We start from the raw sequence: 56,388 nt of genomic DNA on the forward strand, positions 1-56,388 counted from the left end.
TGGCGACCCGGCCGTACGCCTGCGCGAAGCCGAGCGCCGCCGACGGATCGCCCTTCTCCGTCGGTACGACGACGACATAGCTCGTCGCCGTGTACGTGGGGGTCTTCACCACGCCGTACGCGCCGCCGAGCACGCCGCCGAGCACGGCTCCGGCGGCGAGCAGCGACCACGGCGGCATGGTCCTCGCCCGGGAGAGGGCCGATCCCGAGGGCCGGTGGCCCCTGGTGAGGTTTTCGGACATGAGGAACTCACTCCAGTCAGGTGCGCGAGACAGCGGCCGCGTACACGTCCATGAGCTGTGCGGCGCTGCGGGTGATGCAGTAGTGGTGGGCAGCCTCCGCGGCCGAGCGGGGGGCGGGCCCCTCCGCCCGGACGGCCGCGAGGGCGCGAGCGAAGGAGTCCGGGCCGCCCCGGACCCGGACGGCACCGCGGGCCGTCTCGGGCGGCAGGTCCTCGACGGCCGGGCAGGAGGCGTACAGCACCGGCAGTCCGGCCGCCAGCGCCTCCACGACCGCCAGCCCGAACGCCTCCTCGGGGCTCGGCGAGGCGAGGACGTCCATGGCGCCTATCAGTGACGGCAGATCGGCGCCGGGAAGGCCGCCGGTGGGACGCTCGCCGGTGAACAGCACCCGGTCCGCGACCCCGGCTTCGCGTGCCGCGCCCCGCAGCACGTTCTCCTCCGTACCGCCGCCCACCAGCAACAGCCGGAAGTCGTCCGGCAGTTCGGCCATCGCTCGGATCAGGACGTCGAACCGCTTGCCCGCCGCGAGCCGGCCGACGCCGCCGACGACGTACGCGCCCTCCGGCAGCCCGAGCCGGCGGCGGGTGCGTTCGCGCAGCACCGGGTCGAAGCGGAAGCGGGCGATGTCGACACCGTTCGGCACGATCTCGATGCGGGGGCCCGGCACACCCCAGCGGCGCAGCCGTTCGGCGACGGTGGGCGAGACGGCGACGGTGGAGCGTCCGAGCCGCTCGCTGGCCAGATACAGGGCGCGCACGCCCGGACCGAGCCGGCGGCCCTCCATCTGGGAGTCGCCGAGCGAGTGCTCGGTGGCCACGACGGCCCGCACCCCGGCCAGCCGGGCGGCGAGCCTTCCGTACACGCAGGCCCGGTAGAGGTGGGTGTGCACGAGGTCGTAGCGGCCCGTGCGGATCACCTTCACCAGACGGGGGAGCGCGGCGAGGTCGCGGTTGCCGGTCATGCCGAGATGGGTGACGCGCACACCGTCGTCGGTGAGCCCGTCGGCGACCGCGCCCGGGTTGGTGAGCGTCACGACATCGCAGGCGACGGGCAGATGCCGCAGCAGCAGCCGCAGTTGCTGCTCGGCGCCGCCGACGCCGAGACCGGTGATGATGTGCAGCGCCCTCATCGGGCCGCCTCGACCGGGCGCCGGCGCAGGCGGTGCAGCCTGTGCTTCAGGAACAGGCGTACGGGGGTGTCGTTCTCGCCGATGTGCACCCGGGGGAGGGCGTACCGGCCGGTCAGCGGGCCGGGGTCGATCGCGCAGCCGTAGCTGTATCCGGCCGCGCGGACGGCGGCGACGACCCGGCGGTCGATGGTCCCGTACGGGTAGCAGAAGCCGTCGACGGGAGCACCGATCAACTCCGAGAGCACCGCTCTGCTTTCCGTGACCTCGGCGTGCAGCACGGCGTCGTCGGCCTTGGTCAGATCGACGTGGGTGAGTCCGTGCGAGCCGACCTCCATGCCCTCGGAGGCGGCGGTCAGCCGGATGCCCTGCTTGCCCAGCAGCGGCTTGCGGGGGCCCAGCGGATCCCAGGCGTTGTCGCCGCCGATCCGGCCCGGCAGCACGAACAGGGTGGCGCCGAAGCCGTGGCGCTGGAGGAGGGGGAGGGCGGTCCCGACGAAGTCGGCGTACCCGTCGTCGAAGGTGAGACCCACCAGGTCCTGCCCCCGGCCGCGCGCGCGGGCCGCCAGCAGGTCCGTCATGCGCACCCCGCGCAGACCGCGCCGGCGCAGCCAGCCCAGTTGGAGGTCGAGGCGTTCCGGCGAGACCGTGATGCGGTACGGGTCCTCGGAACAGTCCCCGACGGAGTGGTACATCGCCACCCAGGGCGGGGCTTCGAGGGAGCTCGTGCCGGTACGTCTGCTGCTGTCAGCGGAAACGGGCATGCGGAACCCTTCGTTTGACGGAACGGAGTGCGGGAGCGAACCCCTGGACTCGGAGAATCCAGGCCAGCAGGGCGAAGACGACGGTCACGACCGTGCCGCCGACGACGAGTCCGAGCAGCGGGGAGTCCACGCGGCTCGCGCACAGGTCACCGGCGACCGCGGCGGCCAGCGCGGCCCGCAGCGGTTTGCCGATCTCGGCCACCACCGCGCGGGTGCGGATCGGCACACTGCGCGGCCCCATGCCGTACAGCAGGAGTACGGCGCTGAGGGTGATGCCGGCCGCGTTGGCGGCGGCGATCCCGCACACCCCCCAGGGGCCGACCGCCAGCACGCCGATCCAGCAGGTGGCCACGATCCCGGCGGTCATCGCGAACAGCGGGTACCAGGTGGGCCGCCCCGAGGAGAAGTACGAGCGCACGAGCGCGCCGACCAGGGTGTGGCCCAGCAGCCCGAGGGCGTACACGCGCATGACCGCTGCCGTGGCCGCCGTGTCCTGGGCGGTGAACGCGCCCCGCTGGAACAGCAGTTGGATGATCTGCGGGGCACACGCGACGACCGCCGCCGTGCCGAGGAGCACGGTGCAGGAGACGAGCGCCAGATCGCGCTCCACCCGGTCGCGGGCCCGCTCGGTGTCCCCCTCGGCGATGGCCTGCGCGACCACCGGGAACGTCACCGTGCACAGCATCAGCGACAGCACCATCGGCATCTGCGCCACCTTCTGGGCGTAGTTCAGATGCGAGATGGCCCCGGCGGGCAGTGAGGAGGCCAGGAAGCGTTCGACGAGGACCTGGGACTGCCGGCACAGCGCGAAGAGCAGGACCGTGCCGATGAGGGTCAGGTCCATCGGGCGGGCCGGTTCACCGGCGAGGGCCTCGGCCGTCGACTCCCCGCGCCGCAGTTGCCGCCACAGCGAGGGCACCTGCGTCACCACCATGAGCGCGCCGCCGACCGCGACCCCGAGAGCCGCCGAGCGCACCCCCCAGCGGCTGCCGAGGACGAACATCGCCGCGATGATCCCGGCGTTGTACCCCACGTAGATCGCCGCGGGCGCCACGAACCGCCGGTGCGCGCGCAGGGCCGCGCTGCAGTAGCCGGCGAGTCCGAAGGTGAACACACAGGTCGCGGTCAGCCGGGTGCAGTCCACCGCGAGCCGGGGGTCGGGCAGGCCGGGCGCGAGCGCCCCGACCAGGTACGGCGCCCCCGCGATCAACAGCGCCCCGACGGCCGCGAAGGCGAGCGTCAGCCGGGGCAGGGTGGCGGCGACCAGCGCGCGTACCGGATCGCCGGCGGCCCCTCGCGCCCGCCGCGCCACCGCCATGCTGAACGCCGGGATCAGCACGAAGGCCAGCCCGTCCTCGATCAGCAGTGTCGCCGCGAACTCCGGAACCGTCCACGCGACCAGGAACGCGTCCGTGTCGGACCCGGCCCCGAACAGATGCGCGAGTGCCTGATCCCGGCCGAGCCCCAGCAGGGCCCCGGCGATCGAGAGCACCACGGTGACGAGAGCGGCCTTGGCCAGGAACCGGCTGGAGGCCGGTCCGGCCTGGTCCTGACGCTCCCCGGCGCCGGTGGGCCGTACGGAGACCGGGGCCGCCGGGCCGGCGGGATTCCCGCGGAGGGTCCCACCGGGAGCTCCGGTGGCGGAGCCGGGCGCCGATCCGGTGGGTGAACCGGTGGGTGAACCGATGGGCGATCCGGTGGGTGAATGCGAGGTACGGGCAGAGGGCAAGGGGACGGTGAACTCCGCACCGGCCCTTGTCTCCGCGCCGGTCCCTGCTCCCGTGTCCGCCCCTGTGCCGATGTTCATCGCCGCGCCCCCTGTCCCCGTCCCCGTCCCCGTCCCCGTGGCGGTATCGGCCCGGGTCCCCGTGTCCGCCTGTGCGCCCGTGCGGGCCCCGGGGCCCGCTTCCGATCCGGAGTCCGCGTCCGGGCCTTCCCCCGCCCTGGGCGGCGTCACCGTCATCGCGCCGCGGCCTCTTCCGGTACGGACAGGACCGGAGCGGGCGCGTCGACGGCGGTCCGGGCCGACGGATCCATCAGCGCCCACCAGCCGATGAGGCCGAACACGACGGCCGTCAGGACCGTGGAGGGGCCGCCGATGTCCGCGTACACGAAGTCGATCAGCTGCCAGACGATCAGCCCGCACGCGACGAGCCCGCAGTCCGTGCCGGGCGGGGTCCGGCCCGAGGTGAGGCGGGCCCCCGCCGGGTCCGGCGGGGCGCGGCGCACGCGGACGAGCCCGCGCAGCGCGCACACCAGGAGCGCGAGCCAGCTCCCCGCGAGGGCGACCAGCCCGATCAGGCCCTGCTCACTGAGGACGAGGAGGTACATGTTGTGGGGCGAGAGCAGCGGCTGCTTGCGGTACGCGGCACCCGCGCCCGAGATGTCGCTGCCCGAGGAGAGGGCGAGCGCGGCATGACCGTCCCGGTTGTCCGGGAAGCCCTTCAGCCCGACTCCGGTCAGCGGGTGCTCGCGCCACATGTCCGCGGCCGCCGCCCACATCGTGTACCGGTCGGTCACCGACTGGTCCGGCGCGTCGGTGACCTGCGAGATGCTGGCGATGCGTTCCTGGAGCATCGCGGTGCCGGCACCCAGCCCGCCCACGAGGATCATCCCGGCCGCGGCCACCCCCGCGCCCATCTTCAGCGCGCGCCGCAGCCCCGCCAGTACGAGCTGCGCGCCGCAGGCCACGGCCGTGGCGATCCAGGCGCCCCTGCTGAACGACATCGCGAGCGGCGGAAGGAGGGCCAGCGCGCACAGCACGGCGACGGCGCGCTGCCGCGCCGCGTCCGTACCCAGCGCCAGCGCCACCGAGCACACCAGACCGAACGCGACCACCGTCGCCATGCCCATCACGTCGGCCGGCCCGAAGGTGCCGACCGCCCGGACGTACTCGCCCTGGTACGAGGCGCCGGTCCCGGTCACGTACTGTTCGACCCCGACCGCCCCCTGCCACAGCGCCAGAGCGACGAACGACCAGGCCAGCAGCCGGAAGTCGCGCCGGTCGCGGACGAGCAGCAGGACCGCGGCCGGCACCAGCACGAAGATCTGCAGATAGCGGGTGAGCCCGGCGATCCCGGCCCCCGGATCCGCGGCTCCGGCCGCCGAGACCGCGATGCCGACCACCGGGAGTCCGAGGACCACGGCGGCGGTCACGGACAGCGGGCGCCGACGGGCCCGTACGAGACGGATCGCGCAACAGAGCACCACGAGACCGGACATGGCGTCCGCGATGTTCGCTCCGCCATCGTCGCTGGGCGTGATCGGCAGCCCGAGCAGCGTGATCACCGCGACGACGGGCAGCACCGGCAGCGCGCGCCGGAGGGCGGCGGTCACGGCGTCCAGTGGGGTGACGGGCAGGGCGTGGCTCATCGGCTCAGCTCCCCGTGGGGCGCACGAGCGCGGCGGCGGTGCGCAGCAGGATGCAGATGTCCTGCCACAGCGACCAGTTGTCGATGTAGGCGTTGTCGAACCGGCAGCGGTCCTCGATCGAGGTGTCGCCGCGCAGCCCGTGCACCTGGGCGAGTCCGGTGATGCCGGTCTGCATCCGGTGCCGGGCCGCGTAGCCCGGATAGGTCTGACTGAACTTGGCCACGAAATAAGGCCGTTCGGGGCGCGGTCCGACCATGCTCATGTCCCCCCACAGGACGTTCAGCAGTTGGAGCAGCTCATCGAGCGAGGTACGTCGCAGGAAATGACAGAAACGGCTCATCTCCTGCTCGTTGGCCACGCTCCAGCGGGTCGCCGCCTCGTGCGCGTCGACCGGGCGATGGGTGCGGAACTTCAGCAGCGTGAACGGCCGCCCGTCCTTGCCGATGCGCTCCTGCCGGAACACCACACCGGGCCCGTCGATCAGCCGCAGAACGGCCGCGCACACCAGCAGCAGCGGACTGACCAGCAGCAACAGCGCTCCGGAGACTGCGACATCGAGGAACCTCTTGCCGATACGGGCGTGTCGCCGGCCGAGCGGCAGGCGACGGCAGGCGAAGCCGGCCAGCGTGTACCTGCCCTCCCGGTCGTACGACGGGGAGTCGGCGTCGACCTCCCACAGTTCGCAGCCCGCGAGGGCCAACGCCCGCAGCATCGGCCCGCGTCCGCTCGGCGGCTCCACCACGAGCACGACCCGCACACTGTTCTGGATGAGCGCCCGCTGCACTTCCTCGCCGGTGGTGAGGACCGGCAGTCCCTCGACACCGGACGGCCGGCCGGACACGACACCCACCGGCCGCACCCCGCAGTTCGGGTGGCGCAGGAAGGCCGCCGCCACCCGCTGGGCCGTTCCCGCGGGACCGATCACCAGGGCGGCGCCGGGCCGCTGCGCGAGGGCCCGGCGACGCCGCCAGTACACCGTGCCGCGGCCCGCGCAGCCGAGCGCCGACTGCACGGCGCAGCCGAGCGCCAGCGACCGCGCCGACAGCGCGCCCTGCGGCGCGAACGCGGCGAGCACGGCGGCCAGCGCGCACCAGGTGACCGCGATCCGCGCGCAGACGGCGGGCAGTTCGTCGAGCAGGGTGGGCTGGGGCGCGGGCCGGTACAGCGCCGCCCGCGCGTTCAGGACGACCACGCCGAGCAGCAGCGCGACGACGAGCAGCGGGTGCCGCTGGATCTCCGTGAGCGTCCGGCCGGCCGCCAGCGCCGCGACGGCGTCCACGGCGGCCAGCGGCAGCCAAGGGGCACGCCGGGCGGCGGTCCGCTGCCCGGACGGGAACCTGAAACCGCCGTCGGTCTCGCGCGAGGGGATGACCGAGACGGGTGAGGATCCGTACTCCCGGGGCTGTCCGCCGGGGGAGGGAACGGTGCTTTCCGCAGTCACGAGTGGATGGACTCCCTGCACTCGGTGTGGTCCGCGCACATGACGTTCCCGGCGTGCCGCGCCCCTCGGCCGGCCAGCAGTTCGCGGTACACCCCCGCGACCGCGTCGGCCGTGAGGCGCACGTCGTGCGTGGTCAGTACGTGGCGGCGCCCCTGGTGGCCGAGCGATTCGCGCAGCAGCGGATCGGACAGCAGCGCGCCGATCGTCTCCGCCAGCGGTTCCGGCTCCGCCGAGGGCACCAGACAACGGGCGTCGTGCCCCGGCGGCAGACTCTCGCGGGCGCCGTCCACGTCCGTCACCACGACCGGACGACCGCAGGCCATGGCCTCCAGCGGAGCCAGCGCCATGCCCTCCCAACGGGACGGCAGCACCACCAGATCGGCGGCCTGGTACCAGGGCACGGCATCGGCGGTGGCCTCGGCGAACAGCACGTCACGCGGGGCCCCGGCGCGCAGCCGCGCGGCGTCCGGACCGTCCCCGACGAGCACGAGCCGGGCCGTGGGCACCCGCCGCAGCACCGAGGGCCATGCCTCCAGCAGGACGTCCTGCCCCTTTTGCCGGCACAGCCGTCCCACGCACACCACCAGCGGAGCCGCCGGATCGACCCCGGCGAGCAGGGGGATCCCGGCTCGTACGGTGTCCACGGACGCGGGGTGGAAGCGCTCCGGGTCGACGCCGTTGGGGATCACCCGCCAGGGGGCGCGCACTCCGGCGCGTACGCCGGTCGTACGTTCGGCCTCGCTCACGCACACGATCCGGGAGGCCCAGCGGGCCCCCCACCTCTCCCAGCGCAGCGCTAGCGCGGCGGCGGCACCGTCGACGGCCTCGAACGACCAGGCGTGCGGCTGGAACACCGTCGGTACCCGGCCGCGCAGCGCGAGCCGGGCCGCCAGCCCCGCCTTGGCGCTGTGCGCGTGCACCACGTCGGGCCGCACCCGCGCCAGCACCCGGCCGAGCCGCCGGACCTCCTGAGCGAGCTGTGGCCCCGGCGCACGCGTCGCGTGCCAGGGCCGTACGTCCGCGCCCAGCGCCCGCACCTCGCGGGCGAGACCGCTGCCGTCCGGGCAGGCGAGCGTCACATGTGTCCCGGCGGCGAGCTGTGCCCTGACGAGGTCGGTGACCACCCGGGCGACACCACCGTCGATCGGCTGCGTGACATGAAGGACCCGCGGCGGAGGGTCTGTTGGCAGATGCATGCGCGGTTCCTCGCTCACGGGCGGCGCGCCGGGGCGCGCGTCACTGCTTCGCGTCGACGGCGGCGAACAGTGCTCCGACCCAGGCCGCGTCCCGCTGCGAAACGATCCGGAAGGCCAACTGGTCACCCCCGTGACGGATCCCCTTGCCGAGTTCGAGGACGTCCGAGTCGTGACCGAGCGTGTTCGCGTACGCGGGCACCCGCTTCGTCGCACGGGGTCCGGGCTCGGCGATGGTCCAATTCAGCGCGTCGCGGCGGGGGTTGGCGGCGTCACCGAGCGGCGTCGGCGCGCCACGGTCCGTCGAGACGGACGGCGGGTCTCCCTCGTGCCCGCCGTCGCCGTCGTACGCGACCGGGCCCACCCCGCCCCGTACGTTCTCCGGGAGATCCAGCCGGCCCGGCGGGACGACGCGCTCCTCACGGTTCGCCGCCTGCGCGACGGGCGTCCTTACGGTGGGCGCCTCCGCGGACGCGGGGCCACCGGGCGCCCAGGAGGTGGCGAGGGCCGGGCAGCCCACGATCGCACGGCGCAGCAGCAGGCCCGGGGAAATACGCATGACCGGCGGTGCCCTTTCGGGGAAAAGGTTCTGGACCAGCGGACGGACGGAAAATCTGAGGATCAGATGAATGTGCGCCGGCTCCCCGTCCGCTTCCGACGCCGGTCGACGCCTGCTTCCAGGCGCCTTTGGAGGTGCCCGACTCTAGCCGGTGTCCGTATTTATCCGTGAAAGAAGGCATGTGTGTCGGATTGGTCAAGCCGAACCGAACGCGAGATCACCCCTTTGGAGGCACAACCCGCGTGTGTGCCGCGCGTTGAATCCAGAGCCGGGCATCCCGCCCGGATGTTGTGTCGATTTACAAGGAGCACTTCTCCATGTCGCGTATCGCGAAGGGCCTGGCCCTGACCTCCGTTGCCGCTGCCGCTGTGGCCGGCACCGCCGGTATCGCCGCCGCCGACAGCGGCGCGCACGGCGCGGCCGCCCACTCCCCGGGCGTCCTGTCGGGCAACGTCCTGCAGGTTCCCGTTCACGTGCCGGTCAACGTCTGCGGCAACACCATCAACGTGATTGGTCTGCTGAACCCCGCGTTCGGCAACACCTGCCTCAACGGCTGACGTCAGCGCGACCCTTCTGGCCGGCCGTCCTCCCGAGAGGGAGGGCGGCCCGGTCCGCGTTCTCCCGTACGGGGAAGGGGCGGCGCCGGGAGAAGGCCGGGGTTCTGTACGAGGATGAGACGTCCCGTTCGTTCGGGTCGGGTGCAGGAATTTTCTGCACGCGGGGTTTCCGTCGCGTTATGGGCTCGTTAGGCAGCCTGAAGAGGAATTCCCCCCGGTGACGCGAGTCGCCGAAGAAAGGAACACGATGAAGTCCCTCAAGGCCGCCGCTGTCGTCGCCGGGTCCCTGGTCGTCGCCGGTGCCGCCGCGCCCGCGTTCGCCGCCGGAGCCTCCGGCCTCACGCCCTCCAGCCTCAACGGCGCCCTGGAGACCGTCACCAGCCAGCGTTCGGTCACCGTGCAGGACGTCCTGCCCGTGCAGCACCAGTCGGACGCGCTCGACACCGAGAACAAGAACTCCGTGCTCAACGGCGTGAACGGCGCGACGAAGACGCTCAACAGGACCGGCCGTCCCGCGCAGCTTCTCGGCGGACTTCCCGTTCAGGATTAGTCGTATCCCTTGCGTGAGTGTCATTTCCGCAATGCTTGCGGGTATTTCCCTAGGCTCTGCAGAAAATCTCCCAGGAAAGGGCTGACAATGAACAATGCCAAGAAGGCCGCGCTGATTATCGCCACCGCCGGAATGGCCGCGGGCGCCGCCGCGGGTGCCGCTGTCGCGGACTCCGGTGCCGAAGGTGCCGCGGTCGGTTCCCCGGGCGTTCTGTCGGGCAACGTCATCCAGGTTCCCGTGCACGTTCCGGTCAATGTCTGCGGCAACACGGTCGACGTGGTCGGTCTACTGAACCCGGCGTTCGGCAACGTCTGCGCCAACCACTGACGTCGTACGGACGTCGCGGCGAAAGGGCCGATTCGCGGCTGGGGATTCGGCCCTTCGCGCTGTTCGAGGCGCATCCCTCGTTCGTGTGGTCACCCACCACGTCATCGCCCGGTCGGGTGAAATCGGGTCAGAACCCGAACGGACGCATCGATAAGGTTCCGCGGTGACCTCAACCTCAAGCGAAATGCGCCCTCTTCGGGTCGCCGATCTCGGCACGCTCGCCGTCATGGCTTTCAGCGGTGAAGCCCCCGACGGCGACATGCCCTATCTCCTCGCCTACTCCCTGGGCGACGGCGAAGGCGGCCCCGAAGGATCCGCGGCCGCCATCCGGCAGCTCCTGATCGACAACGGACTGCCCGTGGGCGACACGCTCATCGACGGTTCCCGGCAGCCGGGCCTGCCGCTCACCCTGCTCGTCGAGGCCGGTCAGGCCGTCGTCAGCATGCCGCACCTCAACGCCCAGTGCATCGCGCCACCGGAGTGGCTCGCCGCCGCGGCGGAACGCGGATACGCCTACTTCCTGTTCGCCACCCGCGCCTGGCCCGTGGCCGAGCCCGGCAAGCCCGTCGCCCCCGAGGACCTCACGGCCTTCGCGGGCGACGAGGACACCCTGCTCAGCGCGGCGCACGTACTGCTGCCCGCGCGCAGCCTCCGCGGCTGATGACGGCCGCCGCGGGACGGGGGGCGGGCGGTGGCGGTGCGCCCGTGCGCGCCACCGGCAGCGGCCGTGCCTTCGCCCTGCTGCTGGTGATCACGGGGGCGGCCGGTCTGCTCGCCGCCTGGGTCATCACGATCGACAAGTTCAAGCTGCTGGAGAACCCGAACTTCGTCCCGGGGTGCAGCCTCAACCCGGTGGTCTCCTGCGGCAACATCATGAAGAGCGAACAGGCCTCGGCCTTCGGTTTCCCCAACCCGATGCTCGGCCTGGTGGCGTACAGCGTGGTGATCTGTGTCGGCGTGAGTCTGCTGACCGGTGCCGGATTCCCGCGCTGGTACTGGCTGACGTTCAACGCGGGCACGCTCTTCGGCGTCGGATTCTGCACCTGGCTCCAGTTCCAGTCGTTCTACCGGATCAATTCGCTGTGCCTGTGGTGCTGTCTGGCATGGGTCGCCACGATCATCATGTTCTGGTACGTCACATCCTTCAACGTACGGAACGATTTTCTGCCTGCCCCGGAATGGCTGAAGGGATTCCTCGCGGAATTCACCTGGGTGCTCCCGGTGCTGCACATCGGCGTCATCGGAATGCTGATCCTCACCCGCTGGTGGGATTTCTGGACGAGTTGATTCTCCCTATCGGACGACTAATGAGTCGGTCGGGGGAATCATCAGCTGATGACGTTCCCGGAATCGTTACGGGGTACGGACGCTGAGCCCCCGAATCCTGAAAGGGACCGTACCTGAGATGAAGCCGACCACACGAGGAACGCTCGCCGCCGTCCTGGCCGGTGTGGCGGCGGCGGTGGGTGCCGCCGCCGCGGCCCCCGCCGTCGCGGCCGACACGGTCCCCGTCCCCGTGCCGCTGAACGGTGTCGAGCAGTCCCTCGGCCTGGAGGCGCCCACGGTCGCGGGTGAACTGCCGTTGCTCCTGCCGGGCGGGCTGGAGGGACCCCGGTACGTCGAGGGCCGGATGATCCCCGACCGGGCCGTGCCGCAAGTGCCGCTCAGCGGCGGGCTGCCCGGGGCGGACGTCCGTACGCCCCTTCCGCGCGTCCTCGGCGCCGGGTTCGACCACCTCGGTCTCTCCGCAGCGGCGGCCGACCTGCGGACACTGACGCCCGGACTGTCCGTGGACAGCCTGATCGGCGCGCCCGACCCCGACCGCCTCGGACTTCCCGGCCTGAATTGGCCCCAGGCCGCCGTGCTCGCGCCGCTGTTGAGGACCGCGCCGGGGGCCGACCTGGAGATGGGCTCGGGGTCCTAGAACCCGTCCGGGGGAGCGGCCCGGGAGTACGGCTCGGGAGTACGGCCCGGGAGTACGGCCCGGGAGTACGGCTCGGGAGTACGGACCGGGCACGCCGACCGAACCATCGGGGGCCGCCGTCGTTGAACCGTGCTGAAGCCGACCGGAGCAGCCTGAACTCGTCGAGGAGAGAAGCATGTTCGTCAGCTGGATGCCGAGCAGAAGGCCGAGGCGTGAGCCGGACCGGGTGCCGGCCGGCCGGGCGCGCGGCCGAGGAGCGCAGCGGGTGGTGGGTGGAATCGCGCTGACCCGGCGTGGTGCGATGCGGGGGCTGTTCGTGTCGGCCGTCGGCGTCGCGCTGGCCCCCGTCGTCGCGGCCTCGCGGCCGCCGCGCCGGTTCCACCCCGGGAGCCTCTCCTTCGACGAGGTCTACCGCGGCCGGCACATCCTCGGCACGAAGGGCGGTTCGGACGGCCGGGCCGCGTACGCCGGCGGCGACTGGCAGGTCACGGTGGACGGCCGGCCGCTGCATCTGATGCGCCGCGCGGACGGCAGCTATCTCAGCATGGTGGACCACTACGAGTCCTATCCGACACCGCTGGCGGCGGTCCGCGCGGCCGTCGACGAACTGGGCCCCGCCGAGAACCTCAGGGCCATGGAGGGCATGGAGGGCATGGACGGCATGGCGGGCGGCGCTCGGAGGACCGGCAGGGGCAAGAACGGTGCGGAGGGGAACGGCCACCACCATGGTGTACACGCGTAAGAACGTCAGCACCCTCACGAGCACGGAGCGGCGCCGCTTCGTCGGCGCGATGCTTGAGGTCAAACGGCGCGGGGAGTACGACGAGTTCGTCCGGAGGCACATCGACTACTACGTCTCCGACGGCGACGGCGGACTGCGCGCGGCCCACATGGCGCCCTCGTTCCTGCCCTGGCACCGGTGCTTCCTGCTGGACCTGGAGCAGGTGCTGCAACGCGTGGACTCCGGGGTCAGCATGCCGTACTGGGACTGGACGCGAGACCGTACGGCGACCTCGGTGCCGTGGACCAAGGACCTGCTCGGCGGCAACGGGCGCCGATCGGACAAGCAGGTCATGACCGGGCCCTTCGCCTACGCGCAGGGCAAGTGGACGATCAAGGAGGGGGTGACCGACGGCGCTTTCCTCATGCGCCAGTTCGGCCGCCCGAGCAAGCCGATCCAACTGCCCACACCGGCCGCGCTGAACTCCGCCCTGGCCGACCCCGTCTACGACACCGCGCCCTTCGACTCGACGTCCACCCGCGGTTTCCGGAACCGGCTGGAGGGTTGGGGAAACGGACCGGGCAACGCCACGTGGGGCAACCACAACCGGGTCCACCGCTGGGTCGGAGGCCACATGCTGGGCGGTGCCTCCGTCAACGACCCCGTCTTCTGGCTGCACCACGCCTTCGTCGACCTCCAGTGGTCCCGCTGGCAGAAGCGGCACCGCGGAGCGCGCTATCTGCCCGAGCGGCCCCCGGGCGCGCACGACTCCCAGTACCGCCGCATCGTCGCCCGGCACGAGAAGATGCCCCCGTGGGGCGTGACGCCGGAAGCGATGGAGGACCACAGCCACATCTACCGGTACGCGTAGCGGGCGTCCGCCGGGACGGACGAGGGGAATCCCCGCGGAACGCGCACCGGCCACGACGAAGCCCCCGGCAGTGACTTCCCGCCGGGGGCCTTTCGCGTGCTCGGCTCAGTTGCCGTAGCCGCTGTGCTTGTTCTTGCTCTTGTTCTTGTGCTTGTCCTTGTGGTGGTCCTTGTGGTGACCATCGCCGTTCACGCAGGTGTTGCCGAAGGCCGGGTTCAGCAGACCGACGATGTCGATCGTGTTGCCGCACACATTGACCGGAACGTGCACGGGAACCTGGATGACGTTGCCCGAAAGGACACCGGGGGAGCCGACGGCCCCGCCCTGGGCGCCGGCGTCAGCCATGGCCAGACCGGCCCCGCTGAGCGCCACGGCACCCGTGCCGACGACGACGGCGGCGGCCTTCGCGATGCGAGACATCACGTTCTCCTTTGACTCGATGAGCGCGGTGGCACGACGCGACCGCACTCCCCCTTCAACGCGTCCGTCCACACCTGGTCACGGGCGTTCGACAGGGATCGTGCTTCGAACAGGGGCTTGAGGGACGGTTGTTCACCCGGCCTGGCCGCACACCCTCTCGACGGGACCGCGGGCAGGCGGGCCGGGCGAGCCCGGTCAGCCGAGCCGGCGCAGCGGCGCGCCCGCCAGGAACGCCCGGATGTCCTCGACCGCCGCGCCGTAGTACGTCTCGTAGTTGGAACGCGACACATAGCCGAGGTGCGGGGTGGTCAGAAGCCGGGGGGCCGAGCGCATCGGGTGGCCGGCGGGCAGCGGCTCGACGTCGAACACGTCGAGACCCGCTCCGGCGATCCGCCCCGCGTGCAGCGCGGCCAGCAGCGCGTCCTGGTCGACGATCGCCGAGCGCGAGGTGTTGACGAGGAAGGCGGTCGGCTTCAGCAGGGCCAGCTCGGCGGGCCCGACCAGGCCCCGGGTGCGGTCGCCGAGCGCGAGGTGGACCGAGACGAAGTCGCTTCCGGCCAGCAACTCCTCCTTGGAGGAGGCCAGTTCGACCCCGACCTCGGCGGCGCGCTCCGCGGTCAGGTTCTGGCTCCAGGCGCCGACCCGCATCCCGAAGGCGAGGCCCACCTGCGCCACCCGGCCACCGATCTTGCCCAGCCCGAGCAGACCGAGCCGGCGGCCGTGCAGATCGGCGCCGACGGTGCTCTGCCAGGGGCCGCCCGCCCGCACCGCGTTGTGCTCCGTGACGATCCCCTTCGCGAGCCCGAGGAGCAGCGCCCAGGTCAGCTCGACCGGGGGTGTCGAGGAACTCGGGGTGCCGCACACGGTCACCCCGTGCGCCTCGGCGGCCGCGTAGTCGATCACCGTGTTGCGCATGCCGGAAGCGATCAGCAGCTTCAGTTCGGGCAGCCGGGCCAGCAGGGACGCCGGGAAGGGAACGCGTTCGCGCAACGTGACGACGATGTCGAACTCCGCCAGCGCGGCGGCCAGCGCGTCCTCGTCGGCGAAGTGCCGGCCAAAGCTCGTGACGTCCACGGCGTCCGCGACCGGCGACCAGTCGGCGATCTCGGTCGCGACGTTCTGATAGTCGTCCAGCACGGCACAGCGAAGTCGCATGTCGGGTCCCTCCCAGGCTCGGTCGGACCCTATCGGAGCGGTCGCCGGAGAGCAGGGCACCCTGTGACGGACGGCTCCCCGAGGGGAAGCCACAGCGGTCACTCGCTCCCCATGACAGTATCTGGGCTCCATGAGTGCGTCCCTGGCGGTACGGAGTCTGCGCGCGGCGGTGTTCGCCGTGCTGTGCGTGCTGCTGGCCGCCGGCGGGCACGTTCTCGCCACCGGGCAGGCGCCGTCACGCTGGGCGGACGCCGCGGGACTCGTCGCCGTCTTCACCGTCGGCTGTCCGCTGGGCGGCCGCGAGCGCTCCCTGTTCGGGATAGGCGGCGCCATGCTGGTCGCGCAGGCCGGACTCCACCTCGGCTTCGAGGCCGCCCGGCCGCGCATGGCGATGAACATGCACGGGGCGTACATGGCGTCGCCCACGCACGCCCTCACCCCGCACGCCACGGCCGCGCACGTCGCCGCCGCACTGCTGACGACCTGGTGGCTGCGACGCGGCGAGGCCGCCCTGTGGTCCCTGCTGCGCCGGGCCGCGACGTTCGTGCCGGGGCTCGCCGCGTGGTGGAGCGTACGGACGGGACCGGCGTCCGTCCGTCCGCGGGGCAATGCCGCGGGCCCGGCGCCGACCGCCCCGTGGACACTCCGTCAGGCACTCCTGCGTCACGCCGTCTCACGTCGGGGACCGCCGCCAGGGCTCGCGTACACGCCCTGACCACGTTCCCTTCAGTACGGAGTTCCCCAGATGTCCCCGATGAGCACCACCCTGCGCCGTACCGGCACGGTCGCCGCCCTCGCCACCGCGGGTGTCCTGACCGCCGCGGGCGCCGCCTTCGCCCATGTGACGGTCCACCCCGAGAGCTACGCCAAGGGAGCCACGGACGGTCTCCTGAGCTTCCGGGTCCCCAACGAGGAGGACACCGCCAGCACCACCAAGGTGCAGGTCTTCCTTCCCACCGATCACCCCCTTCTGGGTGTCCTGGTCACCCCGCAGGCCGGCTGGGCCGCGAAGGTGACGACCATCAAGCTGAAGAAGCCCATCAAGACGGACGACGGCACGATCACCGACGCCGTCTCCGAGATCACCTGGACCGGGGGCAGGATCCGGCACGGCGAGTTCCAGGACTTCGCCGTGGCTTTCGGCCAACTGCCGGACGATACCGACCAGTTGAGCTTCAAGACGCTCCAGACGTACTCGGACGGCAATGTGGTCCGCTGGATCGAGGAGCCTCAGAAGGGCGGGGAGGAGCCGGAGAGCCCCGCTCCGACGCTGAAGCTCACCGCCAACGGCGCGGGTGACGAGACCTCTTCGGCCGGTGCGGGTGAGTCCGGATCCGACTCGTCCTCGTCCTCTTCGTCCTCGTCGTCCGCTCCGGCTTCCTCGTCCTCGGGGACCGAGCAGGCGTCCGCGAGCGACAAGAGCAGTGACTCCACCGCGCGCGGCCTGGGAACAGCAGGCCTGATCGTCGGCGTCCTCGGCCTGGGCGCGGCCGGATTCGCCGTCGTCCGCGGCCGGAGCACCCGCTCCTAGCCGCCGTTGCCGCCCCGTCGGCGTCAACTCCCGTCGGCGGGGCGGAAGTTCCCCAAGGCCCCACCCCGGCACCCCGCGCAGCCGCCCACGCACGACGCCCCAACACCCCAGCCGGACCCACTTGCGGCTCAGTAGCTGAGCAGCTCGGCAGCTCACTGTCAGGAGCCACGGTCTGAGCGGCCGGACAGTGGCCGGTTGGTCCGCCGGTCCCGGTCGGCCGGTTGGTCGGTTGGCGCGGTGGCCCGGTTGGCCGGGCTCAGTCGCGTCGGTGGCCGGGGCCGTCCCGTCGGCCGCTCAACTCTGCGGCGGCGTCTGCTTCCTGCCGACGAGGACCACCACGGCCCCGCCGATCACGACCAGGGCGATGGCCGCTCCCGCGATCAACGGAGTCGTGCCGGAGCCGCCGGTCTCGGCGAGGTCGGTGCCCCCGCTGGAGCCGCCCACCGAGGCCGGGCTCGGCTCGCTGAGCGTCTGGGCCGACAGGTCGCCGGCACCGCCCTGGGTCTTGCAGTCCAGCACCCCCTTGAACCGCTTTTCGCCGCCGGTCGGGGCGGCGATCGTGAAGTCGTACGCCTGGTCCTCCTGGAGCGGGACGGCGATCGTCTGGGACGCGCCCGCCGCGATGGTGTGCTCGATCCCCATCAGGTCGAACGTGAACGCCTCGTCGCCCGTGTTGGCCGCCGTGATGTCCACACCGCCCTTGGCGCAGTTCTTCTGGGCGGACAGGGCGGGTATCGCGCCCTTCGCAGCCCAGTTCGCTGTCACGGTGGCCGACACGGTCGACTCGCTGGAGCCCGCGAGTATCTGCGTCTGGCTGCGGGTCTCCGAGGTGAAGGCGCGGCCGACCGGCACGGTCGTGGAGGCCTGCACGGTGAGCGAGGCGGAACCGTCGGCGCCGTCCTTCGGCACATCGAAGTAGAGCCGGCTGCCGTCGGCGGCGGAGGTGACCGTCTTGCCGCTCCTGTCGACGATCTTCACCCCGCCGGCGGCGATGTCGGTGGGCGGAATCACCGTCACGCTGCCCGCGTTGGTGTGCACCGTGACCGGGCCGAGCCGCTCGCCCGCGTGGCCGGAGACCGCGGTCGGGGCGAGCGTCAGCGAGGCCTCGGGCTCCGGCAGGTCACGCGCGTTCTTCTGCAGATAGTCCGCGAGCTTCTCCGCCCGCGGGTTCGCGGCGTCCACGTCGGCGCCGTCCGAGTACCGCCAGATGGCCACCTGGGTGCCGGCCGCCGCGTCCTGCTCGGTGAGGCCGGTGACACCCGCCTTCCCCGCCAGCGCCGCCAGGTCGTTCACCTGCGGGTAGGAGTTCTGCAGGATCCAGCGGATCCTGCCCGCCTCCTTGTTGCCGTTCAGCGAGGTGCCGCTCCAGGAGGTCTCCTGGTACTTGGCGTCCCGCTGGGTCGGGTTGTGGAGGTCGATGCAGTAGGTCTGCAGCGTGCCGCCGTTGTCGACGGACATCTCGAACAGGCCTGCCGAGACCCAGGAGTCCTCGCCGTGGTCATGGATGACCGCCGACCCGTATGTCTTCAGCTCGCCTATGGTCGCGGTCGCCCCACCCTGGCTCTGTGGTGTCGCGTCGGCGGCGGCCGTACCGGCTGCGGCGATCGTCCCCGCGGTGGCGAGCCCCCACACCAACGCCGCGGCGGCGAGACGGGCTGCCCCTCGCCCTCGCGCGGACAACACAGAGAACGCAGAAGACACAGAATTCCCCTTCGAGCAGGACCCTTTGACATGGGGGACGGTCCCGCCAGCAGAATCAGAAGCCCCGAGAGCTGTGTTCGGCATCCTAAAGAAGCGGCGCATCGCTCCCCCCGGTCATGTCGTCCGATAACCGATCCGACTCGGAATCGTTATCGCGATCACGTCGGTGAGCTGCGCCTATCGACAAATCCACGGGGTTTCCGAATGTATTTGTCGATAAGCCGCAGTTCGGTCAGATCGTGGCGCTCCCTGACATCACGTCACCCCGGCCGGCTCGGGATGCCGTTGGGCCGCCCCCTCGGGCCGGGTGTCGGGCGTCGACTCCCAACTGGGCTCGGGGCGCGGCGCCGAAGCCGGCTCGCCCTCCTTGGAGGGGCGGCGGAAGGCCGACGTACCGCGGGAGAGGTCGTGGCCGATCGACACCGCGTCGATCTCGGCCGACGTCCAGCTCTGCCCGTCACGTGTCTCGGTGCGCACCTTCAACCTGCCCTGCACGATGACGGGATCGCCCACCGACACCGAGGCCCCCACGTTCGTGGCGAGCGCGCGGTTGGCCCACACCGTGAAGAAGTTGGTGTGTCCGTCCGCCCATCCGCTCTTTTCGCGGTCCCAGTACCGCGAGGTCACCGCCAGTCGGAACCGCGCCGACGCGCCGTTCGCCAATTCCAGGTACACGGGCCGTGTCGCCACGTTCCCCACCGCGCACACCATCGTCTCGTTCATCGTGAATCCCTCCCGTACGAATGCGTCTGCCGCGGCGAGCGCAGGCGCTGCGTTCGCCGCGGGATTCAGACTGCCTCCGCCGGGCCGCGCCCGCTGGGCGCTGTGTGCTACCGGCCGGTTGTGGAGAACCGGGTCACCCGACCGGGGCCCCCACCGTCGCCGCGCCCATGACCCGCCCGTACTGCTCCCGCACCTCGCGGTACCGCAGCAGCTCCGCGGCCACGGGATCCAGCACCCGGGCTCTGCCGCACCCGGCGGCCGCCTCGCGCAATCGCCGTTCCGCCTCCAGGCCGTAGCGCCGGGCCGGTCCGCGGGCCGCCATCCTGCTGCCCCACTCGACGACCGGACCGCCGACGATGCCCGACAGCATCAGCAGCACCGGAACACCGAGGTTCGGTGACATGACTCCGATGATCTGCCCCACCAGCCAGAGCCCGCCGACGACCTGGAGGATCGTCATCGCGGCCTGCGCCAGCACCGCGACGGGCCACCAGCCGGGCCGCGGCGGACGTCCGGCCGGTGTCGTCGCGCGCGCCGCCATGTCGTCCAGCGCCTCGGGCAGCCCCTGCGCGCCGCGTACGGCAGCCTCGCGCACCGCCTGCGCCCAGGGCGCGGGAAGCCCGTACGCGGCCCGGTCCGCGACCGTGCGGACCGCCTGCTCGACACGCTGGCGCGCCGTGGCCTCCTCGTCAGCGGGAGCGCGTACGGGCAGGCGCCCGGTCGGGGGCTCGCGCCGCTCCAGATACCAGCGCCACAGCCGCAGCCAGGGCGTTCCGCACGCGCGGTTGGCGTTGCGCCGCCAGGCCCGTTCGGCGGCCTCTCCGGTCGCGACGGCGCCCACCGCGTCCGCGAGCCGGTCCGCGAACTCGTCGCGCGCCTCCTCGCTGAGCCCGATCCGCCGCCCGGTCGAGTAGACGGGCCGCAGCCGTGCGGCGGCCGCGTCGAGATCGGCCGAGATCCGACGTGCGGCGGCGCCGCGCTCCGCCACGAACTGGCCGAGACACTCCCGCAGTTCGGGGACCCCGGCCCCGGTGAGAGCGGACAGCGAGAGGACGGTCGCGCCCGGTTCCCCGTACTCGCCGAGTGCGATGCCGTCCTCGTCGAGCAGCCGCCGCAGGTCGTCGAGCACCTGGTCCGCGGCTTCGCCGGGGAGCCGGTCCACCTGGTTGAGGACCACGAAGGTGACCTCGGCGTGCCCGGCCAGGGGCCGCAGATAGCGCTCATGGAGGACGGCGTCCGCGTACTTCTCCGGATCGACCACCCAGATCACCGCGTCGACGAGCGCCAGGACGCGGTCCACCTGTTCGCGGTGCTGGACGGCGGCGGAGTCGTGGTCGGGCAGGTCGACCAGGACCAGGCCGCGCAGTTGTGCCTCGGCCTCCGCGCTCTGCAACGGGCGCCGGCGCAGCCGCCCGGGGATGCCGAGCCGGTCGATGAGGGTGGCCGCGCCGTCGCTCCAGGTGCAGGCGATGGGTGCCGCGGTGGTCGGCCTGCGTACGCCGGTCTCCGAAATGGCCACTCCAGCGAGCGCGTTGAAGAGCTGCGACTTGCCGCTGCCCGTGGCCCCGGCGATGGCGACGACGGTGTGCTCCCCGGAGAGCCTGCGGCGGGCCGCCGCCTCGTCCAGGACCCGTCCCGCCTCGGCGAGCGTCCCGCTGTCGAGACGCGCGCGGGAGAGGCCCACCAGTTCGCGCAGCGCGTCCAGGCGCGAGCGCAGGGGCCCGTCGTACGCGAGGGGGGCGGGGACCGCCGGGACGGCGGCCCGGGCCTCCGCAGGCGGCGTCTGGTACCGGCCGGGGGCCGTCTCGGCCGCGCGGCGCGCGATGAGACCGTCGTCCCAGACGGGGCCGTCCTCCGCGCGCGCGGGGTCCTCGCCCTCGCCGCCCTCGCCGCCCTCGCCGCGCGTGCGGCGCTCCGCGTCGGACCCGTTCCGCGCGGTGCCCTGTCCGGCCGGGCCGTCGTTCCGCGTGCTCGTTCCGGCCTCCTCGGTCCGGTCGCCGGACTCCGGGGAGCGGGCCCCGGAACTCGCCGTACCGGGCGGATCGTTCTCCGGACGGTTCTCCGAAGTGCTCTCCGTGTCCCCGGAGCGGTCGTCGCGCTCGGCGCCCGTGGCGCCCGCCCCGGAGGAGACGTCTTCGAGGACGCCGCCTTCGGAGTGGCCGTCACCGGGACGGCCGTCCGCTCTACGGCCGCCTTCCGGGCGGCCGCTATTGGATCGCCCGTCTCCGGATCGCCCGTCTCCGGATCGCCCGTCTCCGGATCGCCCGTCTTCGGATCGCCCGTCTTCGGATCGCCCGTCTTCGGGACGGTCGCCTCCGGGACGGTCGCCTTCCGGGCGGTCGGCCTGATCCGTGTGGTCAGTGACGGCAGTCACCGCGGTCACCTCTCCTTCTGCAGTACGGACAGCGCGGCGATGAGTTCGGCCTGGGGTTCTGGATGGACGTCGAGCGCCTCGAGGGGCGCGAGACGGCGCTCACGTTCGGTCCTCAGGGCCTTGTCGACGAGGTCGGTGAGCAACTGGCCGCCCTTGTCGCGGATCCGCAGCGCGCCGTGCGCCCCGATCCGCTCGGCGAGCCCCTCGCCCGCGCTGCGCGCCCTGCGGCCGCCCAGCAGCGCGGTGGCGACCAGCGCGGCCACCACGGAGGCGTCCGGCGCGACGCTCTTGTCGAGGTCACGCACCTCGTCCTCGGCGTACTCCTCCAGGACGCGCCGCCAGCGCCGTACGGCCAGGCCGATCCGGTGCTCGGAGCTCTCCAGTGTCGGATCACGGTCCGTCAGCCCCGGAGCGCCCGCAGCCGGTTCGCGCCGCCAGGCGTCGTCCACGCGTTCGTCGGCGGCCGTGACGGAGCACAGCAGCAGGGCGGACAGGCTCTCCACGAGCGCGTCGAGCAGTTCCTCCGCCGTGCAGTCCAGGGGATAGGCGCGCCAGCGCTTGAGCGCGTCCCCGGAGAGCACGGCTCCGGCCTGCAGGCGCCCCTTCGCGCGCGTGTGCTCGCTGTCGTACGCCCCGTCGACGGCGACGGTGAGCCGTGTCGCGGCGGCGTACTGCGCCGCGGCGGCACTGGCCAGTTCCGGCATCCGCGACTTCAGTGAGTCGAGGACACCGTGGGCCGTACGGGCCATCGTCCCGTGCCGGGCTCCGGGGTCCTGGGCCTGATGCGCGAGCCAGGTACGCAGCGGCGCGACCGCCGTGGCGGGCAACAGGCCCCCGCCCCAGGCGGACTCGGGCAGCTCGGGCACGGTGAAGCGGGGTGCCTCGCCGAGTCCCGCCTTGGCGAGGAGCGCGCCGTACTGCCGCGAGACCTCGGACACCACCTGGTGCGGCACCCGGTCCAGGACGGTCACCAAGGTCGCCTTCTGTTCCTTGGCGGTGCGCAGCAGATGCCACGGCACGGCGTCGGCGTACCGCGCGGCCGTGGTGACCATCACCCAGATGTCGGCCGCGCAGATCAGTTCGGCGGCCAGCACGCGGTTTTCGGCCACCAGGGAGTCGACGTCGGGCGCGTCGAGAAGGGCGAGGCCGCGGGGGAGCGTGTCGGCGGTCTCGATGCGCAGCACCCGCTCCCCGCGGTCGGTGAGGGCGGGAAGATCGTCACCGGGCTCCTGATGAGGCATCCACACGCGCGTGAGCTGGGGCAGCACCCGCATGCCGCTGAACCAGTGATGGTCCTCCGGATGGCATACGAGCACCGGTGTACGGGTCGTCGGGCGCAGTACGCCCGCTTCACTGACCCGGCGCCCCACAAGGGAGTTGACGAGGGTCGACTTGCCGGCACCGGTGGACCCTCCGATGACGGCGAGAAGGGGTGCTTCGGGTTCTCTCAACCGGGGCACCAAGTAGTCGTCGAGTTGTGCGAGCAGTTCGTCGCGGTTGGCACGCGCGCGTGGAGCTCCCGCCAGGGGCAGCGGAAAGCGTGCGGCGGCGACACGGTCGCGCAGGGCGGAAAGTGCGTCGAGCAGTTGAGGCCGTACGTCCAAGGTCACCACATGCGAAGAATGCCCAATTTTGGAGTCTTTCTGAAGCATATGGGTATGTCTGCGCGCCGACAGGACACACGGGGCGGAAGGGATGACTGGGGCGCAGGCATAACGAGTGCACAACACCCGATGCGCGAGACGTCAAAAGCGGTGCACGATTCGTACCTGCCTGCGATTATCAGGACCGCTTCACTGAACCTCCACATTGAGCCACGGAGGTGAAGCGTGAGGGACAGGGATGCGGGAGCCCTATTCTTGTCCCCGGCAAGGTCACGGATCAGCCCACACCAGGGCACCAGGACACAGGCCGACACAACCGGCCCCCGTAGCTCAGTGGATAGAGCAGGCGCCTTCTAAGCGCTTGGCCGCAGGTTCGAGTCCTGCCGGGGGCGCCAGTCTCCGCCCTCCCTTTGGGGAGGGCTTTTTGCTGGTCGGAGCATGTACCGCTCGATACGGCCAAGCGTGGGACGCCTTCCCGATGATCAAGGGGAAGGTCCGGGGCCGTCCGGCCGTCACCGGGTTTTCGCCGGTGGCCCTGTCGAATACGTGTCCAAGTTTTCGGCGAGAAACCTCAGCCCGGATCGGGCCGCTCGGGAGGATCCCGGCGGCTCCGAGGCACCTTTTCAGGTCAGCGGCCGTCCCTCGACGCATCGCGCGTACGTCGCCGGGAGCACCGGGACGCTGTTCCCGGCCCAGTCCGGTACCTGGGCGGGCGGGATCCCGTCGTCGAGCGCCTCGTCAGGCGCGTGTGCCGGTTGTCGTAGACCCGCCTTCCCGCGGGTGACTCGAAGACGTGCGGGGGCAGGACGGCCTTGCGCGCGCTGCGCCACGCCCGGCGGATGACCGAACCCGCGAGAATCCCGGCCGTCTCCCCCTGGAACAGCAGGTCACCGGGCTTGAGCTGTTCGTCCTCGATGTGCTGCCGCAGGATGCGCGTGTGCCCGTGGCGCCAGTCTCCGCCCGCCCCTTCGGGAGCCTTTTTGTTGGGCCGGGACCGAACAGCCGTCGCCGTCACCTCAGCGTGTGTGACGTCCTGCCCGAGGCCGAGTCGATCTCGTCGTGGGCCTTGGTCAGGAGTTGCATGGCGAGTTCGTTCAGGGCCCTCGCGCCGGCGACCTCCTCGCCGACCCTGGGCTGGTTCGAGTCGGAGGGGTGACGGCTGGCGTAGCCGTGGGCGCGCACCTCGCTTCCGTCGGGGAGCCGTAGCAGCGCTGCCGCACGGGTGCGGTGGTCGTCCTCCTGGAATTCCATCTCGACGTGCCAGCCGACCGTGGTCCGTGCCTGCGTCGCTGTCATCTGTGTCATCGCGGTCACCTCCGAAGCAGCCGCCCCCGGTGAAACCCCTAAGAAGAAGTGTGCTCCTCCCCTCGTCCCGGCACGAGGCGGGGACGAGGATGATCACACAAGGGGCCCGCCTGCGCCTCTGCCGCTCCCTCGGTCATCGCGCTCTGGTGAAGGGCCCAGCCCACCGGACCGGGCTCTTCAGGGTGTCCGCTGTCGGCTTGTCGACGAGGTAGACCCGGGTGAGGGCGAAGGCGGCGGTGGCCGGGCCGTTGAGCAGGAAGAGCGGCCACAGCGGCCTCGGTACGAAGCGGGCGCGGGCCGCCGGCGGGAACGCGGTGCGATTCCGGCGGGCGGTACAACCGGTGAGCGCCCTGCGGCGTCGTACGAAGCATGATCGACATACGTGTACGGCATGTCTTCGGTGCTTCCGCGCTCGTGGTGGCTCTGGCGTCTTTGTCGCTCTCCTGCTCCGGTGGCCCGGCCTCGGTCCCGGGTGACGCGGAGTCCACCGTCCGCGACGTCCGGAAGACGGCCTCGGCCCCCGTAGCCGAGGCGACGCCTGCCCCGAGCACCGTGCAACCGACACCGGGGGCCGGCGTGGAGAAGGTCCGCGACGTGTTCGCCGGGCTTCAGGCCACCTATGGAGACGGGTGTACGACCCCGGGGAACTGCGCGTACTTCCTGGGGCGCGTGTTTGACGAGCTCAGTGCCCTCGACAAGGCGATGGAAGCGGATCCCCAGGGCCCTGGACATTTCAAGGAGCCCCTCGCGTGGATCGCGGAACTGCGGACCGGCCTGGGCGGCGACAGTTCCTTCGAGAGCCTCAAAAAGCATCAGGACCTGCTCACCGGAACGCGGGACAAGATCAATACCTGGATGCAGGGTCACCCCGAGGACTACCGATGAGCCAGGGGCACCGCCCGGGTGATCACGTATGGGCCGTCCCTGGACCGTGCGAAACCGCCAGGCAGTGACCGGCCGCGACAGTCAGTGACCGATCGGCCGATGGCGGGGGCGGTGAACCGCCAGGTCACGCCCCCGGGGCCGAACGCGTTTCCCCCGAGGGCTAGCCGTCAGGCAAGATGGGGTGTATCTGCCCACTGCCGATTTCAAGCGTCCGGACGGTTTCTCTTGGCTGAGTTCATTTACACCATGCGCAAGACGCGCAAGGCGCACGGCGACAAGGTGATCCTCGACGACGTCACCCTGAGCTTCCTCCCGGGTGCGAAGATCGGTGTGGTCGGTCCGAACGGTGCCGGTAAGTCCACCGTTCTCAAGATCATGGCGGGCATCGAGCAGCCCTCCAACGGTGACGCGTTCCTGTCGCCCGGCTTCAGCGTCGGCATCCTCATGCAGGAGCCGGAGCTGGACGAGTCCAAGACGGTGCTGGAGAACGTCCAGGACGGTGCCGCCGAGCTGATGGGCAAGCTCAACCGCTTCAACGAGGTCGCCGAGCTGATGGCGACCGACTACTCGGACGCGCTCATGGAGGAGATGGGGAAGCTCCAGGACGACCTGGACCACTCCAACGCCTGGGACCTCGACGCGCAGCTGGAGCAGGCCATGGACGCGCTGGGCTGCCCGCCCGGCGACTGGCCGGTCACCAACCTCTCCGGTGGCGAGAAGCGCCGTGTGGCGCTCTGCAAGCTGCTGATCGAGGCTCCGGACCTGCTCCTCCTCGACGAGCCCACCAACCACCTCGACGCCGAGTCGGTGAACTGGCTGGAGCAGCACCTCACGAAGTACGCGGGCGCCGTCGTCGCCGTCACTCACGACCGGTACTTCCTGAACAACGTCGCCGAGTGGATCCTCGAACTGGACCGCGGCCGCGCGATCCCCTACGAGGGCAACTACTCCACGTACCTCGACAAGAAGGCCTCCCGCCTCAAGGTCGAGGGCCGCAAGGACGAGAAGCGCGCCAAGCGGCTCAAGGAAGAGCTGGAGTGGGTCCGGTCCAACGCCAAGGGCCGTCAGACCAAGTCCAAGGCCCGCCTCGCCCGTTACGAGGAGATGGCGGCCGAGGCCGACAAGATGCGGAAGCTGGACTTCGAGGAGATCCAGATCCCGCCGGGCCCGCGTCTGGGCTCCATCGTCGTCGAGGTCAACAACCTCTCCAAGGCGTTCGGCGACAAGGTCCTCATCGACGACCTCTCCTTCACCCTGCCGCGCAACGGCATCGTGGGCGTCATCGGCCCGAACGGCGCCGGCAAGACCACGCTGTTCAAGATGATCCAGGGCCTGGAGACGCCGGACTCCGGCGCGATCAAGGTCGGCGAGACGGTCAAGATCAGTTACGTCGACCAGAGCCGCGCCAACATCGACCCCAAGAAGACGCTGTGGGCCGTCGTCTCCGACGAGCTCGACTACATCAACGTCGGCCAGGTCGAGATGCCGTCGCGGGCCTACGTGTCCGCCTTCGGCTTCAAGGGCCCGGACCAGCAGAAGCCCGCGGGTGTCCTCTCCGGTGGTGAGCGCAACCGGCTGAACCTGGCGCTGACCCTCAAGGAGGGCGGCAACCTGCTGCTCCTCGACGAGCCCACGAACGACCTCGACGTGGAGACCCTGTCGTCGCTCGAGAACGCGCTGCTGGAGTTCCCCGGTGCGGCCGTGGTCATCTCCCACGACCGCTGGTTCCTGGACCGGGTCGCGACGCACATCCTCGCGTACGAGGGTGAGTCGAAGTGGTACTGGTTCGAGGGCAACTTCGAGTCGTACGAGAAGAACAAGGTCGAGCGACTCGGTGCGGACGCCGCGCGCCCGCACCGCGCCACGTACAAGAAGCTGACCCGGGGCTGATCGATCTTGCGCCACATCTACCGCTGCCCGCTGCGCTGGGCGGACATGGACGCGTACGGCCACATCAACAACGTGGTGTTCCTGCGCTACCTGGAGGAAGCCCGTATCGACTTCCTGTTCCGCCCGGAGAAGGACTTCAAGCAGGGGTCCGTGGTGGCGCGTCATGAGATCGACTACAAGCGGCAGCTTGTCCACCGGCACGCGCCGGTGGACATCGAGCTCTGGGTGACGCAGATCCGGGCCGCGTCCTTCACCATCGCCTACGAGGTGAAGGACCCGGACCAGGTCTACGTCACGGCCGCGACGGTGATCGTGCCGTTCGACTTCGAGGCGCAGCGCCCCCGCCGCATCACGGCGGACGAGCGCGACTTCCTGGAGGCCTACCGGGACGACGAGGACGAGGCCGTCGCGGCATGACCGTCCTGCACCTCGCCGACGCGGGGGAGGCGGCCGACCTCGCCGCCTTCCTCTCCCGGCTCGTCCATTACGACCGCGCGGCCGCCGTGCGCCTCCAGGCGCACGGCACCACCCTCGCGGTCTTCGGCCGGCCGCCGTCGTTCGAGGTTCTCGCGATCCGCACTGCGCGACTGGCCAAGCCGTACGAGGACGGGCTCGACCTCACCCTCGACGTGACCGTGTCCGCCGGTGAACTCCTTGAGTCCGTCGAGGAGTCGGCGGTCACCGTCGGTGTTCCCGTCGCCGTCACCGGGCCCCCGTGGGCGGGGGTGCTGCCGCCTCGCGGCGGCTGGCGGCAGGAGCCGGGGCTGCCCGCCCCGGACGCCGTACGGGCGAAGGTCGCCGCCGCGGTGGCCGAATTCCGGTCCCGGACCGAGGAGTTGGCGCCCGAGCTGCGGACCCGTGCCGAACTCGACCGGGTCGGGCGGGAGATATGGTCCCGGCCCATCGGTGACACCGGACTTCCCGTACGCGCCGCGCACGCGGCCCAGTCGCTGGGATTCCTGCGGTCCGTACCGCCCGCGCCCGCGTCCCCCGCGGGGCAAGTCCCTTCGAACAGCCGCCCGTTGAGCGGCAGCGCACCGAGCGGCAGTGCGCCGAGCGGCCGTCTGCTGAGCGACAGTCCGTTGGCGCTGTACTCCTCGGGGGCCTGGCTGCGCCTGCGGACGCCGTTCGGTTCGGTCGCCGTCCGCCGGGCCGGACTGGGCGCGCTGGACGTCAGCGTTCGCTGACCTTCGCGCGCTCGCTCCTCATCCGTCGGCGGCGGCAGAGGAGTCGCGTCGAAAGCCGGTGGTCAGCTCGCCGTGTTCACCATCGAAGCGGCCGCGTACGTCAGGTAGTTCCACAGCGTGTGCTCGTGCTCCTCGGAGAGGCCGAGGTCGTCGACGGCTGCGCGCATGTGCTTCAGCCAGGCGTCGTGCGCGGCCTGGTCGACCTTGAACGGAGCGTGCCGCATCCGCAGCCGGGGGTGGCCGCGGTTCTCGCTGTACGTCGTCGGGCCGCCCCAGTACTGGATCAGGAACAGCGTGAGGCGCTCCTCGGCCGGTCCCAGATCCTCCTCGGGATACATGGGCTTCAGCAGCGGATCGCCGGCGACACCCTCGTAGAACCGGTGCACGAGGCGCCGGAAGGTCTCCTCGCCGCCGACCTGCTCGTAGAAGGTCTGCTCCTGAAGCGTGCCGCGCCGAATCTCTTTCACGCCCCCATGGTCTCAGACGGGGTGGCCGAGGACTCAAGGCTTAGGACCACGAACCCGGGCACCGGACGCCCGGGGCAGCGGACGCCCCGTTCCGGTCCGGGCGGTCCGGCGCTCGCCCCGCGGCCCTTCCGGCAGCACAGTGGAGATATGGGCGCGCACCCTCTCGACTCCGATCCCGATTCCGGTTCCGGTCCCGGTTCCGATCCCGATTCCGGGCCTGGGCCCGGTTCCGGCTTCGAGGACCTCGCCGATCGGGTGAGGGCCTCCCTGGTGCGCGAGATCGACCGGAGCGGGGCCTGGGAGCGCGATCCGGTCTGGCGGGAGGCGTTCGAGGCCGTCCCGCGGCACCTCTTCGTGCCGTACTACTACATGGGCGGCACCGGCGGCTTCGAGCGCGTGTGGGGCGAGGACCCCGACCCGGGGGCGAGGGACCGCTGGCTGCGCGGCGCGTACGCGGACGCTCCGCTGGCGACCAGGGTGCGGGACGGGGAACTGGTCTCCTCCAGCAGCCAGCCGTCGCTGATGGCGACGATGCTGACCGAGCTGGCGGTACGGGACGGGGACGCCGTCCTGGAGATCGGCGCCGGGACCGGCTACAACGCGGCCCTGCTCGCGTACCGGCTGGGCGACGACCTGGTGACCACGGTCGACCTCGACGTGGAGATCACCGAGGCGGCGCGACGGCATCTGGCCGGCGCCGGGTACCACCCGACCGTCGTCACCGGCGACGGCGCCCGCGGGGTCCCCGAACGCGCTCCCTTCGACCGGATCATCGCCACCTGCACACTGACCACGATCCCGCGCGCCTGGCTGGCCCAGTGCGGCCCCGGCGCCCGTATCCTCGCGCCGCTGGCCACCGGACTGATCGCGCTGCGGGTCCAGGACTCCGGGCATGCCGAGGGACGCTTCCTGCACACCTCCGCCTTCTTCGTGCCGCTGCGCGGGGCCACCCGGTCCGGGCCCGAGCCGGAACCGCCCTCGCTCGGCGGGGTGCCGCGCCGGGCCCGCGGCCACGACCTGTTCCGGTTCCTGCTGGCCCTGACGGCGGGCACCCTGGACCCGTACGACGCCTACACGCTCTGGGAGCGCGAGGGGCAGCCACCGCGGGAGCGGTACGGGGTCACGGTCGGCGAGGAGCGCGCCTGGGCCTGGCTGGACGACCCCGAGGGGCCGTACGCCTGGCCGCTGCCCTAGCCGACCGCGACCGGGATGCGTTCATCGGCCCGGGAGTGCCCGCAACGGCCCGGGATGCCCGCATCGGTCCGCGGAGTGCCCGGGACGCCCCAGGGGCCCGGAGAGGGCCCCTAGGGGCGACGCTCAGCCCCGCCGGATCGTGATGGTCGTCCAGGCGCCGACGTGCACCCGGTCGCCGTCCTGCAGCGGCACCGGTACGAACGGCTGGATGGGCTCCTCGCCGCCGTTGACCGTGGTCCCGTTCGTCGAGTTCTGGTCGACGACCGCCCAGGTGCCGTCCGGCTGCTGGACCAGCATCGCGTGCTGGTGCGAGACCCCCGGGTCCTCCGGGGGCACCGACAGGTCGATGTCCGGGGATTCGCCGGTGGAGTGCCGGCGGCGGCCGATGGTGATCTGGTTGCCGAGCAGCGGGCGCTGCAGCTCCGGCGAGTACGCGGGCAGGTTCAGGCCCGCGGCCTCGGGCCCGGAGCGCTGCATCATCGCCATGAAGTACTCGCGGTCCGGTGCGATGGTCGCGCTCCAGGACAGAGACTGTTGCTGTTGCTGTTGCTGTTGCTGGTAGCCGGGACCGGGCGGGGCCTGGGTGGCGCCGGGCTGCGGGTAGCCGTAGCCGCCCTGACCCGGGCCGGTCGGGGCGCCCTGTCCGCCCGGGCCGCCGGGCGAACCGGACGACGGCGGGGGGATCATCCAGTCGTCGTCACCGGCGCCGAAGGCCGGGCCGCCGGGCTGCGTGTAGGGCGGGGCGGGCTGCTGCGTGTAGGCCTGCTGCGGGGCGCCGGGGCCGCCGGACGCGGGCGGCGGACCCTGGCGTGACGGGTCGCCGAAGCCCTGGGGGCCGCCGTACGGCTGCGCCTGCGGGCTCGACGGGATCGGCTCGGCGGGCCGGTTCATCTGCGAGGGCCGCGAGCTCTGGTACTCGAACGGGTCGTGACCGGGGCCACCGGCACCCGGACCGCCCGGCTGTCCCGGTCCCGGCTGCTGGTAGCGCGGCGGCTGGCTCTGGCCGCCGGGGCCGCCGGGACCGCCGGGGCCACCGGGACCGCCGTACGGCGCCTGTCCGCCGGGACCGCCCGGCGCACCGGCGGGCGGACGCGGTGCCGCCGGGGTGTACGACGTCGCCGTGTTGGTCAGGAAGTTCCACCGGCACTCCTCGCAGAACGGCGCCGCGCCCTCACGGGGCGTGCGGCACTGCGGGCAGAGCTCCGGTGCGACGTCCGGCACGCCGCCCAGGTGCGACCGGCCACCGGGTCCCGGAGGCGGCGAACCGGGCGCCGGGTAGCCGTAACCGGCGCCGGGCGGCGGAGGAGGGAGTGGGGGCACGGTTCCGGCCATGCGGTGACCGCAGACCTCGCACCAGTCGTCGGAACCCGACTGGTGTCCGTTCGGGCATGTCGGCATGTCGGCGCTTCCCCCTTTCCTTTTCCGGCCGTTGTGACCGGGTTTCTCCGGCTCCCCACGGGAACCGGGCTCGCTACTTCTTTACACGAACAGTCTTTGTGGACCGTGTCTCAAGGGTCATCTCGTCAGCCTCTGCGACCCTTGCTTTCAATCGCACAGTACCTGCCGCGACGTCGACCACGTCCACCACCTTCGCGAGCAGTTTCGCAGTATCGGCGTTGCCGGAGGCGCCGGCGAGCTGAACGGCCCGTCCCAGCTTGGCCGTTGCTCCGTCGACATCACCCGCTTTGCGAAGATCCAGGCCCTGTTGGATGACTTGTGCCAGTTCGGCCTGACCTGTGTAGTGCGCGACCTGCGGATTGATGGACGTCGAGGCGGCCATGTCGTCGGTCCACACGGCCCGTACGAGCCCCTGCGCGCCGAGGTTCTGCACGCCGCCGTCGCCCTGCGGGATCACCAGCGAGACGCGGGCGGCCAGCATCTCCTGGCCGACCGCGGCCGTCGGGACCTGGACGCAGACGTGGTAGTCGCGGGACTCGTCGCCCCAGGAGCCGGTCGGGTAGTCGCCCGCGCGCGGCCCCGCCCCGGTCCGACGGTCCGTCAGTTCCTCCACGGTGGGCGCGACTTGCTTGACGAACTTGATCTCGGTGCCGACCGGTGTCCACAGCCGCAGGGCCACGTCGGCGACCTCCTTGCCCATGACCGTCTCCATCATGTGCGTGAAGTCGGCGGCGAGGGCGGCGGGGTCGGCGACGATGTCGGCGGTGCCGAGAAGCGCCGAGGCGATCCCGGTGACCTCCTTGACCTCCCAGTCGGTGCCGACTCCACGCGCGTCACACGTGAACCGTCCGGCGCAGGAGTCGAGCGCGGCCCGCAGGTCCTCGGGCGACTCGTGCTCGTTGCGGCCGTCGGTGAGCACGATGCCGTGCCGGATCGAGACCTCCGCCGAGGACAGCAGCCGGTCGGCGAGCCGCAGCCAGGTGCCGATCGCCGTACCGCCGCCCGCGCTCAGCTTGCGCAGGGCCTGCTTGGCCTGGTCGCGGGTGGCCCGGTCCGCCACGGCGAGCCGCCCGTTGCCGGGATAGACCTCCTTGGCGATGTGCGTGCCGCCGATCACCGCGAAGTGGACTCCGTCGCGCAGGGTGTCGATCGCGGCGGCCGTCGCGTCGCGCGCGTTGCGCATCTTGGCCGGCGGGTAGTCCATCGAGCCCGAGCAGTCGACCATGATCGCCACGGCGGCGTCCGGGCCCTGCCCCGCCGTGTACAGGTGCGGCGCCGCGACCGCGCTTCCGATGGTGCCGCCGCCCGTCGCGCTCACCGTGACGATCGCGTTGACCTCGCGACCGCCCTCCGGCAGGTACTCGTTCTGGTACACGTCGACCGAGAACTGCGGCACGTTCGACTTCGAGAAATTGGCCATGCCTTCTCTGTCCCCCTCGGGCCTCCGTCGCTGGCGGAGGTGATGACTGTGTGCGGACCGGTCCCCTCCGGTCCGCGGCCGCCCCCGTTCGTTCGCGGCCTCAGGCCGATCCTGCCCCCTGGGAGGGGGCGGGGAACGGCATGACGGCCACTGTTACGTTGTCGTGGCCCCCGCCGTCCAGGGCGTGACCGACCAGAACCTGGGCGGTGTGCAGCGGCCGCTCGGCGGCGTCGAGGGGGACGGCCTCGGCCATGTCCTCCGCCGCCTCCGCGTAGTTCCACAGCCCGTCGGTGCACACCACGACCACACCCGGCCGGTCGGGCTTGAACGAGACGGTGTGCGGCTCCAGTTCGTACGCGTCGGCGCCGAGCCAGCCGGTGATCGCGTGGGCACGCTCGTCGGCGTACGCCTCGGCCTCGTTCATCAGGCCCGCGGCGACCATCTGAGCGGCCCACGAGTCGTCCTCGGTGAGCCGGGCCGGCAGCGAGGAGCGGTCGACGGGGACCCAGTAGACGCGGCTGTCGCCGACCCAGCCGACGATCAGCAGGGTGGGCGTGACGACCGCGCCGACGATGGTGCAGGCGGGCGCGTTCACATGCGGAGCGTGATCGCCCTGCGCGGTGGACGGGTCGGCCAGCGCGTTGACGGCCTCCGAGGCCGCGACGATCGCCTCGTGCATGGCCTGCTGGGGGTGCGTGCCCAGCGGAAGCGCCGACAGGAGCGACTCGTTGGCCGCGCGGGACGCGGCGAGCGAGGCCTCGTCCGGGCGGGTCGCGGAGGAGACCCCGTCGCAGACGATCGCGACGACCGCGGGGGAGCCGTCGGGCAGCGCGGTCGAGGAGATCGCGAACGCGTCCTCGTTGCGGTGGTGCCGCAGCCCCCGGTCGCTGACCGCGGCGACCGCGCCCAACTCCTGTTCCATGTGGTCCCGTTCCCGTGGCTGCGCGTGCCCGCAGTTCTCGCAGTAGCCGTCGGTGTCCACCTGGCCCGAACGGCAGGCCACGCACAGTTTGGCGCCCGCGGGGGGAGCCGGGAGGTCGGCGGTCCGGGGATCGGCGGGGACCTCGCGGTCCGGGCCGTCGGCCGGGTGGCCCTCCGCGGTCCGGGCCTCGTCGGCGGGAGGGGCGAGCGGGTACTCGTCGGGCTCCGGCGACCGGTCGAACCGCACGCCCGACGGCTGCCCGGTCGGCCGCTTGGCGACGGACGGCCGGATACCGGCCGGATCCCCGTGCGGGTGCTCGGCGTGCTCCGGATGTTCCGGGTGCGGCAGTTCGGAACCGCCCGAATCGGTGCCCCGGATGTCGGCGGCGCGGTGCACCGGCGCGGGCACGTCCGTGCTGTCGACCTCAGGCGCCAGGGGCCAGTCCACGGACGGGCCGGCCGGCACGGGGCCGGCCGAGGTGCCGTTCATGGTGATCGTGGGATGGTCCTGAGGCGGTGCGGACACCGCCGACAGGTCGTAGCCGCAGGCACCGCAGAAACGATCGGCCGCCTCCAGCGGCTCCTCGCAACTGGGGCACCGCGAAAGGGCCGTCGGCTGGGGCATCTGGGACATCAATCACACCCACGTCCGGGGGCGGTAACGGTTGGCACGTTCCACCAGGTCGATCCTCTCCTCGCCGCCCCGAGCGAGCCGGGCCAGCGTCCGGTACGAACGTTCGAGGCCGAAACGGAGGCCCCGTTCGTCCAACTCGCTGCCGAGCAGCGCAGGTCCGCCGCCGGAGGCCGGAGCGGAACCCTGGCTACCGGAGAGTACCCAGTCCAGCGCGCAGCCGAGGACCTCCGTCGACAACTGCTCGCGCCGCACCGCGTCCAGACCGAATCCGTCGAGCGCCTCGACCTGCCCGGCGGCCGCCGTCAGATCCGCCAGGAACGGCGGCGCCGCGGCCTCGGCCGCCGGCCGCTGCCGCAGCCGCGCCCGCACCGCCGCGACCCGGGCCGCCGTGTAGTGGATCGACGACTCCGGCACGGATTCCAGGGTGCGTACGGCGCCACGGCGGTCCCCCGCCGCGAGCTGCACCCGGGCCAGCCCGAACGCGGCGCTCACATAGCTGGGGTCGGTCGTCCACACCAGACGGTAGTACTCGGCGGCGTTGTCCAGTTGACCGAGCACCTCCGCGCAGACGCCCAGCGCGAGCTTGGGCGCGGGCTCGCCGGGGAAGGCGTCGTAGATCGCGTCGAAGGACAGTGCCGCGATCTCGTTCTCGCCGGTCGCCAGCGCCGTGACACCGCGGTACCAGACCACCCGCCAGTCGTCCGGGTGCTCCGCCTCCAGTGCCTCGACGGCCGTGCGCGCGCTGCCCGGTTCACCCATCTCCAGCCGGGCCCGGAGTTCCCGCAGCAGCAGTTCGGGTGAACCGGCCGGCGCCGCTCGCAGCGCGGCGATCAGCTCCGCGGGCGCGGACGCCATGAGCCCCGCGAGGAAACCGGCGTTCGGGTCGCCCGGGTCCACCCGGGGGACCGGCAGCGCGAGCGCGGTGGCCGGCGCCTGAACGGGCTTGACCAGGTCGCGGGAGGCGGCACCGGGAGGCAGCGGCCGCGTCCCGTTGGTCCCCGCCGACAGCGGGAGCGCGCCTTTTCTCCCGCGTACGGGGACCACGCGGGCCCCCAGCCGTGACACGTCCTCGTTCGCCCTCCCGAACAGCTCCGTGTCCGTGACCTTGGTCTCGGGCCCGAACAGGGTCGACAGGGCGGGCCGCGCACGCCCCGTCTGGACCGAGACCACCTCGCGCAGCACGCCGGTCAGCTGCTCGGACATCTCCTGGGCGGAGGCGAACCGGCGGGCCGGGTCGGGGTCGGTGGCCCGTACGAGGAGCCGGTAGAAGGACTCGTACTGGCGGAAGACCTCGATGTGGTCCGGGTCGGGCAGGGAGTCCACGAAGACGTTCGTGTAGCCCTGGAAGTCGAAGGACAGGACGGCGAGCGTACGGGCGACGGTGTACAGGTCGGAGGCGACCGAGGGGCCCACCTCGGCCACCTCGGGGGCCTGGTAGCCCACCGTGCCGTAGATGGCCGACTCCTCGTCGTCCATCCTGCGCACCGCGCCCATGTCGATCAGCTTGAGCTGGTCCTCGGTCTGGATGGCGTTGTCGACCTTGAAGTCGCAGTACAGCAGGTTGCGGCTGTGCAGATGGCCGAGGGCCTCCAGGGCCTCGATGCCGTACGCGCAGGCCTGCTCCACCGGCAGCGGGTCGCGCTTGCCGTCCGGCGTACGGCGTCCGTTGGCGAGCTCCTTCAGCGACTTGCCGCCCACGTACTCCATGACGATGTACCCGTCCAGCGAACCTGTCCGCTGGTCGAGGTGCTCGACGAAGTTGTAGATCCGCACGATGTTGGCGTGCTCGATCTCCGCGAGGAAGCGCCGCTCGGAGATCGCGGCCGCCATCGCGTCCTGGTCGCCCGTGTCGAGCAGGCCCTTGAGGACCACCCAGCGGTCGGACACCGCGCGGTCGACGGCGAGGTAGACCCAGCCGAGCCCGCCGTGCGCCAGACAGCCCATCACCTCGTACTGGCCGTGCACGATGTCACCGGTGCGCAGCTTCGGCACGAACGAGTAGGGGTGGCCGCACTTCGTGCAGAACCCCTCGGTGCGGCCGGGCCGGTCACCGCGCGCGCGTCCCACCGGGGCACCGCAGTCGGAACGCGAACAGAACCGTTTGCGCTCGGGTACCTCCGGGTTCTCCTGGACCATCCCGCGCGGGTCGGGCCGGGGCACGCCCGGGACCTCCACGAGCCCGGCACCGAGCCGGCCCCGCCCGGAGGAGGACGCCGTCGAACCGGAGCTGCGGACCGACACCGAACGGCCCGTCGAGCTGCCCGACAGCGACAGCGACCGAGACAGCCGGCCCGACACCGAGCGCCGCGACTGCGAGGAGCGCGACGACGTACGCGAGCTGGCGCGCGAACTTCCGCGCGCACTGCCGCTGTCGGAGCCGCGCGAGCTCCCGCCGCCTCCGGTCGGGCCGGTCGGCGGCGAACTCACGCCGCCCTCGCCGGCCGCCTGGCCGCTCCCGGACCGGGTCGAGCCCGGCGCGGACCCGACCGGGGCGAGCCCGCACGTGTCGCAGTACAGGTCGCCGCCGCCCATGTCCTCGTACGACCCCTCGCAACCGGGCCGTGCGCACGTCCGCCCACTCGCCGGCTGCTCGCCCGCACCCGGCGCGGGCACGCTTGCGGAACGGGTGGAACCCGGTCTCTGTTCGACGGGGGCGAGCCCGCACGTGTCGCAGTACAGGTCGCCGCCGCCCATGTCCTCGTACGACCCCTCGCAACCGGGCCGTGCGCACTTGCGCTGTTCACTCACCGGCTGCTCACTCACGCCGCTTCCCCTTCAACGCTCACGCGTCGGGCCCCCTCCGGTCCGCACGGTCATGAGGCCCGCCCTGCTCGGGCACCTGCGGGCTCAGCAGTTCGGCGGCCGCCCGCTGGTAGCGCAGCACCGCCTCCTCCGCCACCCGCAGATCGCAGGGAGCGCTCCACAGCACGCGCCGGGCCGCGTCGTAGCGTTCCACCAGGAACGGGTCCTCGGCGAAGCCGTGCCGGGTGATCTTCGCCTTGTAGGCGTCCAGCCGGCCGCGCAGTTCCGCGCGGACCGCCAGTGGCTGGGTGACCGCCGTCAACGACTCGCGGGCGCGCAGGAGTTCGTCCTCCGCCTTCTCCTCCAGCGCCTCCAGGAGCGGCGAGAGGCGGTGCCACTGCGCGTGCCTGCGGTACTCCGCGGCCGTCGACAACTGCTCGTGCAACGCCGTCGGCGGACCGCTGACGGCCGGCACCTCGGAGGCTGCGATCTTCGCGAGCACCTCACCGCGGGCACTGCGCGCCTCGGCGAGCGTGCGGTCCGCGCGGCTGAGGACGTCCCGCAGCTTCACCAGCCGGGCCTCGGCGTCCTGCCGTACGGTCAGTACCGCGTCGATCTCCCGGCGCACCTCCTCCAGGGCGCGCGCCTCACGGTCGTACGCCGTGGTGTCGGGCCGGCCGCCGCCCGGCGCCGAACTCCCCTGCGCGGGAACCCAGAAGGCCAGCGGGTCGGAGACGACCCGCTCGCGCAGGGTGGTCAGCGTCCGGGTGATGCGCTCCAGGTCGTCGCCCGAGGGGTGCTCGCCGGGGCGCACGCCCACGGAGTGCGCGAGCGCCCGGGTGCGCTGGAGCTCAGCGGCCAGTAAATCTATCCGGGCGGGCAGCGCGGACCACACGGCGTCCGCGGTGACGACCATGTCGAGCGAGGCTGCGTACAGCTCGTTCATCCGGTCCACCAGCGCGGCCGGCGAGAACCGCTCGCTGAGCTTGCCGGTCCCGGCCAGCGTCGGCGCGTTCGCGGTGGCCGTGGTGGAACCGGCGACCGTGATGCTCGAACCGCGCAGCAGCTCGGTCAGTTCGACCAGATCCTCACGGCTGGACCAGCGTCTGCGGGAACGGATCTCGCGTGCGGAGCGCAGCGCGTCCGAGTACGCGTCGAAGTACGCCCACAGCAGGGTGATCGACGCGTCCGCGGTCGTCCAGCGCTCCTTGGTGGTGCCGGTGAGTTCGGCGCCTTCCAGGAGTCTGCGGCCCGCGTGGTCCTGCAGCGCGAGGAGCGAGGTCTCGATGGCCTCGTGCTCCGCGCCGAAGCGCGCCAGCGCACGGTCCGCCTCGTCCCGGTCCATCACCGGCCCGGGGGGTCCCGTGACGCCCATCGATCACCTCTCGTTCTCGTGCGTTCCCCGCGCGCTCGGTGTGTGCGCCCGGCCAACTCTCCAGTGGTATCAGGTCGGTCACTTGTACTGGGCGACGGGCAGGTTCTCCGAGGGGGAGTTCGCCCCGAGGGTCGCGGCGAGCCACCGGTCGTACGACTGCCGCCAGCCGTCCTTGCGGTAGTCCGCGAGGATCCGGTTGACCCGGCGTACCAGATCGTCGGAGCCCAGTTTCATCGCCACGCCGTAGAACTCGGTCGTGAAGATGCCGCCCTTGAGCTCGACGGTGGGGTCCTGTGCGGCCTGGCTCGCGGCGAGCGCGCCGTCGGTCACCACCGCGTCGACCTCGCCGAGTTGGAGGCGCACCAGACAGTCGAGCTGGTTGGGCACGGGCGGAGCGATGACGGCGGAGGGGGCGAGCGTGCCGGCTTTCCGGTCGGCCGTGAGCCGGTCGTACGCGGTGGAGGTCTTCGCGGAGCAGATCTTCTTCTTGGCGAGGGTCTTGTCGTACCCCGTGATGTCGGACTTCGTCGGGGCCAGCACCTGCTGGCCGGTCTTGAAGTAGGGCGCCGAGAACGCGACTTGCTTGAGACGCTCACAGGTGATCGTCATGGTGCGCACCACCATGTCGACCTTGCCGCTCTGGATCGCAGGGATGCGCTGGCTGGTCGGTATGGCCCGGAACTGGACGGCGTTCGCGTCGCCCAGGATGTCCTTGGCGATCGCGTGGACCAGGTCGATGTCGAAGCCCTCCAGGTCGCCGCCGGCCTCCGGGTTGTTCGGGTCGCGGTAGCCCCAGTGGTAGCTGTTCTGGTCGACACCGACGATCAGCCGCCGGTCCTTGCGGTTCTTGATGGCGTCGATCGTCGTCCCGTCCGCGCCCGACGGGGCGAGGCTCAGGTTCTGCGGGTCGGTGCACTGGGCGGCCCTGGCCTGGGTGCCCCGGGCCAGGCCCTGCCCGCCGAGGTCCGTGCCGCCGGTGCCGCGCGCGGAGTCCGGCAGCAGCAGCGCGAGGACCAGGGCCGTCGCGCAGGCGACGGCCATCGCGCCCACGCCGCCCCAGCCCCTCAGGCTGCCCCTCAGACGTCGTGCGATCATCGCCGCTCCCCCTCTCACCGGTACTCCGACAGCCTGCGGCCGACGCCGAACACCGCGCCCGCCGCGGCCAGTACCGCGAGGACCGCGGCGCCGAGCGGGAGGCCCGTCATGGCGCCCAGGCCGTCGCTCGCCGCCTGCTGGAACTCGCTCTCCTCGTGCGTCAGCGCGTACTTCAGGTTCTTGTCGACGCCGTCGAAGCAGTCGCCCGTGGGCTTCTTGTCGGTGGAGCCGATGACCCGGTCCAGCGCGAGCTGGTACTTGCCGTCGTTGTCCGCCGTACGGGCTTCCCGGTGACGCTGCTTCCACACCTTCATGTTGGCGGTCGCGGCCTGGACGGGCTTCTCGCCCGCCGGGTCGTCGGCGAGGTCCGCCGCCACCGCGAGACCCTTCGTGAGCGCCTTCATGTCCTGGTCGAAGTTGTAGTCGTACAGGTCCACGGTGGTCTTGCCGTCGGCCAGGGTCTTCGTCTCGGCGCCGCGGCTGACCAGGGTGAGGTTCTCGTTGCCGCGGGCCTTCAGGGAGGCGATCTGGGCCCTGTGCAGCACGTTCAGGGAGCGGACCCCGTGGTCGTAGGACTCGTTCAGCCCGGACCGGGCGACCGTGTGCCCGACGGTGAGCCACAGCAGCACGACCAGGGAGGCCGCGCTGGCGGCGGCCATGCCCTGGTTCAACACCCGGTTCGTACGGCGGTAGTTGCGCCGCTGGGCCCAGGCGAGGGCGCCGAGCGCGACGAGACCGAGGACGATCGCGGCCCACGGATAGGGCTTCGCGTCGGCGTAGTCGGCGTTCAGCCGCTGGTTCTCCCGGTTGTAGAGCTGCTCGGCCCTGGGGAGCATGTCGTGCTGCATCTTGTCGTTCGCGTACCGCAGATACGCGCCGCCCAGCGGATAGCCCTGCCGGTTGTTGGCGCGGGCCCGCTCGATCAAACCCTTGTACTCGGGGAGCAGTTCGTTGAGCTGGGAGATGGTCCGGGCCGAAGGGGAGCCCGGCTCGGAGCTGTTGGCCGCGGTGATGAGCTTCGCGGCGGCCGTCCTGATGTCCTCCTCGTAGCGGTCGCGGGAGGCCTTCGTCTCCTCGCCGCCCGCGAGGAAGCCGCTGGAGGCGGCGGTGTTGGCGTCGGCGAGGGAGCGGTAGATGTCCGCCGCGCTCGCGCTCAGCGGCTGGCTGCTGTGCAGCACGTTGCCGGCGGCGGCCGAACGTTCCGTCATCTGCCAGGCGGTGACCGCGCCGAACGCGACGACCAGCAGGGCGAGGACGGCGCCGATGATCCGCAGCCGCCCCGGTTCCGTCGTCGCCGCCGCACGCAGCCGGTCCACACCCTCCGCCCACGCCGTACGGCGCGGTGGGGCGCCGGGCGCCGGGGGGACGTTCCGCGGGGCGCCGGACCCGGTCAGGGGCACGGGGGGTCCGCCGGGCGGCCCGGGAGGCCCGGACTGCGCCGGTACGGACGGCATCGTGGGCGCGCCACGCCCCGGTGGCGCCGCGCTGCCCTTCGGCGGCTGTGTCACTTTTGACCTCCCCCATGGTCATCCGATCGGTCATGCTCGCCGCGGACGCGGATGCGTGGCCGCCCGGCGTACGTGCACGGCGGCAAGTATCGCCGCCGGGACCGGCATCCGCACAGGCCTTGCCTGGATCTTGTTCGGATCACGGCGCAGCACGATTCCCCCGCGCCACCCCCCTTCCCATGAACACGTGTTCCGGTTCTGTTTGGTTCCCGCCCCTTCGCGCCAGGTCATGGCGGTACGGGAGCAGTCGTCCACCCGGACCGGCGCCCCCGCCCCGCGGGTCTCCTCAGCCCCGTTCGTAGAAGGCCCGCACCCTCGCGTGGACCTCGTCCTGGGCCCGTACCCGGTCCAGGCCCAGGAGCGCCGCCCCCAGCACCGGCGGGGCCGTGACCACCTGGGGGACCGCCTTGGGCGCGCGGGCGGCCAGGAGTTCGCGGATGCGGTCGTCGAGCTGGGGATGGCGGGCGGCGAGAATGCTGCCGCCGAGCAGGACCGGGGTCTCCTCGCCGAGCAGACCGAGGCGGGTCAGGGCCACCGTGGACATCGCGACCACCTCCTCGGCCAGCCGGTCGACGAGTCCCCGGGCCACCGGATCGCCGTCCACCGCCGTGGCGAACAGCACCGGCGTCAGCTCGTGCCGCCGCGCGTTGCCGATGTGTTCCAGGTGCAGCGCCTCGATGAGCGCGTACATGGAGTCCAGGCCGAAGTGCGCGGGCAGGGTGCGGGCCAGCGCGGTCGGTCCGCCGCGACCGTCCTCGGCCCGTGCCGCGTGCCACAGGGCCTCCTCCGCCAGGCCCCAGCCGCCGCCCCAGTCACCGGAGATGCGGCCGATGGCGGGGAAACGGGCGGTGCGGCCGTCGGGCCGCATGCCGACGCAGTTGATGCCGGCCCCGCAGACCACGGCGACACCGCGCGGCTCGGCGATCCCGGCCCGCAGGATCGCGAAGGTGTCGTTGCGCACCTCCACCCCCGCGCCCCAGGCGCGCGCCTGCAGCGCGGCCGCCAGCCGCTCCTCCTCCACCGGCAGATCGGCGTTGGCGAGACAGGCGGAGACATGGTCGACCGAGGTGACGCCCGCCTCGGCGAAGGCGCGCCGCACGGCGTCGGCGACCGCGTCCACCGCCGTCTCGACGCCGACCGCCGGGGGCCGGAACCCGCCCCCGCGCGCGGTGCCGGTCACCCGGCCGTCCGCGGCCACCACGGCGACGTCGGTCTTGCTGTTCCCCGCGTCGATGGCCAGTACGAGGCCCGCGGGGCGGAGTCCGGCGGCCGTCCCGGCGCCGGGTTCCGTTGACGTCATACCCACGCGAGGTGCTCCCGGTTGTGCGCGATCAGCTGGTCGGTCAAGGTGTCGGCGTAGGTGTACTGCCCGACGAGGGGGTGCGCGAGCAGTGCCCGGAAGACCCGGTCGCGGCCTCCGCGCAGGGCGGCGTCCAGGGCGAGGTCCTCGTACGCGGTCACGTTCGCCATGAGGCCCGCGTACAGCGGGTCCACGGCCGGCACCGGCAGCGGTACGGGCCCCTTGGCGCCGACCGCGGCCTGCACCTCGATCACCGCGTCGTCCGGCAGGAACGGCAGGGTTCCGCGGTTGTACGTGTTCACCACCTGGTAAGGGCTGCCGCCCCCGCCGAGCAGCGCGGCGGCGAGGTCGACGGCCGCCTCCGAGTAGTACGCGCCGCCCCGCTTCGCCAGCAGTTCCGGCTTCTCGTCGAGCGCCGGGTCGCCGTACATCGTCAGCAACTGCCGTTCCATCTCGGCGACTTCGGCGGCACGAGAGGGCTTGGTGCGCAGCTCCCGGACGACCTCGTCGTGTGCGTAGAAGTAGCGCAGGTAGTACGAGGGGACCACGCCGAGGCTCTCGACCAGGGCGCGCGGCAGACGCAGGTCCTCGGCGACGGCGGCGCCGTGCTCGGCGAGCAGCCCGGGCAGCACGTTCTCGCCGTGGGGACCGCCCAGGCGCACACCTGTCTCCCAGGTGAGGTGGTTGAGGCCCACATGGTCGAGATGCACCTCGGCGGGGGAGACCCCGAGCAGTCCGGCGAACTTCCGCTGGAAGCCGATCGCCACGTTGCACAGGCCGACCGTCCTGTGGCCCGCCTGGAGAAGGGCGCGCGTCACGATCCCCACCGGGTTGGTGAAGTCGATGATCCACGCGTCCGGGTTGGCGCGGCGGACCCGCTCGGCGATGTCCAGCACCACCGGAACCGTGCGCAGCGCCTTGGCCAGACCGCCGGCGCCCGTCGTCTCCTGCCCGACGCAGCCGCACTCCAGCGGCCAGGTCTCGTCCTGTTCGCGGGCCGCCTGACCGCCGACGCGAAGCTGGAGCAGCACCGCGTCGGCGCCCTCGACCCCCGCGTCCAGGTCGGACGTCGTGACGATCCGGCCCGGGTGGCCCTGCCTGGCGAAGATCCTGCGGGCCAGGCCCCCCACCAGCTCCAGGCGGTCCGCCGCCGGGTCGACGAGGACCAGTTCCTCGACCGGCAGGGTGTCCCTGAGCCGTGCGAATCCGTCGATGAGTTCGGGGGTGTAGGTCGACCCTCCGCCGACCACGGTGAGCTTCATGGTTAGCCCTTCACTCCGGTGAGCGTGACACCCTCGACGAACGCCTTCTGCGCGAAGAAGAACACGAGGATCACGGGGGCCATGACCAGTACGGTCGCGGCCATGGTGAGATTCCAGTCGGTGTGGTGCGCGCCCTTGAACGACTCCAGGCCGTACGACAGGGTCCAGGCACCCTGGTTCTCGGAGGCGTAGATCTGCGGGCCGAAGTAGTCGTTCCAGGCGTAGAAGAACTGGAAGAGCGCGACGGCGGCGATGCCCGGCTTCGCCATCGGCAGGACGACCTTCAGCAGGGTCCGCAGGTCCCCGCACCCGTCCACCTTGGCCGCGTCCAGGTACTCGTTCGGGATGGTCATCAGGAACTGGCGCAGCAGGAAGATCGAGAACGCGTCCCCGAACGCCATCGGGATGATCAGCGGCCACAGCGTGCCGGACAGGTCCAACTGCTTGGCCCAGAACAGGTACATCGGGATGATCACGACCTGCGGCGGAAGCATCATCATCGAGATGACCAGCATCAGCGACAGATTCCGGCCGCGGAAGCGGAACTTGGCGAGCGCGTAGGCGACCGGGATCGACGAGACGACGGTCAGCACGGTGCCGAAGCCGGCGTAGAGCAGGGTGTTCTTCCACCAGGTGAGGAAGCCCGGGGTGTCGAAGACCTTCTTGTAGTTGCCCCACTCCCAGGTGTGCGGGATCAGATCGCGGCTGAGTGCCTGGCTGTCGCTCATCAGCGAGGTCAGGAACACGAACACGAAGGGCAGTACGAAGAAGAGGGCGGCCGCGACACCGAGGGAGTGGACCGCGACCCACTCCAGGAGCGCCTTGCGGCGGGCGGTCCGCTCGGCGGGGGAGACCTGGGCGGCCAACTCCACCGGCTTGTCGAGTACTTGAGTCATCGGTCAGTCACCTGCCTGGATGAGACCGCCCCGGCGCCGCATCAGGAACGCGGTGAACACCATGGACAGGGCGAACAGCACGAGCGCGACCACACAGGCGGAGCCGTAGTCGAAGCGCTGGAAGCCGAGGTTGTAGACGAGCTGGGGCAGCGTGAGTGTCGACTTGTCGGGATAGCCGGGCTCGAACTGCGTGCCGGCGCCCTGGATCACACCCGAGGCGACCTTCCCCGCGATCAGTGGCTGCGTGTAGTACTGCATGGTCTGGATCACGCCCGTGACCACGGCGAACATCACGATCGGCGAGATGTTCGGCAGGGTGACGTACCGGAAGCGCTGCCACGCGGAGGCGCCGTCCAGCTCGGCGGCCTCGTACTGCTCCGTCGGCACGTCGAGCAGCGCGGCCATGAAGATGACCATCAGGTCGCCGATGCCCCACAGGGCCAGCAGGGTCAGAGCCGGTTTGGACCAGGCGGGGTCGTTGAACCAGCCTGGAGCCGGGATGCCGGCCTTCTCCAGGAGTGAGTTGACCGGCCCCGTACCGGGGTTGAGGAGGAAGGCGAAGGCCATGGTGGCCGCCACCGGCGGGGCGAGGTAGGGCAGATAGAAGAGGGTGCGGAAGACACCCGTGCCCGTCTTGATCTTCGTGATCAGCAGTCCGACACCGAGCCCGAACAGCACCCGCAGGGTCACCATGACGAGGACCAGCCACAGGGTGTTGCGCAACGCGGGCCAGAACAGCGGGTAGTTCTCGAAGACGTACTTCCAGTTCTTCGTTCCGCTCCACGTCGGCGGCTTGAAGCCGTCGTAGTGCATGAAGGAGAAGTAGACGGTCGAGATCAGCGGGTAGGCGAAGAAGACCGCGAAACCGATCAGCCAGGGCGACATGAAGGCGAGCGTCCGAAGCGCTTGCCGTCGGTGCTTCGCCGCGAGTTCGGGACTGCGGCGCTTCGAAGCCTGCGTGACAGTGACAGTGCTCATGGTCTGCGGCTACTTCGCCTGCGCGATGTCCGTGTCGATCTGCCGGGCGGTGGCCTCCAGGCCCGCCTTCAGATCCTTGGTCCTGCCGCTCTCGTAGTCGTACCCGAACTGCTGGATCGTCACGAGGTAGGTGCCGCCGTTGATGGACGCCGGGGTCGTCGTCGAGTTCGGGTTCGAGGCGATGTCCAGGAACGTCTTGAACCGCGGGTCGTACTTCAGCTTCGGCGACTTGAGGGCCGCGAGCGTCGAGGGCACGTTGTGGATGGCGTTGGCGAAACCGACCACCGCGTCCGTGTCCGTGGTCATGTATTTCACCAGCTCCCAGGCCGCGTTCTGCTTCTTGCTGGTGGCCGCGATGCCCGCGATGGTGCCGGTGATGTAGCCCTTGCCGTACTGGTCCGCCTGGTCGTCGGGGACGGGCAGCGGGGCGACGCCGATCTCGAAGTCCGGCTTGGCCTCCTGGGCCATTCCGAGACGCCACTCGCCGTCGAGCTGCATGGCGACCTGACCGGTGTGGAACGGGTGCTTGGGGCCCCATTCGTCACCGAGCTTGGAACGGTAGGTCTCCAGCTTCTTGAAGCCGCCGAGTTCGTCGACCAGCTTCTTCTGGAGCGTGAACCCGGCGGTGAAAGCAGGGTCCTTGGCGATGTTCGACTTGCCGCTGCTGTCGAAGTACGTCGGCGAGAACTGTCCGAAGTAGTGCTCGGTGGTGGATTCCCAGCCGTGGTAGTCCGGCATGAAGCCGAGCTGGGAGTACGAGTCGCCCTTGGAGACGGTGAGCTTCTTGGCGTCCGTCTCGAATTCGGACCACGTCTTCGGAGGGCCGGCGATCCCGGCCTTCTCGAAGGCGGTCTTGTTGTAGTAGAGCCCGTACGCGTCACCGAGCAGCGGCACCGTGCAGCGGTTGCCGTCGAACTGGGTGTACTCGTTCATCGTCTTCGGGAACGTCGTCTCGGGGTCGATGCCCGCCTTCTTGAAGAAGGGGTTCAGGTCGACGAAGGCGCCGGACGAGCAGAACTTGCCCACGTTGTTGGTGGTGAAGGAGGAGACCACGTCGGGTGCCTTGTCGCCGCCCGCGCGCAGCGCCTGGTTGATCTTGTCGTCGGTCATGTTGCCGACGACGTTCACGTGGATGTTCGGGTGCGCCTTCTCGAAGCCCGCGACCAGCGACTTCACGGCCTTGACCTCGTTCGGCGCGCTCCAGGCGTGCCAGAAGTTGATCGTCTGCTCCTTGGACGCGTCGTCGCTCCCACCGGAGTCCGACTGGCCGGTACAGGCGGTGGCGAGGAGGGCTATCGAGGCGGAGGCGGCGAGCGCGACAGCCGCCTTTCGGGACATTCCGGGCATGGCGAGATCTCCCTGCGAGGGACGGGGCGGGACGGGGGAGTTGCGGGTCGGGCGGGTTCAGCGGGAGGTGTCGAAGACCTCGTCGCGGGTGGCTGCCAGGGCGCTCTCCAACGCGCCCCGCAGTACGGGGTGTTCGTGCACGTCGCCGACGACGAGGCGCGGCCGGGACGCGGCCAGCTCCTCCAGCTCGGCCTGGACCAGGGCGCGAAGCGGTTCCCCGCCCGCGGTGAGCGACGATCCGCTCAGGACGACCAGCTCGGGGTCGAGCACGGAGACCAGGGAGGCCAGACCGGTGGCGAGTCCGGTCGCGTAGCTCTCCAGGAGCTGCCGGTAGGGACCCTCGTCGACGGCCGCGGCCCGCTCGACGACGGTGGCCGCGACCTCGGCGTAGGGGCCGGTGGGCAGGTCCTCGATGCCGAGCGAACGCGCCAGTTCGGGGATGGCCTGCGAACCGGCCAGCGCCTGGTAGCCGCCGCTGTTCGCCTTGGTCACATGGCGCACCAGGGGCGCGCCGGGCACGGGCAGGAAGCCGACCTCGCCCGCGCCGCCGGTCCAGCCGCGGTGCAGCCGGCCGCCGAGGACGAGCGCGGCACCGAGGCCGCCCTCGTTCCACAGCAGGACGAAGTCCTCGTGCCCCCGGGCGGCACCGAGGCGCTGCTCCGCGATGGCGACGAGGTTGACGTCGTTCTCGTACTCGACGGGCATCGGCAGCGCGGCCGCCAGCTCGTCGAGGAGGGTGGGGGAGTGCCAGCCGGGCAGGTGGGAGGCGTACCGCAGCCGGCCGGTGTTGGGGTCGAAGGCGCCGGGCGTGCCGATGACCAGACGCCGGACGTCGTCCCGGGCGAGCCCGGCCGCCTTCACCGCGCCGTCGAGGGCGTCGGTGACCTGGCGTACGACGGGCTGGGCCCGGCGGCGGCCCGGGGTGGGCAGTTCGAACTCGCCGACCGTCCGGCCGGTGATGTCGGCGACGGCGGCGAGGACGCGCTCCGGGGTGACGTCCAGGCCCGCCGCGTGGGCGGCGCCCGGATTGACCTCGTACAACTGGGCGCTGGGGCCCGGCCGTCCCTCGCTGGTGCCGGTGGCCAGGACGAGCCCGGCGGCCTCCAGCCGGGCCAGGAGCTGCGAGGCGGTGGGCTTGGACAGCCCGGTGAGTTTCCCGATCCGGGTCCGCGAGAGCGGTCCGTGCGCGAGCAGCAGATCGAGGGCGGCGCGATCGTTCATCGCGCGCAGGACGCGGGGGGTGCCCGGCGTACCGGCGGAACCTGTCATGTCTTTCGCCACCTGCCCTTCTCGACCGACCAGCTTCCCAGGGATGCCTTCGGGAAGTCCACCGCAAGATCATTGTTAGGAAAGTTTCCTATTGCCGTGCGAGGAAGGTAGGCCGGACCGGTCGGAGGCGTCAAGGGAAACCGCCCTCCGGGCGGCAGAGTCGTTACCCGGGGGGCGGCGGTCGGGCCGGTCGCGGTGTGCCGGCGATGGCGGTGCGGGTGGCCGGAAGACACGAAGCCGCCCCCGCCGCTGACGGACTCGTCTGCTGCGGGGGCGGCTCGGGGCCGGCCTGGGGAGGGGCCGGACCGGGGGATGGACTCGGTTACTTCACGTCGACGTAGTCGCCCGTGGCCGTGGCGGCGCCCGTGGTGCTCGTGCCCGCGAACGTGTAGCGGTAGGTGCCGTCGGCCGCGGCCTTGACCGTGGTGGTCAGGGCGCCCGTCGTGCCGGAGGTCACCGTCTTGACGGTCTTGTAGGCCGTGGCGCCCTTGGCCTTGAACTGGAGGGCGGCCGACTGGCCCTTGAAACCGGCGTACTCGCCGCTCTCCCAGTCGGCACGGGTCAGCGCGCCCTTGACGGTGAGGGTGCTGCCCTTCTTCACCGGCTCGGGGGTGGCGTTGGTGGTGAGCTTGGCGGCGCGCTTGAGCTGCGCGGTGCCGGGGACGCCCCACATGTCGTAGCCGAACCGCACGCTGATGTGGTTGTCGGAGTCGTCGTTGTCCGTGACGGAGTCGCTGTAGAAGCCGGCCACCTTCCAGGTGCCCGCGTCCGCCGCCTCGTAGAGGTACTCGTCGGGCTCGACGTAGATGGCCTCGGTGCAGGACTGCGTGACCGTCGTGGCGGTCGTGGCCGTCGTGGTGCAGGTCGGGGCGTCGTCCGGCCCCAACTCGTTCTCCTGCCTGGAGAGCGCCGCACCGCGGTACAGAAGGATGCCCGCGACGCTGGTCAGGTTGTCGACGACGAGATCGGCGGGACGGACGAAGGTGTACGTGACCGGGACCTTCACCGTGCTGGTGGTGCCGACGACGATCGCCTTGCCGTTGTTGACCACCACGTTGGAGAAGGCGAGGTCCGGGGTGGCGGCCGACGCGGACGGCACGGCCAGGGCGGACAGGGCCAGGGCACCGGAAACGACGGCGCCTGTGGCGTACTTGCGCATGGATCTCCCCACATTCGAAGCGGGTCCCCGGGCGTTGAGCTCCAGAACAAGGGCCCGCTGTTGGGGCGACAGTAGACGGTTGAACAATGTGGCTGAAATGCGGGGGGCATGTGAAGAGGGCCGTCACGTCTTCGTCACGATCGGGCGCTCCGAGCGGGGTCGAAGTGCGGGATTGATGGCGGTACGCACCCAGGAGAACGGGCGCCCAGTCGCTCGGGTGACAGTGAATCAGGAGCTCCGGAGCCTCCTTCACGGGATCTCCTTCTTATGATCCGCCGTATGAGAGTGAACCGTTCGGTATGGGCTGTGGCGACCTGTCTGGCCGCGGCCCTCGTCGTGTCGTGCGGGAGCGGTGATGGCGGGAATCGTTCGGTTCCCGCTCGACCTTCCCGGGTGAGCCCCTCGGCCGTCGGCGCCTCGCCGAACTGCTCCCAGGCCTCCATCCGGTGGGGCCAGGTCGACGTGAGCACGAAGCTGATCGCCGTGTCGCAGCTCGTGACGGTGGAGAAGGGCCAGAAGCCCGGGTGGGTCCGGCTCACGCGCCACCACGTCCGGACCGTGACCTTCGGGATCGACGCGGGCGGTGCCGTCGTGCCGGGGCGGCGACTCTTCGCCTCGCTGGAGAAGCGGCTCGGATACGACTTGCCGACGGTCGGAAGGCGCGGGACGTGGACGTCCGGCCGGTTCGACAAGGACGGTCTCGGGCCGGTCGACTACCTCGGGCATCCCGGGCGGTTCGTCGAGGCCGCGGGAGTGGGCGTCGTCGACGCGAGCTTCGTCCTCGACTGCGCGGGCACCCACGGTGCCACCGGCACACCGGTCTACGGCACGCTCACCTCGTGGCGCGGGAACAGCGGGGCCTCGATGCGGTGCGGGATCGTGCCGGACAAGGGCAAGTGGTTCCGCGAGGCCTACGACATGGTCTGCCCCGAGGACCACTCATGACGCTGCACATGGCGGGCCTGCGGGCCGGAGACCGGGAGCAGCGGACCGGCCGACGACGAAGGGGCGGCGCCCGGAACATCCGGGTGCCGCCCCTCTCACGTACAGCCGGAGCCGTTCCGGCCTCTTGACCGCGGACGGCCTACTTCGGCGCGCCCGACGGGGCCGGGATGGGGGCCGTCGCCTCCGACTGGGGGGACGCCGGGTTCCCCAGGGCCGACGGGGCCGCGACCGCGGACGTCGGGTCCAACGGCGGCTCCTCCTCCACGGGCGTGGGGCCGCCCACGATGCGGATGTCCGCCGCGTCGAAGGCGCGCTTGATACGCCAGCGCAGCTCGCGCTCCACGGAGCTTGCCTTGCCGGGCATGGTCTTGGCCGAGACGCGGACCACCATGGAGTCGAGAAGGACGCTGTCCAGGCCCAGGATCTCGATCGGGCCCCACAGACGCTCGTTCCAGGGCTCTTCCTTGCTGACGGTCTCGGCGACGTCGTCGATGACGGCCCGGACGTGGTCCAGGTCCTCCGAGGAACGGACCGTGACGTCCACGCCGGCCGTGGCCCAGCCCTGCGAGAGGTTGCCGATCCGCTTGACCTCACCGTTGCGGACGTACCAGATCTCGCCGTTGTCGCCGCGCAGCTTGGTCACGCGCAGACCTACCTCTATGACCTCACCGGAGGCCACGCCCGCGTCGATCACGTCGCCGACGCCGTACTGGTCCTCAAGGATCATGAAGACGCCGGAGAGGAAGTCGGTGACCAGGTTGCGGGCGCCGAAACCGATCGCGACACCGGCCACACCCGCCGAGGCGAGCAGCGGGGCCAGGTTGATCTCGAACGTGCCGAGGATCATCAGCGCGGCCGTGCCCATGATCAGGAAGGACGCGACCGAGCGCAGCACCGACCCTATGGCCTGGGAGCGCTGCCGACGGCGTTCCACGTTCACCAGCAGACCGCCGAGCGCCGTGCCGTCGACGGCCTGGACGGTGCGGGTCATGCGATCGATGAGCTTGGTGATCGCCCGCCGTACGAACACTCTCAGTACGGCGGCGACCACCAGGATCAGCAGTACGCGCAGACCTATGGCCAGCCAGGTCGACCAGTTCTCCTCGACCCAGCTCGCGGCGTGGGTCGCACTCTCCTGGGCGTCCTGAAGCGTGGGGGTCACCGGACCTGTCGACGTCGCGGGAGACGGGGACGGGGTCGAACCGGCGGCCAGGGCCAATAGGACGGGCAGGGACACAGCAGGTACCTCCAGGCGTAGCGGTCTGCCCGCGGCCGGGGACACAATCGGGGCGCCGTCGGGCAGAACCACCACACTAACGGGCCATCGTGTGTGGATCGTTGCCATGTTCAGGGGAGAGACGGTGCTCACCTGGGGATGAAGGGGGTGTGGTCGAAAACACTCCCAGCCCGTTACCGGGACATGGTGGCGCTTCCACCAGGCATGAGGGGAGACTGGCTGCAGATCGTCCCGGCGCGAGCCACGCGCCGCCGGCGTACAAGGAGGCATCCGTGCCGCACGTCCTGGTCCTCAACGCGTCGTACGAGCCGCTCGGCGTCGTACCGCTCCGCCGCGCTCTCGTCCTCGTCCTTGAGAACAAAGCCGTTTCTCTAGAGGAATCCGGCGCCTTCATGCACAGCGCGACCGTTACTGTCCCCGCACCCAGCGTGGTCCGGCTGAAGAGGTTCGTACGGGTTCCCTACCGAGGGCCCGTCCCGCTGACCAGGCGAGCTCTGTTCGCCCGCGACGGCGGCCGGTGCATGTACTGCGGTGGCGTCGCAACCAGCGTCGACCACGTCGTCCCGCGCTCCCGCGGAGGTCAGCACGCCTGGGACAACGTGGTGGCGTCCTGCCGCCGCTGCAACCACACCAAGGCCGACCGCCACCTGGTCGAGATCGGCTGGCGCCTGCGTCACAAACCCGCCCCGCCGTCCGGGCTCGCCTGGCGCATCATCGGAACGGGACACAGGGACCCACGCTGGATGCCCTACCTTCAACCGTACGGCGCGGACGACGCCATGGCCCGGATCGACGGCATTTCAGCCTGACGATCCGGGCTTTTGTGTTGGCTCGCGGCAGCCGGGCCGACATCCGGGCCGCCGCCCGTCCCGGCTCCCCAGGAGGACCCCCGTGCCTCCCGGGGCGCCTGCCGTGCCCTGCCCGCGGGCAGGGCACCGCAGGGCCGCGGCGCGGTCACAGGTGGCGCAGCTCCGCCGGACGCACCGAGCGGCGCAGCAGGGGCAGCGAGGTGGCCGCGGCCAGCAGGCAGGCCGCGTAGACCGCGACGGGGACGAGTACCGGCAGTACGGGCACCATGCCGCCGCCCGCGAGCTGCCCGTACCAGACGCCGATCCCGAGGCCTCCGGCACCGGCCAGCGCGACTGCCGGGGCGAGCGGCAGGGCCGTCTCCAGGAGCAGGGCCCGGCCGAGCACGACCTGCGGCACCCCGGCGGCGGCCTGTGCGGCGAGCCCGCGGCGGCGGGTGGCCAGTGACTCGGCGGTCCCCACCGCCAGCGCGGTGAGGGTGATCGCGAGGGCCAGCAGGATCGCGGCACCTGCGAGGTCGATACCGGTGGTGTAGAAGGACAGGTTCGAGGAGTACATGTGGCGGTCGTGCCCGGTGAGGATGTCGAGCAGCACCTGCCGTACGCCCACGAAGCCCGTCCCCACCACGGTCACCAGCAGCACCGCGGCATGGGTGCGCGCGCCGGCCCACGGATCGTCCCGCAGCCGTTCGGCCGCGATCAGGGTCGCCGGGTTCCGGGTCCGCGCGGCGAGCACGCGGCCGGTCAGCCGGGCACTCGCGCCCACCGCCCAGACGGCTCCGAGGCCGGTGACAATCACCACGCCGAAGACGAGCGGTGGAGCCGTTCCGAACCCGCCGAGGCTGGCCGGAGCGACGGCGAGCGCCGTGAAAAGCATCACGAGGGCCGTCGTGAGGACGGCGAGGCCAGGACCCGGCCGCCCGCCGCTCGGACGGACCCGTCGCACCCAGCCCAGCGGCGAGGCCACCACCCGGCGCAGGGCGAGCGTGCTCACCAGCGCGCCCACGACGGGCACGACGAGCAGGACCCCCGCGCAGCCGGCCCAGACGGCGGCCGACGGGCCCTGCGTCCGGCGCAGCAGGACCCCTGCGCAGACGAGGGTGGCCACGGCCGAGCCGAGGAGGCACGCGAGGCCCGCCTCCAGCGCGGCGATCCGCCGTACCTGCGCCGGTGAGGCGCCCGCCAGGCGCAGCCCGGCCAGCCTGCGGTCGCGGTGCACGGCCCCGATGCGGGCGCACTGCCCGAGGAAGCCGAGCACCGGCACCAGCAGGAGCAGCAGGGTGACGACAACGCCCGCCCGGTCACCGGGCTGATCGAGCAGGCCGTGGGCGAGCGTCATGGAGTACTGCCCCTGGAGCGAGGCGACGGCGACGGCGGCCAGGCACAGCGTGCCGGCGAGAGCCGCTCCCACGGCCGTGAGCGCGACCCTCCACCACTCCCGCCGGTCGGAACCGCGGGTGAGCAGCAGCGCGAGCCGGAGGTCGGTCCTCATCGGGTCACCTCCGCCGCGGCCGAGGCGGTCGATGCCGTCGACAGGGCGCCGGAGCCGGACAGGGCGCCGTCCCGCAGCGACACCTCCCGGTCCGCGTACGCCGCCACCTGGGCGTCGTGGGTGATCAGCACGACCGCCGCACCCGTCTCCCGGGCGGTGTGGATCAGCGCGGTCATCACCTGTTCCCCGGCGAGGGAGTCGAGCGCGCCGGTCGGTTCGTCCGCGAAGACGGCCTTCGGAGCCGTCACCAGGGCCCGCGCCAGCGCCACCCGCTGGGCCTGGCCACCGCTCATCTCGCCGGGCCGCAGCGCCTCCTGCCCCCGTACACCGAACCGCTCCAGCCACTCGCCCGCCCGCTCCCGCGCCGCCGCGCGGGAGGTGCCCGCGAGCATCAGGGGCAGGGCCACGTTGTCGGCGGCGGTCAGTTCGGGTATCAGCTGGCCGAACTGGAACACCACCCCGAAGTCCGTGCGGCGGAGCTCGCTGAGCCGCTTCTCGGGCAGCAGGTCGAGGCGCTCGCCCGCGTACTCCACCGTTCCGCTGTCGGGTCTGACGATGCCCGCCAGGCAGTGGAGCAGGGTGGACTTGCCGCTGCCGCTGGCCCCGGTGACGGCGAGTACCTCGCCCGCGGCCAGTTCCAGCGAGGCGCCGCGCAGTGCGGGGGTGGGGCCGTGCGCCTTGACCAGGCCCCGGGCGGCCAGAAGGGGGGTGCTCATGCGGTGTGGACCTCCGAGGTCAGGGTCGCGAGCCGGTCCGCCGTGGTGGTCATCCAGCGGAGGTCGGCGTCGAGGTGGTTGACGGCGTAGTCGGCCGAGAGGACGGTCGCGAGATCGGCGCCGGGCGTCGTCTTCAGCGCCGTGAGCTCGCGCATCCGCGCCATGTGGGCGGCGCGCTGGGCCAGCAGATAGCCGGCCGGATCCGCCGAGGCGAGGATCGAGACGACGACCTTGGCGAAGATCTCGTTCGTCACGAAGGGCGCGGGCGGTGTGATCGCGCCCGCCCACTGGGTCAGTTCACGCGATCCGTCGTCGGTCGAGCGGTACAGGGTCCGCTCGGGACCGCCGTCCGAGTCGGTGCCGTCGATCGCGGCGAGACCGTCGCGGACCAGCCGCTGCAAGGTGGTGTAGACCTGCCCGTAGGCGAGCGGACGGGCCTGCGGGAAGCGTTCGTCGTGCCGTCGCTTGAGGTCGTACCCATGGCTGGGGCCTCCGGCGAGCAGCCCCAACAGGATGTGACGGGTGCTCATGGAGATCAGTATGCACTGAAGATATGTACTGAGTGAATAGCTGGCGCGGGGAATATCGAAGCCGTCGGTCCGCCACCGGCCTCCGGTCTGCCGCCGTCTGTCGGTCGGCTACCGGGCACGGGCCCTCTGCCGGCCGTCAGCCGGCGACCGCGTACGCCTCCACCGACCACAGCGAGTACCCGTACTGCGTGGCCCGGTGGATCCCCTGGACGCGCACGTAGCGGACGTCGCGTTCGTCGAAGCGGAGGGATTCCACGCCGCCGCGGCCGTCGTTCACGGTGGTCGCGGTGCGCCACACGCGTCCGTCGGCGGAGACCTGGACGCGGTACGCGGACGGGTACGCGTCCTGCCAGCTCAGCACGAGCCGGCCGAGGCGCACCGGGTCGGCGAACTGCACCTGCCACCAGGCGCCGTTGTCGACGGGGGAGGACCAACGGGTCTCCGGATCACCGTCGTTGGCCGCCGCGGCCGGGAAGTCGGGGGTCTCGTCGGCGGACGAGGAGGCCGTGCCGGTGCGGGCCAGATCGGGGCCCGTCGTGCGCGGGAAGGCGCGGACGATCAGGGTGCGGGTCTGCGAGCCGAAGGAGACCGTGACGTCGTACGAGCCCGACGGCGTCCCCGGCGGGACCGTGACCTCGACGGTGCTGTCGACGACGGCGCCGCGGGCGAGGGTCGTCGACGGCCGCGAGACCTTGACCTCGATGCCCTTCGGCGCCCGTGCGGTCAGTTCACCGCTGATCCCGGTGGGGCGCAGTGAGGTCAGCCGGGCGGTGATCCGCTGTGTGCCGCCGATCTCCACGTCCGTCGAGGAACGGGTCAACTCCAGTGCCGCGGCCGGGGAGTCGGCGAACCAGGGCACGAGGTGGCGGACCTGCGAGGGCGCGGGACCGCTGACCCGCAGCGCGTCCGCGCGCACGCCCGCCGCGCCGACCTCCGTCCCGCCGACCTCCGTCCCGCCGACCTCCGTCGCGCCCCCGGCGGCGAGCGCGCCGAGGTAGCGCCAGCCCTCGCCCGGGACATGCGCCTCGACGAACCCCGTCGCACCGGGGTCGGTGAGCACGCTCACCGCGCTGAGCGTGCGGGGGTGAGGGAAGATGCGGAGGCGCGGGTCCCGCCCGGTGCCGGCCTCCGGCGTGGCGTCGTCCTGCGGCCCGCCGTCCTGCGGCCGGTCGCCCTGTGCGGTCCCGCCGGTGTCCGCGGGAGCGCCGCCGTCCGCCGCCGTGCCGCCGGTCCCCGTCGCGCCGTCCGCCGTCCCGCCGGGGTCCGTCCGGGTGCC

At 71.7% G+C, this 56,388-nt stretch carries 52 protein-coding genes and 1 tRNA gene (2 of these 53 cut by a window edge); 18 read left to right on the forward strand and 35 right to left on the reverse strand.

What is annotated here, in order from left to right; genetic code table 11:
• The 8 genes from OHT01_RS25660 to OHT01_RS25695 all read right to left on the reverse strand — a co-directional run.
• Nucleotides 1-241 carry the 5' end (the start) of a lipopolysaccharide biosynthesis protein gene (locus OHT01_RS25660; RefSeq protein ID WP_328555472.1) on the reverse strand. The gene continues 416 nt to the left of window position 1, outside the view, so only the first 241 of its 657 coding nucleotides appear in the window; it begins with the start codon at nt 239-241; the stop codon falls past the left edge of the window.
• Between the two features lie 16 nt (nt 242-257).
• Nucleotides 258-1,370 carry a glycosyltransferase gene (locus OHT01_RS25665; protein ID WP_328555473.1) on the reverse strand — a complete coding sequence of 371 codons (1,113 nt, stop codon included), beginning with the start codon at nt 1,368-1,370 and terminating at the stop codon, nt 258-260.
• Nucleotides 1,367-2,131 carry a polysaccharide deacetylase family protein gene (locus tag OHT01_RS25670; protein WP_328555474.1) on the reverse strand — a complete coding sequence of 255 codons (765 nt, stop codon included), beginning with the start codon at nt 2,129-2,131 and terminating at the stop codon, nt 1,367-1,369. Before OHT01_RS25670 ends, OHT01_RS25665 begins: the two co-directional genes overlap by 4 nt.
• The gene (locus OHT01_RS25675) at nt 2,115-3,938 is read right to left on the reverse strand and encodes a lipid II flippase MurJ (protein WP_328555475.1); all 1,824 of its coding nucleotides are present in this window, start codon (nt 3,936-3,938) and stop codon (nt 2,115-2,117) included. Before OHT01_RS25675 ends, OHT01_RS25670 begins: the two co-directional genes overlap by 17 nt.
• Before the next feature lie 152 nt (nt 3,939-4,090).
• On the reverse strand, nt 4,091-5,503 hold the full coding sequence (locus OHT01_RS25680) for an O-antigen ligase family protein (protein WP_328555476.1): 1,413 nt from the start codon (nt 5,501-5,503) through the stop codon (nt 4,091-4,093).
• Between the two features lie 4 nt (nt 5,504-5,507).
• Nucleotides 5,508-6,944, reverse strand: coding sequence for an exopolysaccharide biosynthesis polyprenyl glycosylphosphotransferase (locus tag OHT01_RS25685; protein WP_328555477.1), 1,437 nt, complete (start codon nt 6,942-6,944; stop codon nt 5,508-5,510).
• Nucleotides 6,941-8,140: a glycosyltransferase gene (locus tag OHT01_RS25690; protein WP_328555478.1), complete on the reverse strand. Its 1,200-nt coding sequence runs from the start codon at nt 8,138-8,140 to the stop codon at nt 6,941-6,943. Before OHT01_RS25690 ends, OHT01_RS25685 begins: the two co-directional genes overlap by 4 nt.
• Nucleotides 8,141-8,180: 40 nt before the next feature.
• Entirely contained in the window at nt 8,181-8,696 is a 516-nt protein-coding gene (locus OHT01_RS25695) for a hypothetical protein (RefSeq protein WP_328555479.1), read from the reverse strand.
• A gap of 317 nt (nt 8,697-9,013) precedes the next feature.
• On the opposite strand from OHT01_RS25695, the gene chpG reads away from it, so the two are divergent.
• The 8 genes from chpG (at nt 9,014) to OHT01_RS25735 (ending at nt 13,646) form a co-directional block, all read left to right on the forward strand.
• A complete protein-coding gene (gene chpG / locus OHT01_RS25700) occupies nt 9,014-9,253 on the forward strand; it encodes a chaplin ChpG (protein ID WP_328555480.1) in 240 nt (79 codons plus the stop codon).
• A gap of 247 nt (nt 9,254-9,500) precedes the next feature.
• Complete coding sequence (locus tag OHT01_RS25705; RefSeq protein ID WP_328555481.1) at nt 9,501-9,803, forward strand: hypothetical protein; 303 nt, start codon at nt 9,501-9,503, stop codon at nt 9,801-9,803.
• 87 nt (nt 9,804-9,890) lie between these two features.
• Complete coding sequence (locus tag OHT01_RS25710; RefSeq protein ID WP_405917091.1) at nt 9,891-10,130, forward strand: chaplin; 240 nt, start codon at nt 9,891-9,893, stop codon at nt 10,128-10,130.
• A 163-nt stretch (nt 10,131-10,293) separates the two neighbouring features.
• Complete coding sequence (locus OHT01_RS25715; protein ID WP_328555482.1) at nt 10,294-10,791, forward strand: DUF5949 family protein; 498 nt, start codon at nt 10,294-10,296, stop codon at nt 10,789-10,791.
• Nucleotides 10,791-11,417 carry a vitamin K epoxide reductase family protein gene (locus tag OHT01_RS25720; protein WP_328555483.1) on the forward strand — a complete coding sequence of 209 codons (627 nt, stop codon included), beginning with the start codon at nt 10,791-10,793 and terminating at the stop codon, nt 11,415-11,417. The genes OHT01_RS25715 and OHT01_RS25720 overlap by 1 nt, the downstream gene beginning before the upstream one ends.
• A 118-nt stretch (nt 11,418-11,535) precedes the next feature.
• Nucleotides 11,536-12,054: a hypothetical protein gene (locus tag OHT01_RS25725; RefSeq protein WP_328555484.1), complete on the forward strand. Its 519-nt coding sequence runs from the start codon at nt 11,536-11,538 to the stop codon at nt 12,052-12,054.
• 268 nt (nt 12,055-12,322) lie between these two features.
• The gene (locus OHT01_RS25730) at nt 12,323-12,796 is read left to right on the forward strand and encodes a tyrosinase family oxidase copper chaperone (RefSeq protein ID WP_405917093.1); all 474 of its coding nucleotides are present in this window, start codon (nt 12,323-12,325) and stop codon (nt 12,794-12,796) included.
• Nucleotides 12,780-13,646, forward strand: coding sequence for a tyrosinase family protein (locus tag OHT01_RS25735; RefSeq protein ID WP_328555485.1), 867 nt, complete (start codon nt 12,780-12,782; stop codon nt 13,644-13,646). The genes OHT01_RS25730 and OHT01_RS25735 overlap by 17 nt, the downstream gene beginning before the upstream one ends.
• A 105-nt stretch (nt 13,647-13,751) precedes the next feature.
• On the opposite strand, the gene OHT01_RS25740 is transcribed toward OHT01_RS25735, so the two are convergent.
• Entirely contained in the window at nt 13,752-14,066 is a 315-nt protein-coding gene (locus OHT01_RS25740) for a chaplin (RefSeq protein ID WP_328555486.1), read from the reverse strand.
• A gap of 195 nt (nt 14,067-14,261) precedes the next feature.
• The gene (locus OHT01_RS25745) at nt 14,262-15,221 is read right to left on the reverse strand and encodes a D-2-hydroxyacid dehydrogenase family protein (protein WP_328555487.1); all 960 of its coding nucleotides are present in this window, start codon (nt 15,219-15,221) and stop codon (nt 14,262-14,264) included.
• A 130-nt stretch (nt 15,222-15,351) separates the two neighbouring features.
• On the opposite strand from OHT01_RS25745, the gene OHT01_RS25750 reads away from it, so the two are divergent.
• A complete protein-coding gene (locus tag OHT01_RS25750; protein WP_328555488.1) occupies nt 15,352-15,936 on the forward strand; it encodes a hypothetical protein in 585 nt (194 codons plus the stop codon).
• A 30-nt stretch (nt 15,937-15,966) separates the two neighbouring features.
• On the forward strand, nt 15,967-16,752 hold the full coding sequence (locus OHT01_RS25755) for a YcnI family copper-binding membrane protein (protein WP_328555489.1): 786 nt from the start codon (nt 15,967-15,969) through the stop codon (nt 16,750-16,752).
• A 294-nt stretch (nt 16,753-17,046) separates the two neighbouring features.
• Here the strand turns inward: OHT01_RS25755 and OHT01_RS25760 are convergent, their stop codons facing one another.
• The 4 genes from OHT01_RS25760 to OHT01_RS25775 all read right to left on the reverse strand — a co-directional run bounded on the left by OHT01_RS25760 (nt 17,047) and on the right by OHT01_RS25775 (nt 23,163).
• Nucleotides 17,047-18,537, reverse strand: coding sequence for a Cys-Gln thioester bond-forming surface protein (locus tag OHT01_RS25760; RefSeq protein WP_443043438.1), 1,491 nt, complete (start codon nt 18,535-18,537; stop codon nt 17,047-17,049).
• Nucleotides 18,538-18,708: 171 nt separating this feature from the next.
• On the reverse strand, nt 18,709-19,176 hold the full coding sequence (locus OHT01_RS25765; protein WP_328555491.1) for a single-stranded DNA-binding protein: 468 nt from the start codon (nt 19,174-19,176) through the stop codon (nt 18,709-18,711).
• A 133-nt stretch (nt 19,177-19,309) separates the two neighbouring features.
• Nucleotides 19,310-21,559: a GTPase gene (locus OHT01_RS25770; RefSeq protein ID WP_443043439.1), complete on the reverse strand. Its 2,250-nt coding sequence runs from the start codon at nt 21,557-21,559 to the stop codon at nt 19,310-19,312.
• A complete protein-coding gene (locus OHT01_RS25775) occupies nt 21,556-23,163 on the reverse strand; it encodes a dynamin family protein (protein WP_328555493.1) in 1,608 nt (535 codons plus the stop codon). The genes OHT01_RS25770 and OHT01_RS25775 overlap by 4 nt, the downstream gene beginning before the upstream one ends.
• Before the next feature lie 310 nt (nt 23,164-23,473).
• On the opposite strand from OHT01_RS25775, the gene OHT01_RS25780 reads away from it, so the two are divergent.
• Nucleotides 23,474-23,549, forward strand: a tRNA-Arg gene (locus OHT01_RS25780).
• A gap of 616 nt (nt 23,550-24,165) precedes the next feature.
• Here OHT01_RS25780 and OHT01_RS25785 read toward each other — a convergent pair.
• A complete protein-coding gene (locus OHT01_RS25785; protein WP_328555494.1) occupies nt 24,166-24,459 on the reverse strand; it encodes a DUF1876 domain-containing protein in 294 nt (97 codons plus the stop codon).
• Between the two features lie 369 nt (nt 24,460-24,828).
• Here OHT01_RS25785 and OHT01_RS25790 point away from each other — a divergent pair, with 369 nt between their 5' ends.
• The 4 genes from OHT01_RS25790 (at nt 24,829) to OHT01_RS25805 (ending at nt 28,421) form a co-directional block, all read left to right on the forward strand.
• On the forward strand, nt 24,829-25,344 hold the full coding sequence (locus tag OHT01_RS25790; protein ID WP_328555495.1) for a hypothetical protein: 516 nt from the start codon (nt 24,829-24,831) through the stop codon (nt 25,342-25,344).
• A 225-nt stretch (nt 25,345-25,569) separates the two neighbouring features.
• On the forward strand, nt 25,570-27,234 hold the full coding sequence (ettA, locus tag OHT01_RS25795) for an energy-dependent translational throttle protein EttA (protein ID WP_328555496.1): 1,665 nt from the start codon (nt 25,570-25,572) through the stop codon (nt 27,232-27,234).
• A 6-nt stretch (nt 27,235-27,240) separates the two neighbouring features.
• Entirely contained in the window at nt 27,241-27,651 is a 411-nt protein-coding gene (locus tag OHT01_RS25800; protein ID WP_328555497.1) for an acyl-CoA thioesterase, read from the forward strand.
• Nucleotides 27,648-28,421 (forward strand): hypothetical protein, encoded by a 774-nt coding sequence (locus OHT01_RS25805; protein ID WP_328555498.1) that lies wholly within the window; start codon nt 27,648-27,650, stop codon nt 28,419-28,421. The genes OHT01_RS25800 and OHT01_RS25805 overlap by 4 nt, the downstream gene beginning before the upstream one ends.
• 62 nt (nt 28,422-28,483) lie before the next feature.
• On the opposite strand, the gene OHT01_RS25810 is transcribed toward OHT01_RS25805, so the two are convergent.
• Nucleotides 28,484-28,888 carry a globin gene (locus tag OHT01_RS25810; RefSeq protein WP_328555499.1) on the reverse strand — a complete coding sequence of 135 codons (405 nt, stop codon included), beginning with the start codon at nt 28,886-28,888 and terminating at the stop codon, nt 28,484-28,486.
• A 147-nt stretch (nt 28,889-29,035) separates the two neighbouring features.
• Between OHT01_RS25810 and OHT01_RS25815 the strand changes: the two genes are divergently transcribed.
• Nucleotides 29,036-30,082: a methyltransferase domain-containing protein gene (locus OHT01_RS25815; protein ID WP_328555500.1), complete on the forward strand. Its 1,047-nt coding sequence runs from the start codon at nt 29,036-29,038 to the stop codon at nt 30,080-30,082.
• Between the two features lie 123 nt (nt 30,083-30,205).
• Here OHT01_RS25815 and OHT01_RS25820 read toward each other — a convergent pair whose 3' ends face one another.
• From OHT01_RS25820 to OHT01_RS25885, 14 genes are all read right to left on the reverse strand, one after another.
• Nucleotides 30,206-31,480: an FHA domain-containing protein gene (locus OHT01_RS25820; RefSeq protein WP_328555501.1), complete on the reverse strand. Its 1,275-nt coding sequence runs from the start codon at nt 31,478-31,480 to the stop codon at nt 30,206-30,208.
• A gap of 73 nt (nt 31,481-31,553) precedes the next feature.
• Nucleotides 31,554-32,900, reverse strand: a complete 1,347-nt coding sequence (locus tag OHT01_RS25825; RefSeq protein ID WP_328555502.1) for a VWA domain-containing protein — start codon at nt 32,898-32,900, stop codon at nt 31,554-31,556.
• A 100-nt stretch (nt 32,901-33,000) separates the two neighbouring features.
• Nucleotides 33,001-34,455, reverse strand: coding sequence for a PP2C family serine/threonine-protein phosphatase (locus OHT01_RS25830; RefSeq protein ID WP_328555503.1), 1,455 nt, complete (start codon nt 34,453-34,455; stop codon nt 33,001-33,003).
• A gap of 3 nt (nt 34,456-34,458) precedes the next feature.
• Nucleotides 34,459-37,149: a tetratricopeptide repeat protein gene (locus tag OHT01_RS25835; protein WP_443043548.1), complete on the reverse strand. Its 2,691-nt coding sequence runs from the start codon at nt 37,147-37,149 to the stop codon at nt 34,459-34,461.
• 88 nt (nt 37,150-37,237) lie between these two features.
• A complete protein-coding gene (locus tag OHT01_RS25840) occupies nt 37,238-38,572 on the reverse strand; it encodes a hypothetical protein (RefSeq protein ID WP_328555504.1) in 1,335 nt (444 codons plus the stop codon).
• Nucleotides 38,573-38,650: 78 nt separating this feature from the next.
• Entirely contained in the window at nt 38,651-39,667 is a 1,017-nt protein-coding gene (locus tag OHT01_RS25845) for a glutamate ABC transporter substrate-binding protein (protein WP_328555505.1), read from the reverse strand.
• Between the two features lie 14 nt (nt 39,668-39,681).
• Nucleotides 39,682-41,175, reverse strand: coding sequence for a hypothetical protein (locus OHT01_RS25850; protein WP_443043440.1), 1,494 nt, complete (start codon nt 41,173-41,175; stop codon nt 39,682-39,684).
• Nucleotides 41,176-41,461: 286 nt separating this feature from the next.
• A complete protein-coding gene (locus tag OHT01_RS25855) occupies nt 41,462-42,475 on the reverse strand; it encodes an N-acetylglucosamine kinase (protein ID WP_328555506.1) in 1,014 nt (337 codons plus the stop codon).
• Nucleotides 42,472-43,737 carry a 6-phospho-beta-glucosidase gene (locus OHT01_RS25860; protein ID WP_328555507.1) on the reverse strand — a complete coding sequence of 422 codons (1,266 nt, stop codon included), beginning with the start codon at nt 43,735-43,737 and terminating at the stop codon, nt 42,472-42,474. The genes OHT01_RS25855 and OHT01_RS25860 overlap by 4 nt, the downstream gene beginning before the upstream one ends.
• Before the next feature lie 2 nt (nt 43,738-43,739).
• Nucleotides 43,740-44,633, reverse strand: coding sequence for a carbohydrate ABC transporter permease (locus OHT01_RS25865; RefSeq protein WP_328555508.1), 894 nt, complete (start codon nt 44,631-44,633; stop codon nt 43,740-43,742).
• Between the two features lie 3 nt (nt 44,634-44,636).
• Nucleotides 44,637-45,611, reverse strand: coding sequence for a carbohydrate ABC transporter permease (locus OHT01_RS25870; RefSeq protein ID WP_328555509.1), 975 nt, complete (start codon nt 45,609-45,611; stop codon nt 44,637-44,639).
• Between the two features lie 9 nt (nt 45,612-45,620).
• Nucleotides 45,621-46,958 (reverse strand): ABC transporter substrate-binding protein, encoded by a 1,338-nt coding sequence (locus OHT01_RS25875; protein WP_328555510.1) that lies wholly within the window; start codon nt 46,956-46,958, stop codon nt 45,621-45,623.
• A gap of 57 nt (nt 46,959-47,015) precedes the next feature.
• Nucleotides 47,016-48,227: an ROK family transcriptional regulator gene (locus OHT01_RS25880; protein WP_328555511.1), complete on the reverse strand. Its 1,212-nt coding sequence runs from the start codon at nt 48,225-48,227 to the stop codon at nt 47,016-47,018.
• A gap of 322 nt (nt 48,228-48,549) precedes the next feature.
• Complete coding sequence (locus tag OHT01_RS25885; RefSeq protein WP_328555512.1) at nt 48,550-49,386, reverse strand: hypothetical protein; 837 nt, start codon at nt 49,384-49,386, stop codon at nt 48,550-48,552.
• A gap of 393 nt (nt 49,387-49,779) precedes the next feature.
• Between OHT01_RS25885 and OHT01_RS25890 the strand changes: the two genes are divergently transcribed.
• Nucleotides 49,780-50,331 carry a hypothetical protein gene (locus OHT01_RS25890; protein ID WP_328555513.1) on the forward strand — a complete coding sequence of 184 codons (552 nt, stop codon included), beginning with the start codon at nt 49,780-49,782 and terminating at the stop codon, nt 50,329-50,331.
• Nucleotides 50,332-50,470: 139 nt separating this feature from the next.
• On the opposite strand, the gene OHT01_RS25895 is transcribed toward OHT01_RS25890, so the two are convergent.
• Nucleotides 50,471-51,568 carry a mechanosensitive ion channel family protein gene (locus OHT01_RS25895; RefSeq protein ID WP_328555514.1) on the reverse strand — a complete coding sequence of 366 codons (1,098 nt, stop codon included), beginning with the start codon at nt 51,566-51,568 and terminating at the stop codon, nt 50,471-50,473.
• 272 nt (nt 51,569-51,840) lie between these two features.
• Between OHT01_RS25895 and OHT01_RS25900 the strand changes: the two genes are divergently transcribed.
• Nucleotides 51,841-52,377, forward strand: coding sequence for an HNH endonuclease (locus tag OHT01_RS25900; RefSeq protein WP_328555515.1), 537 nt, complete (start codon nt 51,841-51,843; stop codon nt 52,375-52,377).
• A gap of 145 nt (nt 52,378-52,522) precedes the next feature.
• Here OHT01_RS25900 and OHT01_RS25905 read toward each other — a convergent pair whose 3' ends face one another.
• The 4 genes from OHT01_RS25905 to OHT01_RS25920 form a co-directional block, all read right to left on the reverse strand.
• Nucleotides 52,523-53,866 carry an ABC transporter permease gene (locus OHT01_RS25905; RefSeq protein WP_328555516.1) on the reverse strand — a complete coding sequence of 448 codons (1,344 nt, stop codon included), beginning with the start codon at nt 53,864-53,866 and terminating at the stop codon, nt 52,523-52,525.
• Entirely contained in the window at nt 53,863-54,582 is a 720-nt protein-coding gene (locus OHT01_RS25910; RefSeq protein WP_328555517.1) for an ABC transporter ATP-binding protein, read from the reverse strand. Before OHT01_RS25910 ends, OHT01_RS25905 begins: the two co-directional genes overlap by 4 nt.
• Complete coding sequence (locus OHT01_RS25915) at nt 54,579-55,112, reverse strand: PadR family transcriptional regulator (RefSeq protein WP_328555518.1); 534 nt, start codon at nt 55,110-55,112, stop codon at nt 54,579-54,581. The genes OHT01_RS25910 and OHT01_RS25915 overlap by 4 nt, the downstream gene beginning before the upstream one ends.
• A 136-nt stretch (nt 55,113-55,248) precedes the next feature.
• Nucleotides 55,249-56,388, reverse strand: the final stretch of a protein-coding gene (locus OHT01_RS25920) for a beta-N-acetylglucosaminidase domain-containing protein (RefSeq protein WP_328555519.1). It continues 2,148 nt past the right edge of the window; the window shows 1,140 of its 3,288 coding nt (coding positions 2,149-3,288); the start codon falls outside the window, past its right edge; the stop codon is at nt 55,249-55,251.

It is taken from the genome of Streptomyces sp. NBC_00358, from assembly GCF_036099295.1.
Taxonomy (GTDB): domain Bacteria; phylum Actinomycetota; class Actinomycetes; order Streptomycetales; family Streptomycetaceae; genus Streptomyces.

Excerpts from the sequence above, each read along its gene's own strand:
- OHT01_RS25665 (WP_328555473.1), bottom strand. The coding sequence starts at position 1,370 with ATGAGGGCGCTGCACATCATCACCGGTCTCGGCGTCGGCGGCGCCGAG.
- OHT01_RS25670 (WP_328555474.1), bottom strand. The coding sequence starts at position 2,131 with ATGCCCGTTTCCGCTGACAGCAGCAGACGTACCGGCACGAGCTCCCTC.
- OHT01_RS25675 (WP_328555475.1), bottom strand. The coding sequence starts at position 3,938 with ATGAACATCGGCACAGGGGCGGACACGGGAGCAGGGACCGGCGCGGAG.
- OHT01_RS25680 (WP_328555476.1), bottom strand. The coding sequence starts at position 5,503 with ATGAGCCACGCCCTGCCCGTCACCCCACTGGACGCCGTGACCGCCGCC.
- OHT01_RS25690 (WP_328555478.1), bottom strand. The coding sequence starts at position 8,140 with ATGCATCTGCCAACAGACCCTCCGCCGCGGGTCCTTCATGTCACGCAG.
- OHT01_RS25695 (WP_328555479.1), bottom strand. The coding sequence starts at position 8,696 with ATGCGTATTTCCCCGGGCCTGCTGCTGCGCCGTGCGATCGTGGGCTGC.
- chpG (WP_328555480.1), top strand. The coding sequence starts at position 9,014 with ATGTCGCGTATCGCGAAGGGCCTGGCCCTGACCTCCGTTGCCGCTGCC.
- OHT01_RS25705 (WP_328555481.1), top strand. The coding sequence starts at position 9,501 with ATGAAGTCCCTCAAGGCCGCCGCTGTCGTCGCCGGGTCCCTGGTCGTC.
- OHT01_RS25710 (WP_405917091.1), top strand. The coding sequence starts at position 9,891 with ATGAACAATGCCAAGAAGGCCGCGCTGATTATCGCCACCGCCGGAATG.
- OHT01_RS25720 (WP_328555483.1), top strand. The coding sequence starts at position 10,791 with ATGACGGCCGCCGCGGGACGGGGGGCGGGCGGTGGCGGTGCGCCCGTG.
- OHT01_RS25725 (WP_328555484.1), top strand. The coding sequence starts at position 11,536 with ATGAAGCCGACCACACGAGGAACGCTCGCCGCCGTCCTGGCCGGTGTG.
- OHT01_RS25735 (WP_328555485.1), top strand. The coding sequence starts at position 12,780 with ATGGTGTACACGCGTAAGAACGTCAGCACCCTCACGAGCACGGAGCGG.
- OHT01_RS25740 (WP_328555486.1), bottom strand. The coding sequence starts at position 14,066 with ATGTCTCGCATCGCGAAGGCCGCCGCCGTCGTCGTCGGCACGGGTGCC.
- OHT01_RS25745 (WP_328555487.1), bottom strand. The coding sequence starts at position 15,221 with ATGCGACTTCGCTGTGCCGTGCTGGACGACTATCAGAACGTCGCGACC.
- OHT01_RS25750 (WP_328555488.1), top strand. The coding sequence starts at position 15,352 with ATGAGTGCGTCCCTGGCGGTACGGAGTCTGCGCGCGGCGGTGTTCGCC.
- OHT01_RS25755 (WP_328555489.1), top strand. The coding sequence starts at position 15,967 with ATGTCCCCGATGAGCACCACCCTGCGCCGTACCGGCACGGTCGCCGCC.
- OHT01_RS25760 (WP_443043438.1), bottom strand. The coding sequence starts at position 18,537 with ATGCCGAACACAGCTCTCGGGGCTTCTGATTCTGCTGGCGGGACCGTC.
- OHT01_RS25765 (WP_328555491.1), bottom strand. The coding sequence starts at position 19,176 with ATGAACGAGACGATGGTGTGCGCGGTGGGGAACGTGGCGACACGGCCC.
- OHT01_RS25785 (WP_328555494.1), bottom strand. The coding sequence starts at position 24,459 with ATGACACAGATGACAGCGACGCAGGCACGGACCACGGTCGGCTGGCAC.
- OHT01_RS25790 (WP_328555495.1), top strand. The coding sequence starts at position 24,829 with ATGATCGACATACGTGTACGGCATGTCTTCGGTGCTTCCGCGCTCGTG.
- OHT01_RS25805 (WP_328555498.1), top strand. The coding sequence starts at position 27,648 with ATGACCGTCCTGCACCTCGCCGACGCGGGGGAGGCGGCCGACCTCGCC.
- OHT01_RS25815 (WP_328555500.1), top strand. The coding sequence starts at position 29,036 with ATGGGCGCGCACCCTCTCGACTCCGATCCCGATTCCGGTTCCGGTCCC.
- OHT01_RS25820 (WP_328555501.1), bottom strand. The coding sequence starts at position 31,480 with ATGCCGACATGCCCGAACGGACACCAGTCGGGTTCCGACGACTGGTGC.
- OHT01_RS25825 (WP_328555502.1), bottom strand. The coding sequence starts at position 32,900 with ATGGCCAATTTCTCGAAGTCGAACGTGCCGCAGTTCTCGGTCGACGTG.
- OHT01_RS25830 (WP_328555503.1), bottom strand. The coding sequence starts at position 34,455 with ATGTCCCAGATGCCCCAGCCGACGGCCCTTTCGCGGTGCCCCAGTTGC.
- OHT01_RS25835 (WP_443043548.1), bottom strand. The coding sequence starts at position 37,149 with ATGGGCGGCGGCGACCTGTACTGCGACACGTGCGGGCTCGCCCCCGTC.
- OHT01_RS25840 (WP_328555504.1), bottom strand. The coding sequence starts at position 38,572 with ATGGGCGTCACGGGACCCCCCGGGCCGGTGATGGACCGGGACGAGGCG.
- OHT01_RS25845 (WP_328555505.1), bottom strand. The coding sequence starts at position 39,667 with ATGATCGCACGACGTCTGAGGGGCAGCCTGAGGGGCTGGGGCGGCGTG.
- OHT01_RS25855 (WP_328555506.1), bottom strand. The coding sequence starts at position 42,475 with ATGACGTCAACGGAACCCGGCGCCGGGACGGCCGCCGGACTCCGCCCC.
- OHT01_RS25860 (WP_328555507.1), bottom strand. The coding sequence starts at position 43,737 with ATGAAGCTCACCGTGGTCGGCGGAGGGTCGACCTACACCCCCGAACTC.
- OHT01_RS25865 (WP_328555508.1), bottom strand. The coding sequence starts at position 44,633 with ATGACTCAAGTACTCGACAAGCCGGTGGAGTTGGCCGCCCAGGTCTCC.
- OHT01_RS25870 (WP_328555509.1), bottom strand. The coding sequence starts at position 45,611 with ATGAGCACTGTCACTGTCACGCAGGCTTCGAAGCGCCGCAGTCCCGAA.
- OHT01_RS25875 (WP_328555510.1), bottom strand. The coding sequence starts at position 46,958 with ATGCCCGGAATGTCCCGAAAGGCGGCTGTCGCGCTCGCCGCCTCCGCC.
- OHT01_RS25880 (WP_328555511.1), bottom strand. The coding sequence starts at position 48,227 with ATGACAGGTTCCGCCGGTACGCCGGGCACCCCCCGCGTCCTGCGCGCG.
- OHT01_RS25885 (WP_328555512.1), bottom strand. The coding sequence starts at position 49,386 with ATGCGCAAGTACGCCACAGGCGCCGTCGTTTCCGGTGCCCTGGCCCTG.
- OHT01_RS25905 (WP_328555516.1), bottom strand. The coding sequence starts at position 53,866 with ATGAGGACCGACCTCCGGCTCGCGCTGCTGCTCACCCGCGGTTCCGAC.
- OHT01_RS25910 (WP_328555517.1), bottom strand. The coding sequence starts at position 54,582 with ATGAGCACCCCCCTTCTGGCCGCCCGGGGCCTGGTCAAGGCGCACGGC.
- OHT01_RS25915 (WP_328555518.1), bottom strand. The coding sequence starts at position 55,112 with ATGAGCACCCGTCACATCCTGTTGGGGCTGCTCGCCGGAGGCCCCAGC.